This is a genomic window from Microbispora sp. H10670, from assembly GCF_014161385.1.
Classification (GTDB): Bacteria; Actinomycetota; Actinomycetes; order Streptosporangiales; family Streptosporangiaceae; genus Microbispora; species Microbispora triticiradicis.
Window position 1 is genome coordinate 114,343 of the sequence record NZ_JABBWW010000013.1, and the last position, 56,951, is coordinate 171,293.

Here is a 56,951-nt window from a genome sequence, read left to right on the forward strand (position 1 = left end):
ACGGCCACGAGGTCCGCCTCCGGCGCGGGCCCGGCGGTGCGGGGGCCGGAGAGGACCGGCGTGGTCTCGATGGGCACGTCCACCTCCAACAGGGCGGCCCCGGCGCGGAGGGACCCGCCGCCAGGGCCGTGGATCAACAAGCCGGCCGGATGATCAGCCGACGACCTTCTTCAGCGCGTCGCCGAGGGCGCTGGCCTCGTCCGCCGAGAGCTCCACGACGAGTCGGCCGCCACCCTCCAGAGGGACCCGCATGACGATGCCCCGCCCTTCCTTGGTGACCTCCAGCGGACCGTCACCGGTCCGCGGCTTCATCGCCGCCATGCGTGTATCCCTTCCCGCCTTGTCGGCCGCCCCAGGGGGTAACCGGCGTATTCACGTTTCTGTGATGTTCTATTATCCCGCCTCGGAGCTCAAAAAGGTAACGGCCCGGCCCCGGTAGGTGGATCAATGCACGCACCGCGCGCGTTGTCGGAGGGCGGGACGTGACCCCACACTGGGTGGCGTGAACGCCCGAGCCGCGCTTTTCGATCTCTATGGGGACCACCTCCGCACCCGTGGCGGCCGCGCCTCCGTGGCCGCGCTCGTACGGCTGCTCGCGCCGCTCGGCATCGCGGCGCCGGCCGTGCGGACCGCGATCTCCCGCATGGTCCGGCAGGGTTGGCTCGATCCCGTACGGCTCCCGCAGGGACCGGGGTACGCCGTCACGCCGAAGTGCGAGCGCAGGCTCGACGACGCCGCGGCCCGGGTGTACCGCGGGGGCGACACCCCCTGGGACGGGCGGTGGCACGTCCTGGTGCTCGAACCGGTCAGGGACCGGGCGCGGCGCGAGCGTCTCCGCTCCGACCTCGCCTTCCTCGGGTACGCGCCGCTGTCCGAAACCACCTGGATCGGGCCGCGGCCGTCGCCGGAGCTCGACGCGCTGCGAATCCCCGGCCACCGGTTCGACGCGGCCTACGAGGGCGACGCGCGGAACCTGCTCGCCCGCGCCTGGGACCTGGACGCCGTCGGCAGGGCGTACGAGGACTGGCTTACCAGCGCGGCCGGCCTGATCGGCTCGCTGCCGGAGGGGGCCCCGGACGACCGGGTCTTCGCGGTCCGCAGCGAGCTGGTGCACGGCTGGCGCAACTTCCTGTTCCGCGACCCCGGCCTGCCCGCCGACCTGCTGCCGCCGGGCTGGCCGGGTGAGAAGGCCCGCGCCTTCTTCGACCAGGAGGCCGCCCGGCTGCTGCCGGCCGCCGCCGCGTTCGTGGACCGCAACCTGGCCGCGAGCTGAGACCCGCCGCGGTCAGGCGCCGCGGAGAGCGGTGACGGCCTCGCGGACGTGGCAGTCGGCGACGTGGTCGTTGACCAGGCCGATGGCCTGCATCAGGGCGTACGCCGTGGTGGGCCCGACGAAGCGGAAGCCGCTCTTCTTCAGCTCCTTGGCCAGGGCGGTGGAGCCGGGGGTGCGGGCGGGAACGTCGGCGAGGGTGGCCGGGGGTGTCCGTCCCGGCTCCTCGGCGTACCGCCACACGAGCGCCGACAGCCCGCCCGGCAACTCCGCGGCGGCGCGGGCGTTGGCGACGGCGGCCTCGATCTTGGCGCGGTTGCGCACGATGCCCGCGTCGGCGAGCAGGCGCTCCACGTCCGCCTCGTCGAAGGCCGCCACCGCGGGGATCGAGAACCCGGCGAACGCCTTGCGGAAGTTCTCCCGCTTACGCAGGATCGTCAGCCACGACAGGCCGGACTGGAACGCCTCCAGGGTGATCCGCTCGAAGACGAGGTCGTCGCCGCGGACCGGCCGGCCCCACTCCTCGTCGTGGTAGGCGACGTAGTCCGGCGTGGACCCCGCCCAGCCGCACCGGATGACCGTGGTCACCTCCGTGGTCAGCTCCGTGGTCACTCGGTCACCATGTCTCTTCGGCGTCGGAACGGTCGCCGTCCCTGCCCTCCCTGGCCGCCGGCACGGGCACCTCGGGCTGGTCGCCGGCCCTGTCGCCGGGGAGTTCTTCGGTCTTGTTCTCAGTCTTGTCGTCGGTCGCGTCACGCGCCCCCGGCCGTCCGTAGGCCAGTTCGGCCACCCGCTGCTCCAGCACGGCGATGCGGGTGTCCCGCTCCGCGAGCGCGATCGACACCCGGTTCAGGGTCTCGTCCACGGCATGGGTGCTGTAGCCCACGAGACCGATCGGAAGCCTGAGCGTCATCAGGTCGGTGGGGGTTAACTGTCCGGCGGCGGGCAGGCCGAGCGGCGGAGCGTCGGAGGAGAACTCCGCCATCTCACCCCCATGGCCCAGCGAGACCATCACCACACACGCGATCACGGCGAGCCCGGCGATGACGAGTACGACCAGCACATACGAATCGTGCCACAACTCGTGTGCGTGCGAGCATGGAAGGCATGACGCTGGTGATCGGGCCGGACGACCCGGCCGACCCGGAGTGGGCCGAGGCCGCCTCGCTGCCGGAGGTGTCCGCCCTGGTCCGGGCGGGGCGCACCGTCCTGGTGACGCTGCCGGAGGACGAGACCGAGGCGATCGCCGCCGCCGCGGCGTACGCCTGGGCGGGCGCCGGCGTCTTCCGGACGTCCCACCCCGCGACCTCCCACCCCGCGACCTCCCACCCCGCGACCTCCCACCGCGCGACCTCCCACTCCGTGCGGCAGGCGCTCGACATGACCGAGGCCCTGCTTGGCCGCCGGCCCCCGGCCCTGACCCGCCGCGGGCTGGCCTGAGCCGGGCCCGTCCTCCGGGCGGTCAGCTCTCGCCGAGCTCCTCTCCGGTGGGGCGCAGCTGCGGGACCGGCCGTTCGAGCAGGTCGAGGGCCTCGTCCACGGTGGTCGCCCACGCGATCGCGTCGAAGGCGTCGGGCCGCAGGAAGCCGTGTTCGTACATGCCGTCGACCAGGACGCGCAGGGGGCCGTAGAGCCCCCACGGGTCGAGCACGACCAGCGGCCGTTCGTGCATGCCGAGGACCCTGGAGGTCCAGATCTCGAACAGCTCCTCCAGCGTGCCGATGCCGCCGGGGAGCACGAGGAAGGCGTCGGACCTGGCGTCCATGACCCCCTTGCGCTCGCGCATGTCCGCGGTGACGATCAGCTCGTCGGAGTCGGTGTCGGCGATCTCGATGTCCACGAGCACCTGGGGGATCACGCCGACCGTCCGGCCGCCGCCCGCGCGGACGGCCCGCGCGACCTCGCCCATGCAGGAGACGACCGCGCCGCCGCTGACGAGCCCGTGGCCCCGGCGGGCCAGCTCCGTGCCCACCTCCCGGGCGAGGTCGGCGTACTTTCGGTCGATCCGCTGGCTGGACGAGCAGTAGACGCACACGAACACCCGGACACCCTACTTGTTGGGGTCGCGGCGGTCCGCCTCCACGATGGTCCGTACGGCCTCGTCGGGGTCGTCGGTGACCGAGACCAGCTCGACGTCCTGCGGGGAGATCTTGCCGGACGCCATCAGGGTGTCGCGGATCCAGTCGATCAGGGGGGTCCAGAAGGCCACGCCCATCATGATCACCGGGAAGGAGGTCACCTTGCGCGTCTGGACCAGCGTCAGCGCCTCGAACAGCTCGTCGAGCGTGCCGAACCCGCCGGGCAGGGCCACGAACCCGCTGGCGTACTTGACGAACATGGTCTTGCGGACGAAGAAGTACCGGAACTCGATGCCGAGGTCGACGTAGTCGTTGAGCCGCTGCTCGTGCGGCAGTTCGATGCCGAGGCCCACCGAGACGCCGCCCGCCTCCAGCGCGCCGCGGTTGGCCGCCTCCATCACCCCGGGGCCGCCACCCGTGATCACCGCGTAGCCCGCCTTGGCGAGCGCCGCGCCCACCTTCACCCCGAGTTCGTACTCTGCGGTTTCGGGACCGGTGCGGGCCGACCCGAAGACCGTCACGGCCGGGGGAAGGTCGGCGAGGGCGCCGAAGCCCTCCACGAACTCCGACTGGATGCGCAGGACCCGCCAGGGGTCCTCGTGCAGCCAGCCGGTGGGGCCCCGGCGGTCGAGCAGGCGCTGGTCGTGGGTGGATTCGGGGACGAGGCCGCCGCGAACCAGCGATGGGCCCTGCCGGCGTTCGGGTCGGGTGTAGTTCATGCCCGTCACGCTAACGGCCGCCGTCGGGACCGGCGAAAAAATCTTGGATGAAATCTTGGCGGGAGGGAACCGCTCCTCGCCGAGGCCCCGTCTAAGAAACGAGGGTGCTGCTCGGGACGAAAGTGGCTCTCCCCGCCAAATGGCCGGCGAGGAGAGCCACTTTCTTCTACCTACCGCCGGTCTCCTCGGTGAGCCACTCCGTCATACGGCGCTCGCTCTCGACGATCTTGGCCAGGCTCACGCTCTCTCCCGCCGTGTGCGCCACGTCGGGGTTGCCCGGACCGCAGTTGACGGCGGGCATGCCCAGGGCGGAGAAACGCGCGACGTCGGTCCAGCCGAGCTTGGCCCGGGGCGTGCCGCCGATCGCGGCGGCGAACGCCGCGGCGACCGGGTCGTTCAGTCCCGGCCGCGCCCCGGGAGAGCCGTCGGTGAGCCGTACGTCGAAGCCGTCGAACACCTCGCACACGTGCGCGAACGCCTCCTCGATCGTCCGGTCGGGGGCGAAGCGGTAGTTGACGGTCACCACGCACTCGTCGGGGATGACGTTGCCGGCCACCCCGCCGCGTACGCCGACCGCGTTGAGCCCCTCCCGGAACCGGAGTCCGTCCACCAGCGGGCTGCGCGGCTCGTACCTGACCAGCCGGTCCAGCACCGGCGCGATGCCGTGGACGGCGTTGACGCCCTCCCAGGAGCGGGCGCTGTGCGCCCGGACGCCCTTCACCGTGATCTCGGCGCGCAGCGTGCCCTGGCAGCCGCCCTCGATGAGCCCGTCGGTCGGCTCCATCACGACCGCGAAGTCGCCGGCGAGCCACTCGGGGTGGGTGCGGGTGAGCCGCAGCAGCCCGCTGCGCTCGGCCTCGATCTCCTCGCAGTCGTAGAAGACGAAGGTCAGGTCGCGGTTCGGCGCGGCCAGCAGGCAGAGCTTGAGCTGCACCGCCACCCCGCTCTTCATGTCGGAGGTGCCGCAGCCGTACAGCACGCCGTCCTCGGTCCTGCTCGGCAGGTTTCCGGCCACCGGGACCGTGTCGATGTGCCCGGCGATCACCACGCGCTCGGCCCGGCCGAGATCGGTCCGCGCCACCACCGCGTCGCCGTCCCGCAGCACGGTGAGGTGGGGCAGGGCGCGGAGGGCCTCCTCGACGGCGTCGGCCAGCGCCTTCTCCGCGCCGCTCACCGACTCGATGTCCACCAGCCGCGCGGTCAGCGCGCCCACGTCCTCGGCAAGGTCAAGTCGCATGCCTCCCGACCTTACGCCACCTGGACGGAGTCGGTGGGCTTGGCGTCCTTGCGCCAGCCGTCGTGCCCGGCGGCCGCCGTCCAGGCGACCCCCTCGAACCGCACCTCGCGCAGGCCGTACTTCTTGGCGTGGGCGACGTACCAGGCGGCGACCAGCCAGCCGCGCTTGCCGGCCGCCTCGGTGCCGAGCGCCCGCACGAGCTGTTTGCGGGCCGTCTCCGCCTGCGGCTTGACCGGCTTGGCGGCCGGCGGGTACCAGCAGTGGACGGCCCGCGGGACCCGCCCGGTGAACGCGGCGGACAGGATCCGGGCGGACTGCTCGTGCTCGGCGTAGGCCGAGCCGTCGGCGGAGCGCTGCACGGCCTGGGCGGCGTCGTGCAGCGGCAGGGTCCGGTAGTGCTTCACCTTCTCCAGGGCGGCGAAGAACTTGCGGGTCGCGTAGACCGGGTCCTGCAACTGCTCGACCGTCCCCCAGCCCTGTGAGGGCCGCTGCTGGAAGACTCCCACCGAGTCGCGGTCGCCGTACGGGAGGTTGGCCAGCTTGGACTCCTGGATCGCGGTGACATAGGCGATCTGGAGGGCCCGCTCGGGCAGTTTGCGCCGGGCCGCGACGGCGGCGACGGTGGCCGCCACCTGGGCCTGCTCTATGTCGATGTCGAGCGTTCCCTCGGGGGTCGTGACGAGGCAGTGCTCCCCGAGCGCGAAGGGCTCGGTCCGCTTCAGCAGGTGATAGGCGCCGTAGAAGATCGCCCCGCCCAGCAGGACGACGATGACCACGACGGTCACGACAGGTTTGGTAAGGCGCCGTTCCACGATCCAGAACCTACCCCGGTGATCAGGGCAGTCGTTCCGCGCGGACGGATCCGGGAGTGAGGGGGCGGGCGTACGCCGCCTCCCACTGGCCGCCCTGCACACGCTGGAACGACAGCAGGCGGCCGTCGCCCGCGCGGTAGTCGGCGAAGTCGAGCAACCCGCGCTCGGGCAGGCCCGTCCTCCCCTCGGACCGGAAGGCTGCGGTGCCCCGCTCGATCGGGGAGAACTCGACGCCGTCGACGATCAGCATGTGCTTGGCCGGCACCATCCCCTGGGTCGGCACGTCGGTCCACAGCAGGACCTCCAGGTGGGACGGCTCGCCACCCGGACCCGGCCGTTCCGCGACCGACAACCAGTTGTCGTACCGGCGGGCGCCCTCGTCGAGGAGGTAGTCGGTCCACTGCTCGCCCTGCACCGCGCAGTGCACCGCGCCGACGGCCCGGTAGCGGGCGGCCTCCACGTAGACCGTGTCCCCCACCTTGATCGTGCGGGGGTCGAAGTAGTCGGGATCGGACGCGAGGTCCCGCGCCGCCGATTCTCCCGGGGCGGCGGGCGGGGTGCGCACCGGCTGACGCGCACGGCTGCGCCGGCTCGCCATCACGGCGCCCAGCAGGACGACGACCGTGGCGAGGCCCAGCACGATCACGATCGTTGTCGTCATGGCGCGCGATCCTACTGGAGGCGGCTCACCGCCGCATCGACGCGCTCGTCGGTGGCGGTGATCGCGACACGGACGTGACCACGCCCGGCGTCGCCGTAGAACTCGCCCGGCGCGACGAGGATGCCCCGGTCCGCCAGCGCGCGCACCTGGTCCCAGCAGTCCTCGCCGTTGGCGGCCCACAGGTAGAGCCCGGCCTCGGAGTGCTCCACCCGCCAGCCCGCCCGTTCCAGCGCGGGGCGCAGCGCCGCCCTGCGGCGGGCGTACCGCTCCCGCTGCTCGTCGGCGTGCGCGTCGTCGTCCAGCACGGCCGCCATCGCGGCCTGCACCGGAGCGGGCATGATCATGCCCGCGTGCTTGCGCACCTCCAGCAGCCGCCGTACGAGCCGGGGGTCGCCGGCGACGAACCCCGCGCGGTATCCGGCGAGGTTCGACCGCTTCGACAGCGAGTGGACCGCGAGCAGCCCCTCGTGCGAGCCCTCGCACACGTCCGGATGGAGGACCGACAGCGGCTCGTCCTCCCAGCCGAGCTCGATGTAGCACTCGTCGGAGGCGACGATCGCGCCGTGCTCCCGCGCCCACGCGACCACCTTGCGCAGGTGCTCGGCGGGCAGGACCCGTCCCGTGGGGTTGGACGGCGAGTTCACCCAGACGAGCGGCACCCGCTCGGGCCCCAGCGAGAGCAGCCCGTCGGTCGCGTAGGGCTCGGCTCCGGCGAGCCTGGCCCCTACGTCGTAGGTGGGATAGGCGAGCGCGGGAAAGACCACCCGCTCCCCCGGCCGCACGCCGAGCAGCGTCGGCAGCCAGGCCACCAGTTCCTTCGTGCCGATCGTCGGCAGCACGTCCGCGGGGTCGACGACGACCCCGTGCCGCCGCCGTAGCCAGCCCGCGGCCGCCTCACGCAACCGCGGCGTGCCGTACGTCAGGGGATAACCGGGGCTGTCGGCGGCGGCGGAGAGTGCCTGGCGGGCGACGGGGGGAACCGGATCGACCGGCGTGCCGACCGACAGGTCGACGATCCCGCCGGGATGCGCCCGCGCCACCTCCTGGTACGGCACCAGCCGGTCCCATGGAAAGTCGGGCAACGCGATCAAAGGAAATCCCCCAGTCGTGACGGAGCGGGCCCGCGAGGGTCGGTGACTCTTTAGTGTTCCTCGCTCTGCGGCGGAAGCGCCGCGACCACCGGGTGGTCCTTGTTGATCTTTCCGACCTTCGAGGCGCCGCCGGGCGAGCCCAGCTCCTCGAAGAAGTCGACGTTGGCCTTGTAGAAGTCCTTCCACTGCTCGGGAAGGTCGTCTTCGTAGAAGATCGCCTCCACGGGGCAGACCGGCTCACACGCCCCGCAGTCCACGCACTCGTCGGGGTGGATGTAGAGCATGCGTTCGCCCTCGTAGATGCAATCGACGGGGCACTCCTCGATGCACGCCTTGTCCAGGACGTCCACGCAAGGCTGCGCGATGACGTACGTCACCTCGGGCTCCTTCTGGGTTGCACGGCTCGACCGCGGGTTGCTAGCCCTAGTATTGCGGTGCCTGCTTACCAGCCGGAACAGGAGGGGGGCAATCGTCGTGGCCCCTCGGGCCGGAGCCCGTCTCGTCGTCGCGATCACGCCCGCCGACGTGGGCCAACGCGTGACCACCCGGCGCAGGGCGCCAGGTGGGTACCGGGACGCCGTCGGCGTGTTGGAATCCTGGCGCGACGGGGTGCTCACCGTGCGGAAACGGGACGGAAGCCTCGTCGAGATCGACGAGGAGACCCTCGCCGCCGCCAAGGTCGTGCCGCCCGGACAGCCGAGGTAATCAGGCGGCAATCCCGCAGCGCGCCGCCTCGACCGGCCGCGCCGGCGGGGCGGAGCATACGCGACGTGACCCTACGCGCCTGTGTCGTGACGATCTCCTCGGCGGCGGTCCTCCTGGCCGCGGCCTCCGCGTGCTCCCGGCAGCGGACGCCGGACAGGCCGCCGCCTCCGCTGAATCCCCGCGCGGCCAGTCTGGCCGACGGGTTCGGCACGATGGACAGGCTCGTCGACGCCGCCCGCAAGGAGGGCGCGCTCACCGTCGTGGGCCTGCCGGGCGGCTGGGTCGGCTACAAGGAGATCATCGCCCGCTTCTCCGACAAGTACGGGATCAAGGTGACGTCGGTCATGCCGGAGGCGAGCAGCCGGCAGGAGATCGACGCCGCGGCCCGCCTGCGCGGGACGGCCCAGGCGCCGGACGTCTTCGACGTCACGCTGGAGGTCGCGGTGGCCAACTCCCGGCTCTTCGCGCCGTACCGGGTGACGGGCTGGGCGGACATCCCCGACGAGGCCAAGGACCAGGACGGCCGCTGGTACGCCGCCTACGGCGGATACATGTCGATCGGCTACGACCCGAGGAAGGTGCCCGCCCCGGCGTCGTACGCCGCGCTGGCCCGGCCGGGGACGACGGTCGCGCTGCCCGGCGACCCCCGGCAGGTGGCGTCGGCGTTCAGCGGCGTCATGGCCGCCTCGCTCGGCCAGGGGCTGCCCGACGCCGCGCGCGGGGTGAACCTGTTCGCGCGGCTGCGGAAGGGCGGCATGCTCGGCCGTCCCGACCAGGCCACGACGGTGGTGGACTGGGACTTCATGAACGCGGCGCGGGCCGCGGGCGGGCGCGGGGCGGCGGCCTGGCGGGTCACGATCCCGAAGAACGCGGTGCTCGCCTCCTACTACATGCAGGCGATCGACGCCGCGGCGCCGCATCCGGCCGCCGCCCGGCTGTGGGAGGAGTTCCTGCTGTCCGACGAGGGACAGAACCTCTTCCTCAAGGCCTACGCCCGGCCGTCGCGGATGGAGGCGATGCAGACGCGCGGGGCCCTCGACGGGGACGCCGCCGCCCGGCTGCCCGAGGCGTCCGGCGACCCGGTGATCCTCACCATCCCCGAGCAGGACAAGGCCAAGGCGTACCTGGCCACACACTGGGCGAAGGATGTCGGCTGACACTCGCAGAGGCGGCGGAAGCCGTAAAGTGTGTCGCATCCCACCGGAATCCCACCAGATCCCAGGAGTCTCAGTCGGCACGAGACCGTGGTGATCAAGGCGTGGTGGCCAAGCCGCGGATCGAAGCGTGGTGATCCCGGCACCGGCCAGTAAGAATGCGAGCCGATCTTGAGGTACGAAACTCCCAGTCCCACTCGATGGAACGCTCGCGCCTACGACAGCTCCTTCGGCTACGTCTCGCCCGTGGGCGCGCCGCTGGTGGACCTGCTCGACCCCCGCCCCGGTGAGCGGGTGCTCGACCTCGGCTGCGGCACCGGGGTGATGACCGCCGAGATCGCGGCGCGCGGCGCCCACGTGCTGGGCATCGACGGCTCCCACGCGATGATCGAGCAGGCCATCGCCCATCACCCCGGCCTCGACTTCACCGTCGGCGACGGCCACGACTTCACCGTGGCCCAGTCGTACGACGCGGTCTTCTCGAACGCCGCCCTGCACTGGATGAGCCGCGACCCGGACGCCGTGATCGATTGCGTACGCGAGGCGCTGCGGCCGGGCGGCCGGTTCGTCGCCGAGATGGGCGGCGCGGGCAACTGCGCGGCCCTGACCTCGGCCATGCTCACCGCCTGGCGCGAGCACGGCCTGCGCGAGCCCGAGCTGCCGTGGTACTTCCCCGGCCCGGCCGAGTACGCCCTGCGGCTGGAGAAGGGCGGGTTCACGGTGCGGCTGCTCGAACACTTCGACCGTCCCACGCCGCTCGACGAGTGCCCCAACGGCGCGGCCGACTGGGTGCGGCTGTTCGCCGGCCCGCTGCTCGACCGGGTCCCTCCGGCGACCGTCGAGCCGCTGCTCCGGCGGGTCAACGAGCTGGCCGCCCCGGCGCTGCGGCGCGAGTCGGGCTGGATGGCCGACTACGTACGCCTCCGTTTCGCCGCCGAACGCCACTGAGCCGGCAACTGAGTCGGGAATCTCCAGCACGGCGAGGCGATTTGCCAGACTATGGTCTGGTCTTTGTGAGCGATGGGGACAGCATGAACTTCTGCCTGAGTGACCTCGTGCCACCACTGCGCTGGAGTGATGCCGCCCGCATCGGGACGCTCGACCGGCCGGGCCTGCCCGACGCCTGGTGGCGCACGCTCCCCCTGCACCGGGTGCTGGCCGTCGCGGACGCCGAGGCGCTCGCCGAGCTGCTCACCGTCCTCGCGCTGGAGCACTGGCCCGCCGCCGCCGTGGGCGACGTGCTGCCCGCGCTGCACGTGCTGGATCCCGACGAGGCCGACGACCCCCAGGTCGCGATCGCGCTCGACCGGGCGGGATCATGGCACGGCCTGCTCGCGCTGTCCGGCCGGGAGCTGGCCGACCAGCCCTTCGTCAAGGCGCGGCCGGTGCTCGCCGCCCTGTTCTCCGCCGTCTTCGCCCGGCTGGCGGAGTCTTCCCCCGAGTCTTCTCCGGACAGGAAGCCCGAGAGCCCGCCGGACGAGCCCGAGTCCGAATCCGAGCCGGAAACGGAGCCGGCCGGCCTGCCCGAGCTGATCGACGCGGCCTTCGCCGACCTCGACGACCAGACCTGGATGGTGGCGCAGAACCGGGTCTTCACCGACGACCCGTCGGCGCCCGAGCAGCTGGCCAAACTGCTCGCCGTACCCCCCGAGGTCCTCGCCGGCGCCGAGGCGGCCCTGCGCGGCCGGATCGCCCACTGGCTCGCGTCACCGGAGGCGGCGCCGTACAACGAGCACCTGGCCCGGCTCACCGCCGCGCTCGGGGTCGCGGTCCCGAAGGCGCGGCTGGTCGCGGCGGCCGACTGGCACGGGCGCGAACTGCGCTCGCTCGAGGTGCCCGCCTGGCGGTTCGTGCTCGCCACGCTGCCCGACCACCGTCTCTCCGGCGACTGGCTGGTGGCCGGGGACATCGAGGACCTGCGGGAGCGGACCCGCGGCCTGATCACCGCCGCCGAGCGGCCGCCGACCGTCTCGCAGGCGCTCGAACTGGTCCGCTCACTCGGCGTCCGTCCCGACGCGGCCAGGGAGTGGCTGGACAGCGTCCCCCAGTTACGCGCGCAGCGGGTGCCCCGCGGGAGCGGGCTCAAGGACGTGTCGCTGACCCGGCGGTGCTTCCGGCAGCCGGACGGCAGGTGGTGGCTGCGGGTCGACGTCTCCGGCGAACATCTCGGCGGCGCCGAAGTGATGCTGCCGACCGGGTTCGCGGCCTACGTCGGGCTCGCCCCAGGCGACACCCGGACCGTGCAGAGCGCCGCAGGGGACATCGGCCTCTCCTGGCACACCCGGCCGTCGCTGGGCTCGCTGCGGCGGATCCTCACCGAGGTCGCGGCCGAGGAGGGCAGCCACATCTTCCTGACCCTGTCCGAGGAGGGCCTGCTACGCGTACGGCACCTGCCGGCGGCCGGAGGCGACGAGACGAGACGGGCGCTGCGCCTCGTCGGTTACACCGCTCCGGGCGGCACGCCCGAGCAGGCGGCACGGGTGATCGCGACGCGGGTCGGGCTCACCGGGCCCGCCGGGCGGCCGGAGATCCTCGCGCGGCTGCGCGAACGCGGGGACCGCGACCTGCTGTCCCTGCTGGGATAGCGGGATGCCCCGGCTCGCGCTCTCCCCGGAGTTCCTGCACGGGCTCGACGCGCTCCCCCGGCCCGTCCGCCGGGAGGCGATCCTCGCCGTGCGCCGCTTCCTGCTGAACGCCTCCACCGCGCCGCACCCCGAGAGGGTGCGCAACTGCCGCGATCCCCGGGTCGCCACGCTGCGGCTCGCCGACCGCCACCGGGGGGTGGTCGTACGGCAGGACGACGTCTACTGGCTGCTGACCGTGCTGCCGGACGCCGAGGCGTGGTCGTACGCCCAGCGGCACCGGTTCGGGGTGAACACGGCCGTCGGGATCGTGGAGGTCTGGGACGCCGAGGCGCTGGAGCGGATCGAACCGGCCCTGCGCCGGGCGTCGCGGAGCGGCGGCCGTCCGGTGTTCGAGGACTTCTGCGACACCGACCTGCTGAACATCGGCGTGGACGCCCGCCTGCTGCCGCTGCTGCGGATGATGACGTCGGAGGCCCACCTCGCCGCGGTGGAGCCGCTGCTCCCGCGCAGCCAGTTCGCGCCGCTGTCGGCGCTGGCCCGGGGCGGCTCGCTCGCGGCGGCCTGGCGCGAACTGGACGCCTGCCGTTGCCGGGCGGCCGACGAGGTCGACCCCGAGGACCTGCTCACCGCGCTGCGGCGCAGCCCCGACCGGGCGGCGTTCGCGGCCGACGCCGCCGAGCTGGAGCGGCTCGTCGCCCAGCCCCACTGGTGCACGTTCCTCTACCCGCCGCAGCACACGTACGCCAACTGGCCGGCGTACGACGAGCCGGTGCTGATCACCGGGGGCGCCGGCACCGGCAAGACGGTCATCGCGCTGCACCGCGCGGCCCTGCTGGCCCGCGCGGCCACCGGCCCTGTCCTGCTGGTCACGTTCTCGCAGGGCCTCGCGACCGAGCTGTCCGCGCGGCTCGACACGATGGTCGGCGACGAGCTGGTGCGCAAGCGCGTCGAGGTGGGGAACGTGGACCGGATCGCCCACCGCATCGTCGCCGAGGCGGAGGGCCGCGCCCCGGCGCTGGTCTCCTCCGACGACCTGGCCGGGCTGTGGCAGGAGGCGGCGGCCGGGCGCTTCGGGAAGCACTCGGGCAGGCGCTTCGGCAGCGCGTTCCTGCTGCGGGAGTGGGAACAGGTGATCCTCGCGCAGGACCTGCGGACGCTGGAGGAGTACCAGGCGGCGGCCCGGCCGGGCCGCAGCGTGCCGCTGGACGCCGGGGCGAGGACCCTGGTGTGGGACGCCGTCCAGCACGTCATCGGGCGGCTGCGCGAGACGGGCCGGCGGACCCTTCTCCAGCTCGCCTCCGAGGCGGCGGGGCTGCTGGGGCGGGCCGTGGGCGACCTGCTGGGCGACCGGGAGCCGGGGCGGGAGCCGTACCGGCACATCGTGGTGGACGAGGCGCAGGACCTGCACCCCGCGCAGTGGCGGCTGCTGCGGGCGGCGGTCCCCGCCGCGCCGAACGACCTGTTCATCCTGGGCGACCCGCACCAGCGCATGTTCGACACGCGGGTCGCGCTCGCCGACGTCGGCATCCCCGTCCGCCGGTTCCATCTGAAGCTCTCCTACCGGCTGCCCCCGGAGATCCTTTCGTGGGGGGTGCGGCTGCGCGGCGGCGGGCCCGCCGACGGCCTGGTGGCGGGCAACGCCGGGCTGTACGGCTACCGCGGGCTGGGCCACGGGCCGCGCCCGATGGTGCGCGAGTACGTGACGCCGGCGGCGGAGATCGCCGGCCTCGTCTCGACGGTGGCCGAATGGCTGCGGGAGGGCGTGCCCACGGCCGAGATCGCGGTGGCCGCGCGTACCGCTGACCTCGTGCGCACCGCCCGTACCGCACTTCGCGAAGCGGGCATCACGGTCAAAGTCGCCTTGCTTCACGGGATGAAAGGGCTGGAATTCCGCCGGGTCGCCGTGATAGGCGTGGCTGACGGAATCGTGCCGGCGCCCGACGCGCTGACCCCGGCCGCCGAGGATCCGACGGCACGGGCGCACGATCTGCAACGCGAACGGGGGCTGCTCTACGTGGCGTGCACACGAGCGGGAGAGTTGCTCTACGTGTCCTATTCGGGACGCGCCAGTCCCTTCCTGCCTGTGTAACCACCTTGGCCTGATCCCCTAGTGTGAACTGCGGATATATTCCCCTCGCCGGTTGGACCTGCATGAACCTGAGCCTTAGCGACATCGTGCCTCCGCTGCGCTGGACCGCGCCCAGCCAGGTAGAGCCGATCGCGAGCGACCCCGGTCTTCCCGACGCGTGGTGGCAGGCACTCCCCCTCGACCGGGCCTGCGCGGCGGTGGGGACCGTCCAGATCGCCTCCCGGCTCGCCGACCTCACCAGCGCCTGCTGGGCGCATCTGGTCCTCGGCGACATCCTGCCGCTGCTGAGGTTCACCCACCCCGAGGAGAGCCTGCAGACGCCCGGGCCCCGCGATGTCGTCCACAAGCTGTTCATCGACGTCATCGACAGGCTGCTGGCCACCGAGCCGGCCGGGGAGCCCGCCGGGGTCCCGGTCCCGCCGGCCCTCCCCGAACGGCCGATGGCCGAGATCATCGACGAGATCTTCGCCCGGCTGGACGACCGCCAGCGGGCCATCGCCAGGGACCGGCTCTACTACGACACCTCGCAGCAGTCCGGCCAGCACCCCGGCCAGGCCCAGCGCGCCACGCTCGACGAGCTCGCCCAGCGCTTCTCCGTCACCCGCGAGCGGATCCGGCAGATCGAACGCGACCTGCGCGACCACGTGCTGGAGTGGCTGCAGAGCCCGGCCGCCGCGCCGCTCAACGCCCACCTGGCCTGGCTGCGTACCCGGCTCGGCTCCGCGGTGCCCGCCGACGACCTCGCGGCGGCCGTGCCGTGGCACCGCACCGAGCTGATCACCCTCGCGATCCCCGCGTGGCGGTTCGTCCGCACGCTGCTGACGGGGTACGACCAGGTGGACGGCTGGCTGGTCGCGGGCGGCGCGGACGAACTCAGGGAGAAGACGCGCCAGCTGTTCGCCGACGGCCCCCGCCCGATGGACGAGGCGGTCGCGCAGGTGGCCCAGCTCGGCGTACGCGAGGACGTGGCCGAGCGCTGGCTGGCGTCGGTGCCGCACCTGCGCGTGCTCGAAGGGCACGTCGTGCCCTGGCCGCGCAGCATGGGCGACAAGGCCGAGGCCGTGCTGGCGGTCTCCGGCGGACCGTTGACGCCGGAGGAGATCCAGGCCCGCATCGGCGAGGACTACAGCCTCGTCGGGCTGCGCAACCAGCTCGCCGCCGACGAGCGCTTCATCCGGCTCGACCGCAGCAAGTACGGCCTGCGCCGCTGGGGCGGCGAGGAGTACCTGGGCATCCGCGAGATGATCACCCGGGAGATCGAGCGCGCGGGCGGCGAGGCGTCCGTGAGCACGATCGTGGACAACCTCACCTCGCGCTACGACGTGAGCGAGAGCTCGATCAGGGCGTACGCCGGAGGGCCCGGGTTCGAACGCACCCAGCGCGGCTACATCAGGGTCGCGGGGCAGGCGCAGGGCGAGCCGTACCAGCCGCGCCGGGACGTCTCGATGACCCGGCGCTGCTTCCGCAGCCGCGACGGCCGGTGGTGGCACCGGGTCGACGTCAACGCCGAACACCTCCGGGGCTCCGGCTCGCCGCTGCCGACGGGTTTCGCGGCCCATCTCGGCATGGCGCCCGGGGGCCAGCTCACCGTGTCGACCTCGTCGGGCGAGGTGGTGATCAGCTGGCACAACCAGCCGACCATCGGATCGATCAGGAACGTGCTGGCCGACTACAACGCCTCCGAGGGCGACCACGTCTTCCTCACCGTCTCCGACGGCGGCGAACTGCTGACGCGGTTCCTGCCCGCCGCCGCGGCCGGGCTGCCCGCGATCAACCAGGCCCTGCACCTGATCGGGTACACCGCGCCGGTGGCGTCCGAGGCCGAAGGGCTGCGCCTCATCGGCGCGCGCATCGGCCTGGCCGAGGGAACCGGCCGGGAAGAGGTGCTCGACCGCCTGCGCGACCGCGGCGACCGCGAGATCCTCCGCTTCCTGTCCTGACCTTCCTCTCCGACCGAGGGCTTCCTGACTCAGGTTCCTTGCTCGGGTGAAGGGGACGCTTGGCGCAGCACGTAGGCTCAAGGCATGTTGCGGCTCCACGACACCCTGACCCGGCAGATCGTGCCCCTCGTACCGGCGGGTTCGCGGATCCTGCGGATGCACACCTGCGCCGCACACGGGCCCGCCGGTCTCGGCGACCCGCGCCCGCATCTGCTCGCCGACCTGATCCGCCGCCTCAGCGAGCGGGCCGGGTTGCGCGTGCTCGCCTGCCGGAACGTCTACGACCTCGGGTACGGGAGCGACGACGGAGCCTCGCTCGAAGCCGAGTCCCTCGCGCTCAACCTGCGCGTGCCCGAGCACTCCCCCCGCACCAGCGAGACCATGGGCCTGATCATCGAGCTCATCGGACGGCTCGTCGAGCGCGGCCACGCGTACGCCACCCCGGAGGGGGCGGTGATGTTCGACGCGGCGTCCTTCCCCGCCTACGGGGAGATCCGCGGTGAAGCGGCTTCCGGTGACTGGACACTGTGGGAGCCCGGTGACGAGGACGGCGCGGGCGCGGCCTGGGACGCGCCCTGGGGACGCGGGCTGCCGAGCCGCGACATCGAGTGCACGGCGACGCCGCTGCGGTTCCTCGGGCCGCGCTTCGACCTCTACGTCGGCGGCGACGACCTGCGCTCCCCGCACCACGAAAGGGTGCGGGCCCAGTCGAACGCCGCCACCGGCGAAGAGGCGGCCGCCCACTGGGCACACGCCGGACGCCTGCTGTTCGAGGGCCGGCCGGTGGGCTCCAACGGCGGCTCGTCTGGTGACTCAGACGGTGACTCTCCCGGTGGTTCTTCTGGCGGTTCTTCTGGCGGTTCTTCTACCGGCGCCCTGACGCCGTCCCGCGTGGCCGCGGCGGGGCTCGACCCCCTGGCCGTACGGCTGGCCCTGCTGCGGCACCCTTACCGGCAGCAGGTGGACCTCACCTGGGACACCCTGAAGACGGCCGACGCGGAACTGCGCCGCCTGCGGCGGAGTGTGGCCGAGTGGGCGGAGTCGCCCAGCCGCCCGATCGACGCCGCGCACGCCGAACGCGTCCAGAGCGCGCTGGACAATGATCTCGACACCCCGGAGGCCCTGCGCCTCCTCGGCGACCTGGAGACCGACGAGTCGGTCGCGCCGGGAGCCAAGTTCGAGACCTTCCTCCACTTCGACCACGTGCTCGCCCTCGACCTGCCCGCCGAAATAGGCAGGATCTGACCTCCACGGCAGCGCTCCGGGCAGGCCGAGTTCCGAACGCCTGTCAGCTCGATTCCAAGCGTCCTGCCGACTCTGTTGGTTGTTACCGAGTCCAACGCGGGTCCGCTGCGGTCCGCTGCGGGCGAGCCGGAACTGCGGTCGGCGAGCCGCTGCATCATCCGGCATCCCCTGGCGACAAATCGCCCGACAAATGGCTGAAACACGTTAATAAACCGCCGATTTGTGGCTCCAACAAATCGCCATGCGGAGGTGTTCACGGCGCGCTGGTATGGAAGAATTCATACAGGCTTTCGAATCAGCAAGCGGTGAGGGGGTGTGATGAATCTGTTCGACACTGATCCTGAGCACCTCCGTCATTCGAACGATAATGGTGATGGCGACTGGTGGGATCAGCTCATCGCCGGCTCGCCCCTTTGGTCTTCCGAGGGCGCGCTTGCCCGTGAATATGTGCCGATCGTCGATCCCGATGTGCGTAAGCATGCGAGCCGGTTCGACGATTCGGCGAAACCGCCCAAGTTTGACCGCGCATTCGAGACTCGTGGCGGCAACGCGCCCGATACTGATTTCACCGGTGATGAGACCGCGAGTGGTGTCTCTCCCGACGGCATCGGACGTGCCTGGAGCGACGATCCCGCTGGCGTTCCCTACGGCGCTTTGGCGGGCGATCCGGGCGGTTTTCCCTGCGGCGCTTCTGGTGCTGTTCCCGGTGGCGCGTCTGACGGCGCCACGGGCGCCGGCCAAAATGATGCGGGCCGGGGTCGGGATGCGGGCCCTGATCGGGATGCCGAGGGCACGCCTGGTGGCGCGTTTGACGGTGCCACGGGCGCTGGCCGGAGCGATGCGGGCCCGGGCCGGGATGCTTCTGGTGCTGGTGGCAGCGGTACATCGTCGTGGGTGGCGGTGGCGGCGGTTGGTGAGGCGGCGCGGGTGGTGGCGCTGGTGCCGGTGCCTGAGTCGGCGGAGGTGTGTCTGGCCGAGGCCGAGGAGTTGCTGGCGGCCCGGGACCGGATCACTTCGGCGTTGGCCGCCCGGGTGGGGCGGGTGCATCGGGCGGGGGAGGCGAGGAACCATGGGCATGCCTCGACCCGGTTGTGGTTGCGCTCTGTTGGGGGGATGACGATCCCGGGTGCGGGCCGGTTGGTGACGATGGGCGTGGAGTTGGGTCGTCTGTCGCGGGTGCGTGAGCGGTTCGCGGAGGGCAGCCTGGCGGAGGGGGTCGTGGAGGCGATCTGCACGGCCACTGCGGGGTTGACCGATGAGCAGGCGACGACGGCTGAGGGGATTTTGCTGGAGTTGGCGGGTTCGGCGGGTGCGGCGGAGGTGGCCAAGGCGGGGCGGTATCTGCGGGCGGTGCTGGACCCCGACGGCCACGAAGGCGATGAGCAGGCCGATTTCGACCGCCGGTTCTTCCGGGTGCGGCGGCGCAGGAACGGCGGGCTGGAGGGAGAGTTCTACCTCCCGGTCGAAGCCGCCGCGCGGTTGCAGCACCTGCTGGACGTCTACGCCAGGCCCAAGGCCGAGGGCGACGACCGCACGCTGAGCGTGCGGAACGCGGATGCGTTCATCGCGTTGCTGGAGAACAAGATCGCGACTGAGCTTCTGGTGCTGGTCACCGCCGAATCCCTCCCCGACGACCCCCCAGCCGGCCACCCCACCAGCGACCCCTCAGGCACCGCCCCCTCAGGCGACCACCCCACCAGCGACCCCTCGCGCACCGCCCCCTCAGGCGACCCCACAGCCGACCACCCCACCAGCGACCCCTCAGACACCGACCCGAGCGACGGCCCCGGCCCCGACCTCGGCTCCTGCGGCCCTGGCTCCGTCCCCGGCGCTGACGCCTGCGTCAGCGAGGACTTTGGCACGCCTTACGCCGGCACAACCGACGCCGGCAGCGAGCCCTCTGCTCCCGAGCACCCGGCCACAGGCGGCCCGGCCGTCGTCTGGCCGCACTTCGACGCGGCCCACGGCGACGAGCGTGCCGCCCTCGGCGAGGTTGGTGAGGTCGGCGAGGTCGACGACACCCGGCAGGGGCATGCTGACGAGGCAGAGACGCACAGACACCGAGCGTGGAATCCGCAGCGCACTCGTGCGCAGCAGACGCATGCCCCCGATCCCTCGACTGATCCCCCGACCAAGAGTGACGACGCCACTGGCGCTCACACGGAGGACGGTCCAAGCGGGGATCGCCCTGGGGATCGCCGTGCTCACGGCTGCCCCGGCGAGGACCGCCCTGCCGACGACTGCCCTGCCGACGACTGCCCGACGGAGGGCTACCGGCATGCCTTCACGCCAGGTGGGGAGCCGCACGGGATGCCCCGGACAGGAGCCGACGCTCCGCCGGGGGTGGAACGCGACGATGACGCGTGGCCTGGGGTGGGGGTGAACAGTCCGCCGCCGGGGGTGTGGCTGCGGGGGTTGCCGGGGCTGATCCTGGCGACCGGGCAGCTGCTGCCCGTCTCCCGCGTGCATCGGCTGGCTCGCACCAGCACCCTGGTGCGGATCGTGATGGACGCCGGTGGGCAGGTGCTGGACATGGGCCGCAAGGTCCGGTTGGCGACTCCGGCTCAGCGGCGGGCGGTCTTCGCCCGGTATGCGACCTGCTGGGTGGACGGCTGCCCGCTGCCGGCCACGATGTGCCAGATCGACCACGCCGAGGACTGGTGCAGCGGCGGGCTGACCGACCTCAAGCTGCTGGGGCCGGCGTGCCAGTTCCACAACCGCGACCGCTACCGCCACCCCGCCCGCTACACCCGCCGCAAGATCGGCGACGACCGCTGGGCCTTCACCTACCGCAACCCCCGCACCACCTGGCTGCGGGTATAGAGGCGGGCGCGTGGGAGCCGGGCGGGCCGTCAGAGGCCGAGGCCGGTCAGAGGCCGAGGCGGTCGGGGGCGACGAGGATGCCGTCCTCGTCGCTGTAGAGCCATTCGCCGGGGGCGAAGGTGACCTCTCCGAAGGTCACCGGGACGTCGACCTCCCCCAGGCCGGTCTTGGCGCTCTTGCGGGGATTGGAACCAAGTGCCTTGATGCCGAAGTCCAGGCCGGCGAGCGCCGCCGTGTCGCGTACGGCGCCGTTGACGACCACGCCTGCCCAGCCGTGCTTCAGGGCGGCGGTCGCGATCACGTCGCCGAGCAGCGCCGTACGCAACGACCCGCCGCCGTCGACCACCAGCACCCGGCCCTCGCCCGGCGACCCGATGGCCTGCCTGACCAGCGCGTTGTCCTCCAGGCAACGGATGGTGGAGATCCGGCCGGAGAACCGCGGACGCGAGCCGTACGAACGGAACTGGGTGAGGCAACTGCGCAGCGCGTCGCCGTGGGCGTCGTAGAGATCAGCGGTGGCGAAGCTCATGCGGGAATTGTGCCAAAGCGCCTCGTCAGGGCAGCCTACGGCTCTCGCCGACCGCCAGGTCCCACAGGTCGCCGGGGTCGAGGCCGCGCGACTCCCAGGCGGCGCGAGCCTCGCGCACCGGTTCCAGGAGCGGCTCGCCGGACAGCACGAAGGTGCCCCAGTGCATCGTCGCCATCCGCCGGGCGCCCACGTCGATGCATCCCTGTACGGCCTGCCCGGGATCGACGTGGGAGACCTTCATGAACCAACGGGGATCGTAGGCCCCGACGGGCATGAGGGCGAGGTCGATGCCCGGATAACGCTCACCGATCTGGGCGAACCGTTCCCCGTAGGCCGTGTCGCCCGCGAAGTAGACCCGGTGCTCGGAGGAGGTGAGCACCCAGCCGCCCCACAGTGTCCGGCAGGTGTCCCACAACGTACGGCGGCTCCAGTGGTGGGCCGGGACGAAGTCGAACGACACCTCGCCGAGGCGGGCCGACTCCCACCAGTCCAGTTCGGTCACGTTGTGGAAGCCCCGGCGCCGGAACCAGCCCGCGAGCCTGGCGGGCACGAAGACGGCCGTGTCTCGCGGCAGGCGGCGGATGGTCGGCGCGTCGAGGTGGTCGTAGTGGTTGTGGCTGATCACGACCGCGTCGACCTTGGGCAGGTCCGACCAGGCGACGCCGGGAGGGGTCAGCCTCTGGCGCACTCCGGGGATCTTCCGGGACCACACCGGGTCGGTCAGGACGGTCAGCCCGCCGATCTGCAGCACGAACGTCGCGTGGCCGACCCAGGTCACCATGGTCTCGGTCGCGGCGGCGCGGGGCAGGCCCACGCGTTGGACAGGAATCTGGTCGCCGTCGCCGATGTCGGGCCTGAGCTGCCCGTGCCACATGACGCTCGTCACCTCTCGGAAGTCCGGGAGGGGAGCGGTCAGCCGGTCGGCGAAGCTCGACGGCCACCGGCGGGGAGTGGTGGCGGGCCGTACGACGACATCGGAAGAAACGCGTATTTCTGGGGCCTCAGGGCTCTCCGGCTGGATCGTCTGCGACATGGGGAACTCCCTTCCGCTCTCATGATCCCCACGAGACCGGAAATATTCCTCCTACGACCGGCGGATTCGATTCCCCCTCCATCGCGCCCTCGCCCACAGGGGACGCAGCCGGGGATAGCCGCCGTCGTCGAGGCCGGCCATCCGTTCGAAGAGGTTCCACGAACCCGGATGGCCGCAGAGGGCGAAGGAGACCGCCGAGGCGACGAGGTACAGCACGACCATCGGCAGGCCGACGCAGAAGGCGTACTGCGTGGCGTGGCGCGCCTCGTGGTCGAGCAGCCGGCCGCTGAGATAGCCCTCGCCGTACTTGGTGAGGATCACGTTGCCGACCGTGAAGGCCCCGGCGACCGGGAACGGGATCCGGTAGCCGTGCGCGTAGACGAGCCCCCGCTCCCCCCTGCACGTGCGTGCCCGGCCGAGCCTCGCGATCAGCAGGCCGAGAGGCGTGGAGAGATTGGCGTAGTTGATGACCTGCCGGACCCGGTGCGACCGCCGCATGTCCCCAGGATCGGCGACTCTCCAGAGCCGGGCAAGGCTTACGCCCCGCCGTACGACCGCAGCAGCCAGGAGCCGGTGGAGCGGGTCACGGCCACGGCGGCCGCGACGGCGAGGACGCCGCCGTAGAGGTACCAGTAGCCGGCGGGGTTCCCGGCGATGGCGAGGTCGCCGGCCCGCTGCGGCGTGGACAGCACGAACGACACGAGGAGCCAGCCGGCGGCCGGGACGAGGGCCCCCAGCTTGCCGCCCATCATCCTGCCCATCGCGTACGGCAGGGCGAACAGCACGACCAGCCACGCGATCGCGGCGATCGGCAGCCCGCCCAGGTACCACGCGTGCTGGAAGCCGCCGACGACCCCCAGCACGAGCCCCAGCAGGAAGAGCATGCCGTAGGCCGCGCCTGCCACGGCCCCGGCCACAGGACCGGCGTCAGGGCCGGGACCGTTCTCGGCCCCGACCTGCGTCTCCTCGGTCTCGGGGGTCATAGCGCCAACCTAGCCGATGCCGGAGAACAGGTCGCTCTCGCGGTCGTACGGCTCGCCGATGCCTCCCGCCTCCGGGGGCACGCCGATGCCGGGCGGCCCGGGCACCCCCGCGCGCAGGATGTAGTGCTCGACCCCGAGGATCTGCTGGCCGACGTTGTTCGACAACGCGAACCAGGGCGCGTCGACCGCGATCTGGGTCGCGTGCGCCCGCATCGCGTCGATCTTGGCCTCGACGTACGGCCGGGCGTCGATCTCGGTCGTCACGTCCTCGTCGGGGCACGACGGCAGGTCCTCGACCGAGTCGGGCACCCAGAAGCCGACGCGGGTCTCGCGCATCGTCTCCGTCGTACGCCGCAGCACGGACCTGGGCATCGCGGTGCAGTAGAACTTGGCGACGCGCCACGGCTCCCCGCCGGGGTGCTCCGGGTCGGCGGCCAGTTCGAAGGCCCGCCAGGAGACGCGGTACGCCTGGATGTGGTCGGGGTGGCCGTAGAAGCCGTTCTCGTCGTAGGTGACGAGCACCTGCGGCCTGACCTCCCGGATCACCTTGACCAGCTCGCCCGCGGCCTCGTCGAGGCCGGCCCGCCAGAAGCAGCCGGGGCGGTCGTTGGCCGCCCCGCCCATCATCCCCGAGTCGCGCCAGCGGCCGGCGCCGCCGAGGAACCGGTGATCGGTGACGCCGAGCGCCTTGCACGCCGCGGTGAGCTCGCCGACGCGATACGTGCCGAGGGTGTCGTCCCGGTCGGCCGCGTGGTGGGCGAGCTCCGGGGGGATGACCTCGCCCTCCTCGCCGAGGGTGCAGGTCACGAGCGTCACATGGGCGCCCTCGGCGGCGTACTTGGCCATGGTCGCGCCGGTGCCGATGGTCTCGTCGTCGGGGTGGGCGTGCACGAGCAGCAGACGGCGGTCAGTCATGGCTCCGAGGGTAGTGCCCTCCTGCTGGCAGTATGAGGAGCTATGACGGAGAGCTTCCCACGGTTGCATGCCAGGACCCGGCGGTTCACCCTCGGGGTGCCGCGCGGCTTCACGATCTCCCCCGACGGGGGTCGTGTGGTCTTCCTCAGGACGAGGTCGGGCACCGATCCGGTGACGTGCCTGTGGGAGCTGGACGTGCAGTCCGACGGCGCGACCGGCGCCGAGCGGCTGGTCGTCGACCCGCTCGCGCTCGGCGCGGCCGACGAGGACCTGCCGCCGGAGGAGCGCGCCCGCCGTGAGCGGTCGCGGGAGTCGGCCGGCGGCGTGGTGGCGTACGCCACCGACCGGGAGACGCGGCTCGCCGTCTTCGCGCTGTCGGGTGAGCTGTACCTCGCCGAACTCGCCACGGGCGAGGTGCGGCGGCTCCCGGCGGCGGGGCCGGTCATCGACCCCCGCCTCGACCCCACCGGCACGCGGGTGGCGTACGTGACGGGCGGCGCCCTGCACGTGCTGGAGATCGGCAGCGGTACAAACACCACGCTCGCCGAGCCGGAGAGCGACACGGTCACCTACGGCCTCGCGGAGTTCATCGCGGCCGAGGAGATGGACCGGATGCGCGGCTACTGGTGGGCGCCCTCGGGGGACCGCCTGCTCGTGGCCCGGGTGGACGAGGCGCCGGTCGCGCTCTGGCACATCGCCGACCCGGCCAACCCCTCCCGCGAGCCCGTCCCCCAGCGCTACCCCGCCGCCGGCACGGCCAACGCCGAGGTCACACTGTGGGTCATCGGCCTGGACGGCACGCGTACGGAGGTGCCGTTCGAGCAGGAGTACCTGGCGACGGCCGTGTGGGACGCCCACGGCCTCGCGCTCGTGACGCTCTCGCGGGACCAGAGGAGCATGCGCCTGCTGTCGGCGGACCCGGACACGGGCGGGACGACGATCCTGCGTGAGGACACCGATCCGGCCTGGGTGGAGATCGTCCCCGGCGTGCCGGCGCGTCTGTCGGGCGGGACGCTCGTCTGGGTGGCCGACGCCGAGGGCGGGCGCCGCCTCGTGGTCGGCTCCGAGCCGGTCACGCCGCCGTCGCTGCAGGTCCGCGCGGTGCTCGACGTGGACGGTGACACGGTGCTCTTCCAGGCGAGCGGCGACTCCACCGAGATCCACCTGTGGACGTACCACGACGGCACCCTCAGCCCGGTGACCACCGAGCCGGGCGTCCACTCCGGCCGCCGTGCGGGCGGGACGACGCTCGTCATCCGGCAGAGCCTCGACACCGAGGGCGTGACGGTGTCGGTCAGACCAGCGTCGGCAGGGGGATCCTCGATCCGGTCGGTGGCGGAGCGGCCCGGCCTGGAGCCGCGTGTCTCGCTGGTCCGCGCGGGCGAGCGCGAACTGGCCGCGGCGGTCCTGCTGCCGTCCTGGCACGTGCCCGGCTCGGGCCCGCTGCCCGTCCTGATGGACCCGTACGGCGGGCCGCACGCGCAGCGGGTGCTGTCCGCCCGGCGGATGTTCCTGGAGTCCCAGTGGTGGGCCGAGCAGGGCTTCGCGGTGATCGTGGCCGACGGGCGGGGCACGCCGGGGCGCGGCCCGGCCTTCGAGCGGGAGATGCTGCACGACTTCACGATCTCCCTGCAGGACCAGGTGGACGCCCTCCAGGGCGTGGCGGCCCTGCACCCGGGCGATCTCGACCTGTCGCGGGTGGCGATCCGGGGCTGGTCGTTCGGCGGCTACCTCGCCGCGCTCGCGGTGCTGCGCCGCCCGGACGTGTTCCACGCCGCCGTCGCGGGGGCGCCGGTCACCGACTGGCGGCTGTACGACACCTGCTACACCGAGCGCTACCTCGGCCACCCGGACGAGGGCCACTACGAGAGGTCGTCCCTCCTGGGCGACGCCGAGAAGGGCGCCGGGAGTGAGACCGGGAAGCAGGAGCGCCCGCTGCTGCTGATCCACGGCCTGGCCGACGACAACGTGGTCGCCGCGCACACGCTGCGGCTGTCGTCGGCCCTGCTCGCGGCGGGGCGCCCGCACACCGTGCTCCCGCTGTCGGGCGTCACGCACATGACCCCGCAGGAGGTCGTCGCCGAGAACCTGCTGCTCCTGCAGCTCGACTTCCTCAAGAAGTCCCTGAACATGACCGGCTGAACATGACCGGGTGAGTCACCGGGCGGTGCCGTGCCAGCTGTCCCACAGCGCGGCGTAGGCGCCGCCCGCCGCCACCAGTTCGTCGTGGGAGCCCAGCTCGCTGATCCGGCCGTCCTCCACGACGGCCACCCGGTCGGCGTCGTGCGCCGTGTACAGCCGGTGCGCGATGGCGATCACCGTACGGCCCTCCAGCACGGCCGCGAGCGAGCGCTCCAGGTGGCGGGCGGCGCGCGGGTCGATCAGCGAGGTGGCCTCGTCCAGCACGAGCGTGTGCGGGTCGGCCAGGACCAGCCGCGCGAGCGCGAGCTGCTGCGCCTGGGCGGGCGAGATCGCCGCGCCGCCCGAGCCCACGGTCGTGTCCAGGCTCCGCGGCAGCGCGGCCACCCACTCCCAGGCGTCCACGGCCTCCAGGGCGCGGCGTACGTCCGGGTCGGCGGCGTCCGGACGGGCGATCAGCAGGTTGTCGCGCAGCGTGCCCCGGAACACGTGGTGCTCCTGGGTGACCAGCGCGACGTGCCCGCGCAGCTCGTCGAGCGGCAGCTCGACCAGCGGGACCCCGCCGACCGTGACCGACCCGGTCCGCGGCCCGTGCACCCCGGCCAGCAGCCGGCCGAGCGTGGACTTGCCCGCACCGGACGGCCCGACCATGGCCAGCCGCTCCCCCTGGCGTACGTCGAGGTCGACGCCGTGCAGCACGTCGTGGCCGGGGCGGTAGGCGTACCGCACCCCGCCTGCCTTAAGCTCCTCCCCCACCGGCCGGGCGGTTCCGGCCGCGCGGTCGTCGGGGACGCCGCCGACGCCCAGGAGCCGGGCCATCGAGGCCCCGCCGACCTGCAGCTCGTCCGTCCACGACAGCAGCCGGTCGAGCGGGTCGATGAGCTGCTGGACGTACAGCGTGGCGGTGGTCACCTGGGCCACCGACACCCAGCCCTCGATGTGGAAAAGCCCGCCGACGAGCAGGGTCGCCACGACCGGGACGACATAGCTGAACTCGACGGCCGGGAACCACACCATGCGCAGGCCGAGGGTGTAGCGCTCGGCCGCGAACGACCGGGCGATGTCCCGGTCGGTCCGCTCGTGGCGGCGGTCCCGCAGGCCCAGCGCCTCGATGGTGCGCGCCCCCTCGACCGTCTCGGCCAAGCCCTCGGTCATGTCGGCGTACGCCGCGTTCTCGCGCAGGTAGCCGTCCCTGGCGCGGGTGAGGTACCACCTGGTGGAGATCCACAGCAGCGGTACGGCGATCAGCGACGGCACGGCCATGAGCGGCCCGACGAGGATCACGGCGCCGACGACGAAGGCGCCGGTCACGACGGCGATCAGTGTCTCCGGCACGGCGTGCCGCACGGTGCGCGACAGCGCGTCCACGTCCCGGGAGGTGCGGGTGAGCAGGTCACCGGCGCCGGCCCGCTCGACCGTCGACAGCGGCAGTGCGAGCACCTGGCCGACGAAGTCCTCCCGCAGTTCGGCCAGGACCTTCTCGCCCAGCCGGGAGGAGGCGTACACCGCGAACCTGATCAGCACCGCCTGCGCGGCCACGAAGGCGGCGATGGCCAGGGCGACCGCGTCGACGCGCAGACCGGCCCTGCCCTCGGCGAGGCCCTCCACCAGGCCGCCGAGCATCCGGGGGGCGACCAGGCCCGCGACGGCCGCGAGGGCGTGCAGGGCCAGCGCCAGGCCCAGCTCACGCGGATACTTCAGCGTCAACCGGCGCGCGTAGGCGCGCACCTGCGCCCGGTCGGCGACCGGCAGGATCTCGCGGGCCATTCCTGAACCTCTCAGTCCTCTCCGCGGGTGACGGCCGAGCGGTAACCGGGCGACGTGCCGAGCAGCGTGCGGTGGCCGCCCTCGGCCCGCACCACGCCGCCCTCGACGTACAGCACGTGGTCGGCCCGGTCCAGCACGAGCGGGCTGGTCGTGCAGACGAGGGTCGTCCGGCCGGCCCGCGCCTTGCCCAGCCGCTCGGCGACGCGGGCCTCGGTGTGGGCGTCGACCGCGCTGGTGGGCTCGACCAGGATCAGGATCTCGGGGTTGGCGAGCAGCGCCCGGGCGAGCCGCAGCCGCTGCTGCTGGCCGCCGGAGAACTCCCGGCCCGACTCGGCCACGTACGCGTCGAGCCCGTCGGGCAGGGCCGCCACGATGTCCTCGGCGCAGGCCGCGTACAGCGCCTGGCCGATCTCCTCGTCGCCGGCCGTGCCACGCACGTCCAGCTCGTCGCGCAGCCGTCCGGAGAACAGCCGCGCGCCGTTGTCGGCGACCACGATGTGCTCCCTGACCTCGGCGAGCGGCAGGTCCGCCAGCGGCGCGCCGCCGAGCGTGACGTCGCCGGGGGCGAAGGCGCCCAGGCGGTCGGCGACCGCGATCGCGTCCTCGGGCGCGGCGGCGGCGAGCGCGGTCAGCCGGCCGGGCCGGACCTCGACGCCCGACTCGCCGTCGCGGAGCGTGCCCTCGCCGGCGGTGAAGCGGGCGTCGCCACCCGTGATCTCGGGCTCCAGCGACAGGATGCGGCAGACGCGGCGGGCCGCCACGTGCCCCTTGGTGAGCTTGTCGGCGGCCTCGGTCAGCGTGCGCAGCGGCGCGATCAGGAAGACCGCGTAGCCGTAGAACGCCACGAGCTGGCCGGGGGTGATGCGGCCGTCGAGCGCGAAGTGCGCGCCGAGCCAGGTCACGCACGCGATCAGCACGCCGGGCAGCAGGATCTGGGCGCCTTCGAGCAGGGACTCCACGGAGGCCACCCGGACGCCGGCGTGCCGTACGCGCTGCGACTCCTCGCGGTAGCGCGCGGCGAAGACCTGCTCGCCGCCGACTCCCCGCAGCACCCGCAGGCCCGCCACGATGTCGGCGGCGCGGGTGGCGAGGTCGCCCTGCAGGTCGCGCTGCTCGTGCTGACGCCGGTGCAACGGCTTCAGCAGGGGACCCACGGCGGCCGCCATCAGCGGCACGCCGATCAGCACGACCAGGCCGAGCGGGACCGACGTGGCGATGAGGATCACCGTCACCGCGACGATCGCGACGACCGCCCCGGCGCCGCGCAGCAGGATGTCCATCGCGTTGCCGATCTGCGCGATGTCCGAGTTGCCCACGCTGACGACCTCGCCGGTCGACAGCCGCTTGGGCAGCGTCGCCCCCAGCCGGGCGGCCTGCCGCACGGTGACCTGCACGGTGCGGTACGCCGCCGACAGCCAGGTGAAGACGGCGAAGCGGTGGCGCATGACCCCGGTGACCGCCTGGACCACGCCGAGCCCGAGCAGCACCGCCGACCAGGTGAGGAGCGTTTTCGAGTCCGCCGCGGTGACGGCGTCGACGGCCCGGCCGATCGCGGACGGCACCAGCGCCTGGCCCAGCCACCACAGCACCGAGAGGCCCACTCCGGCCAGCAGCGGGGCGCTCTGGGCGCGTGCCACCCACCACAGGTACCGGAGGGGCCCGCGGGCGTCTGGAGTGCCGGGATCGGCCACAGGAAGAGAGCGCATGGTTGTTCCAGCCTCGCAAGATCGCAGGTCGGAGGGCAAATCGTTTTCTTTGCCGTCAACCAGGGTTGACATGATCGCGCCGTCAACCTATGTTGACGACATGAGCGACACGGCACAGCTGGCGAGCGACGCCGGCAGCCGCGATCCGGCCATCGGCCTGCGGGCCGTACGGGCCCTGCGGTTGCTGGTGGAACGGCTCGAGGCGCTACAGGTGGAGAACGCGCGCGCGGCGGGATGGTCCTGGCAGGACATCGCGCTCCTGCTCGGGGTGTCCCGGCAGGCGGTGCACAAGAAGTACGCGGGCGGCCGAGGACTGCTGAGACGGGAGAAGTAGATGTTCGAACGGTTCACCGAAGACGCCCGGCAGGCCGTGCGGCAGGCCGTCGAGGAGGCCCGGCGACTGCGGCACGGGCAGGCGGGCACCGAGCACCTCCTGCTCGGCCTGCTGAGCGTCACGGACTCGGCCTCCGCCCGGCTCCTCGCGGCCCGTGGCGTCGACCGCGAGCGGGTGCGCACGGAGATCCTGCGGATCCGCGGCAACGCGGCCGGCGGGGAGATCGACGCCGAGGCCCTGGAGACGATCGGCATCGACCTGTCGGCCGTGCGGCGGAAGGTCGAGGAGGCCTTCGGCCCCGGCGCGCTCGACCACGAGGCGCCCCGGGGCCGCCGGGGGATCCCCGCCGGCGGCCGCTGGTCGACCGTCACCCCGCGGAGCAAGAAGGTGCTCGAACTCGCGTTGCGCGAGGCCGTCGCGCTCAAGAGCAAGGAGATCCGCGACGGGCACATCCTCCTCGGCATCATCCGGGAGGGCGAGGGCCTGGGCGTACGGGTCCTCGCCGACGCGGGGGTGAACCTGGTCGCCCTCCGGGAGGACGTCAAGAGTCACCTGGCCGGCGCGGGGCGGCAGCGGTGACAGTGGTGACAGTGGTGACCGGGCCCGACCGGCCGGTCAGTCGGTCGCGGCCGCGACCGCGTCCGTGACGCTTCCGTAGATGGGGAACGCGGCGTACAGCCCGGTCACCGTGAGGATCCTCCGGAAGACGCCCTCGACACCGGCGATCCTCATGAAGCCACCCGCCGCGACGGCGCGGTCGTGCGTCTCCAGCAGCAGCCGCAGCCCCATGGAGTCGCAGAACCCGAGCCGGGCGGTGTCCAGGACGAGCCGGGTGTAGCCCTCGTCGAGCAGCTTGTCCAGCGCGGGGCGGAGCCGCTCGCCCGAGATCACGTCGAGCTCACCGGTCAGGGTGACGAGAGTGTGCGTCGCCTCATGGCTCACCGTGACGGCAAGTCTCGTCATCGCCTGTCCTCAGCCGGAAAGATCTACAGAGAAGCTACACCTCTGAGCATCCCACGGCGACAGGGACAGGCAAGGCGTTGACGGCGACCACGCCTCACCCTCGATCACTCAACCCGGACACCGCCGCCGTCACCGCCGCCGTCACCGCTTCCGCCTCCGCGGGCGGCACCGGCTCGGGCGTCTGGGCGAGACGGATGACGTTGGCGTCGGGATCGGCGAGAGCCCACAGCGACGCCAGTCCGTGCTCCGACGCGCTGCCCGGCTCGACCTGCATGAGGACGAGTTGCTGGCCGGGGGCGCTCCTGGCCGTGTAGAAGTCGTACTCGAACGCCAGCTCGCCGGCCAGCCGATGACGGAACCGTTTGGTGTCGGTCGTCCTCGGACGCAGGTCGCGCTGGCTCCGCAGGCGGCGGAACTCCTCGCTGTGCTCCTCGAGCTCCTGAACGAGCTGGGGCAGGAGCGGATCATGCGGATCCATCGCCGCGACGGTCTGGATATGCGCCATCTTGAGGTTGGCGGTCTTCTCCCAGTCCGCGTAGAAATGGACGGCCTCGGGGTTGAGGAAGACCAGCCGGATGAGGTTGTCGTTGCACTCCATTCCCGCGTAGAGCGCGTCGGCCAGGCGGTTGGTCGCGAGCATGTTCATCCAGCGGTCGATGATGAACCCGGGTGTCCGCGTCCATCCGCGCAGCACCCGGAGGAGGGTGGGCGCGGCCTCCTCGCGGTGTTCGACGACCCGGCACCGCTTCGGCAACGGGTGGGCGAGCGCGTACAGATACTCGACGGCCTCGGGGTCGGGGCACATGACCCTGGCGAGGGCGACGAGGACCTGGTCGGAGGGATTGCGTTCGCGCCCCTGTTCCAACCGCGAGTAGTAATCGGTGCTGATGCCCGCCAGGACGGCCACCTCCTCCCGGCGGAGCCCCGGGGTACGGCGGTGGCCGACCCGCGCCAGGCCGACCTGCTCGACCGGCGTGGCCTCCCTGCGCGCCCGCAGGAACTCTCCGAGGAACCGGTTCCGTTCCATACCTCCACAGTAGGCGCCGTTTTCCCGTCTGAGGGGGAGTTCCACACCAAGGTTGGGTGCGTCCTGGCAGGTGAGCGGTGGAACGCGGATTCTGGAGACGTGGCGCCACCTGGCCTTCGAGGAGTGACCGACCATGTCTCCGGAACGACCACACCGCACGCTGCGACGGGTGAACGAGATCGCCAGGAGGCTGGACGCCGTCAACCGTGGCGAAACCCGTGGCGAGAACCATGGCGAAACCGTGGGCCGAGTCCCCGAGCCGTACGGGTACGGGCCGGTCTCCCGGCTCGGCCGCAGCGTCAACGGCACCCTCGCGCGCCTCGACGACGTGAATCGGCGCCTCAGGGAGCTGCGCGACCGGCAGCGTCGGTGCGCCGCCGACGTCTCGCACGAGCTGCGTACCCCGCTCACCGCGCTGCGCACGCGGTTGGAGGACGCGCGGTCGCATCCGGATGAGGCCAGCCTGCCGGCCCTGCTGGAGCAGACGCTCGGCGACGTCGACCGGCTGGAGTCGATCGTCACCGACCTGCTACTGCTCACCAGGCTGCGCGCCGCCGAACCCAGGTCGACGATGCGGCTGGACCTGGGCCGCCTCGTACGGGACGAGACCTCCCTCCAGTCCTGGGGGTGCAGCGTCCACCTGAGTCTCCGGCCGGGGGTCGTGGTCGAGGTGGCGGAGGACCTCGTCCGACGCGCCCTGGCCAACCTGCTCGACAACGCGGTGCGGCACGCCAGGACGCGTGTCCGGGTGGAGGTCCGGCATGGGAAGGACACCGGTGAGCTGCTGATCACCGACGACGGGGACGGGATCCCCCATGGCCAGTGGGAGCGGGTCTTCGATCCGTTCTACCGGCTGGACGCCGCCCGCAGCCGCGCGCAGGGCGGCCCGGGCCTCGGCCTGACCATCGCCAGGGAGATCGCGGAAGCACACGGCGGCGGCCTGCAGGTCAGGGATTCGTCCGCCCCCGGGGCGTTCTTCCTGCTGTGGCTCCCGCTCGCGAGGGGTGCCTGATCACGCCGGCCGGAGAGCCGTCAGCGGTCGCCCGCGACCTCGTACAGTCCGCCCATCTCCGGGCCTGGGGGGTGCCGCGGGCCCGCGTCGGACGCGCTGCCGAGCGCCTCCTCGACCGTCGGGTGCTGCTCGAAGACGTTGCGCAGACCCGTGATCGTCAGCACCCGGCGCAGCACGCCCTGCACGCCGCTCAGGATCAGCCTGACGTTCGCGGCCTGACCCCGCTGAAGTGCGGAGATCAGCTCGCTCAGCCCCCGGGAGTCGCAGAACATGATCTTGGCGACGTCGATGACGACGACAGAGATCCTGGACGACTCCCAGACCTGCCGCAGCTCCTCGCGCAGCAGGTGGGCGGTGGTCGCGTCCAGGTCGCCCTCCGCGTACACGACGAGAGCGTCGCCTCGCGCGACGGACGCGATCTTCAGGGTCGAACGGGGACCGGACACGGACATGCACACTCCTCGCCTGCGGGTTCACGGCAGACGTGTTACGCCAACACAAATCACACGTTACCCGGGAGCAGGGGAGGTTATGTGCCCGGACACCGGAACTCGGGGCCCCAGAGCGATGTCGCGCTACTTGGAAGCCGACCTGAGGTAGTCGGCGTTCATCCGGGCGATCGTGTCGAACGGGATGCCCTTGGGGCACACGGCCGTGCACTCGCCGGTGTTGGTGCAGCCGCCGAAGCCCTCCGCGTCCATCTGCTCGACCATCGCCCTGGCCCGGGACTCGCGCTCCGGCTGGCCCTGCGGCAGCAGGCCGAGGTGGGTGATCTTCGCGGCGGTGAACAGCGAGGCCGAGCCGTTGGGGCAGGCCGCGACGCAGGCGCCGCAGCCGATGCAGGTCGCGGCGTCGAAGGCGGCGTCCGCGTCCTCCTTGGGCACCGGGACGGCGTGGGCGTCGGGCGCGGACCCGGCGGGAACGGAGACGAACCCGCCCGCCTGGATGATCCGGTCGAACGACGAACGGTCCACCACCAGATCCTTGATCACCGGGAAGGGTGCGGCCCGCCACGGCTCGATGGTGATGACCGCGCCGTCCTCGAAGTGCCGCATGTGCAGCTGGCAGGTGGTGGTGGCGCGCTGCTCGCCGTGCGCCACCCCGTTGATGACCATGCCGCACATGCCGCAGATGCCCTCGCGGCAGTCGTGGTCGAAGGCGACCGGGTCGTCGCCCTCCAGGATCAGCCGCTCGTTCAGCACGTCGAGCATCTCCAGGAACGACATGTCCGGGGAGACGTCCTCGACCCGGTAGGTCACCATCCGCCCCTTGTCGGAGGAGCCGGACTGGCGCCAGATCTTCAGGGTCAGGTTCACTTGTAGCTCCGCTGGGTCATCTTCACGTACTCGTAGTCCAGCTCTTCCTTGTGCAGGACCGGGCCGTCGGGGGTCCACTCCCACGCGGCGACGTACGCGAAGTTCTCGTCGTCGCGCAGCGCCTCGCCGTCGGCGTCCTGCGACTCGGCCCGGAAGTGGCCGCCGCACGACTCGGTGCGGTGCAGGGCGTCCACGCACATCAGCTCGGCCAGCTCGAAGAAGTCGGCCACCCGGCCGGCCCGCTCCAGCGCCTGGTTGAGCCCCTCGGCGTCGCCCGGCACCTTGACGTTGTTCCAGAACTCCTCGCGCAGCTCGGGAATCCGCTCCAGCGCCTTGCGCAGCGACTCCTCGGTGCGCTCCATGCCGCAGTAGTCCCACATGATCCGGCCGAGCTCGCGGTGGTAGGAGTCGGCCGTACGGGTGCCGTTCACGGCGAGGAGCCTGTCGATCCTGTCCTGGACGGCCTTCCTGGCCTCGGCGACGTCGTCCTCCTCGACCGGCCCGAACGCGCCGGCCCCGGCGAGGTAGTCGCCGATCGTCGTCGGCAGCACGAAGTAGCCGTCCGCCAGGCCCTGCATGAGGGCCGAGGCGCCCAGGCGGTTCGCGCCGTGGTCGGAGAAGTTGGCCTCGCCGATCACGAACAGGCCGGGGATGGTCGACTGGAGGTCGTAGTCCACCCACAGCCCGCCCATCGTGTAGTGGACGGCCGGGTAGATGCGCATCGGGACCTCGTACGGGTTCTCGCCGGTGATGCGCTCGTACATCTCGAAGAGGTTGCCGTACTTCTTCTCGACGGCGTCGCGGCCGAGCCGGGCGATGGCGTCGGCGAAGTCGAGGTAGACGCCGAGCCCGCCCGGGCCGACGCCGCGTCCCTCGTCGCAGACGTTCTTGGCGGCCCGGCTGGCGATGTCACGCGGCACCAGGTTGCCGAACGCCGGGTAGATGCGCTCCAGGTAGTAGTCGCGCTCGTCCTCGGGGATGTCGGCGGGGGCCCGGCCGTCGCCCTTGCGCAGCGGCACCCAGACGCGGCCGTCGTTGCGCAGCGACTCCGACATCAGGGTCAGCTTCGACTGGTAGTCGCCGCTGACGGGGATGCAGGTCGGGTGGATCTGGGTGAAGCAGGGGTTGCCGAAGTAGGCGCCCTTCTTGTGCGCCCGCCAGATCGCCGTGGTGTTGCAGCCCTTGGCGTTGGTGGACAGGAAGAACACGTTGCCGTAGCCGCCGGTGGCCAGCACGACCGCGTCGGCGAGGTGGGTCTCGATCTCGCCGGTGACCATGTCGCGGACCACGACGCCCCTGGCCCGCCCGCCGCTGACGACGACCTCCAGCATCTCGTGGCGGGTGTGCATCTCGACCGTGCCGGCCGCGATCTGGCGCTCCAGCGCCTGGTACGCGCCGAGCAGCAGCTGCTGGCCCGTCTGGCCGCGGGCGTAGAAGGTGCGCGACACCTGGGCGCCGCCGAAGGAGCGGGTGTCGAGCAGGCCGCCGTACTCGCGGGCGAAAGGCACGCCCTGCGCCACGGCCTGGTCGATGATGTTCACGCTGACCTGGGCGAGGCGGTAGACGTTCGACTCGCGGGCGCGGAAGTCGCCGCCCTTGACGGTGTCGTAGAAGAGCCGGTAGACGCTATCGCCGTCGCCGCGGTAGTTCTTGGCGGCGTTGATGCCGCCCTGCGCGGCGATCGAGTGGGCCCGCCGGGGCGAGTCCTGGTAGCAGAACGACTTGACCTTGTAGCCCAGCTCGCCGAGCGTCGCGGCGGCCGAGCCGCCGGCCAGGCCGGTGCCGACCACGATGACGGTCAGCTTGCGCTTGTTGGCCGGGTTGACCAGCTTGGCCTGGAAGCGCCGGGTGTCCCAGCGGTCCTCGACGGGACCCGACGGCGCCTTGGTGTCCCGGATGGGCTCCCCGGTCCGGTACGTGCCGGGCCGGGGCGGGGACACGGGCAGGGACACGGACGGAGACGGAGACGGGGACGGCGACGGGGCCACCGGCTCCTGCTGCTGGCGGCGGCGGAACTTCACTTGACCACTCCGATCATGATGCAGACGGGCGCCGCGACGAATCCGACCACGAGCACCGCGGAGACCACGGCGGCGCCCGCCCTGAGCGCGTTCCGGACGCGGGGGCGGCGGGTGAGGCCGAGCGACTGGAACGCGCTCCACAGGCCGTGCCGCAGGTGAAGGCCGATCATGACCATGGCGACCAGGTAGAACAGCCCCACCCACCAGCGGCCGGGCTGGAAGCCGGCGATCATCCGGTCGTACGGGGTGGCGTCGCCACCCCCGGGGTTCACCGTGCCGAAGGTCATGTCGAGCAGGTGCCAGATCACGAACAGCACGATGATCACGCCGCCGTACCGCATGGTGCGCGTGGCGTACCCGCCGGCCTGCGACCTGCGCTTGGCCGCGTACTTGACGGGCCGCGCCTTGGCCGCGCGGCGGGCGAGCGACACGGCCGCCCACATGTGCAGCGCGACGGCGAGCACGAGCACGATCTCGGTGATCGTCAGCAGGGTCCGGTCGGGGAGCGCGGGCGAGCCCACGGTACGCAGCCAGTCGGCGTAGTGGTTGAAGGAGCCGGCACCCAGGAAGATCTTGAGGTTGCCGAGCATGTGGCCGAGCAGGAAGAGCACGAGCACGGCGCCCGTGACGGCCATGACGGCCTTCCTGCCGGCGGAGGTGCCGAACAGGCCGCGCCGGGCGGGCGTACGCGGGCCGGGACGGGCCGGCGCGCGGGACACGTCCCGCCGGGGAACCGGCGCGGTCGCCGAGCCACGCCCCACCGAGCCGTGATCAACAGAGCCGTGATCAGCAGGGCCGTGCCCCGGAACATGGTCGACAGAGTGGTCAATGGTGGCAGTCACGTATGGAAACGCTAGGTTCGGTCTTTCCAGGCGTCCAAGTCATCGCGGTTCTGGTTTCGATAGCCGGGGGCTATGCCCTCTGCGCCGTACGCATGCGGGGCCGGGACGCGCCGGGCGGGTGCGACCAAACTCACAGTCCGGGGGCCGCATCGGGCCGCCGGCGACCATAGCCGTAGGCTATCGAGCTGTGCAGCTCCAGCAACTGGCCTACTTCACGGCCGTGGCAGAGACGCGGCACTTCACCCAGGCCGCCGAGCGGATGCGGGTCGCCCAGCCGTCGCTGAGCAAGCAGATCAAGAGCCTTGAGACGGAGCTGGGGGCCCCGCTGTTCAGCCGGGCGCGGGGAAACGTCACGCTCACTCCGGCGGGTGAGGCGCTGCTGCCGCTCGCCCGCCGCATCCTGGCCGACGCCGACACGGCCCGGCGGGAGGTCGCCGAGCTCGCGGGGCTGCGGCGGGGGCGGGTCCGCCTCGGGGCGACCCCCTCCCTGTGCGCCGGGTTGCTGGCCGACGCGCTGGCCCGCTTCCACCGCGACTACCCTGGTGTGGAGTTGCGGGTCGAGGAGGGCGGGTCGCGCGACCTGGTGCGAGACCTCGCCCGTGGCCAGCTCGACCTGGCGCTGATCATCCTGCCGCTGCAGAGCAGCGATCCGGCCCTGGTCACCCAGGAGATCCTGAGCGAGAACCTCGTCGTGGTCTCCGGGGGCGACCGGGGGCGCAAGCCGTTCATGCGGATCGAGGACCTGCGCGGACGGCCCCTGGTGATGTTCCGCCGGGGCTACGACGTGCGGGAGGCGACGCTCGCCGCCTGCCGTCAGGCGGGTTTCGAACCCCGCTTCGCGGTGGAGGGCGGGGAGATGGACGCGGTGCTGCGCTTCGTCGAGGCGGGGCTCGGCATCGCCGTGGTGCCCTCGATGGTGCTGGAGAACCGGCCGGGGCTGGTCGGCACACCGCTGGTGCCGGGGCTCCGCCGTACGGTCGCTCTCGCCCACCGCAAGGACGTGGAGCCGACGCGGGCGGCGCAGGCCTTCCGCTCGACGCTGCTGTCGTTCCTGAGCGAGGCCGCGCACGCCGGGACCCTCGCCCCCGGAATCGAGGCACTCGTCGCGATGTGAGTAGCCATGCGAGTAGCCATGGGAGCCGCACCCCGCCCTCCCCTGACGCTAAGTTTGTCCCCACGATGCTGCCGACGCTGACCGAGAGGCGTTCGTGACCCCCGTCCCACCTGACCTGCCCGATCCGCTGACGCTCCTGCTGATCGAGGACGATGCCGGCGACGCGTTCCTCGTCGAGGAGCTGCTGGCGGACGCCGACAGGCCACCGAAGATCACCTGGGCGCGGACGCTGTCCGAGGGCCGCGAGCGGCTGACCGACGACGTGCAGTGCGTGGTCGTCGACCTGTCCCTGCCGGACGCCACCGGGCTGGAGGCGCTGGAGCAGGTCATCGCCATGGCCCCCGACACGGCCGTCCTGGTGCTCACCGGCCTCGGCGACACGCACGCCGGCATCGAGGCGGTCGCCGCCGGAGCCCAGGACTTCCTGGTCAAGCAGGACGTCGACGCCCGCCTGCTGATCCGCGCGATCCGGTACGCGATCGAGCGCAAGCGCGCCGATCTCGCCATGCGCGAACTGCTCCAGGAACGCATCGTCAGCAAGGAGAACTCCCGGCTCGAACGCGGCCTGCTGCCCGTCCCGCTGCTCGACCCCACGCTGCTGCAGCACCAGGCCCGCTATCTTCCGGGCCGTACGGGCGGGCTGCTGGCGGGCGACTTCTGGGACACGGTGCAGACGCCCGACGGCGCGGTGCACGTGCTGATCGGCGACGTGTGCGGGCACGGGCCCGACGAGGCCGCGCTCGGCACGGCGCTGCGCATCGCCTGGCGCACGCTGGTCCTCGCCGGGCAGACCGGCAACGACGTGCTGCGGACGCTGGACACGCTGCTGCGGCACGAGCGGAAGTCTCCGGAGATCTTCACCACGATGTGCAGCGCCGCCATCAGCCCGGACCTGACCACCGCCCGTTTGCACGTCATCGGCCATCCGCCGCCACTGCTGCTGCGTGACGGCGTGCTCGGGGTGGTCACCGAGACGCCGTCCGGCCCGCCGCTCGGGATCTTCCCGGACATCGAGTGGACGCCCATCGACGTCACGCTGGGCGAGCGGTGGTCGCTGCTGCTCTACACCGACGGGCTGATCGAGGCCACGGTCGGCGAGAACCGGGACCTGCTCGGCACCGAAGGGCTGGCGAACCTGATCCGCGCCCAGGAGGGGATCGACCTCGACCGCATCATCGCCAGCCTCGACGGCGCCATGCACGACGACGTCGCGGCCGTCCTCGTCTCCCGCGGCAGAACGGCCTTGACCGGCATCACCGGCATCACGGGCGCCGGGGAGGGCAGGGCATGACGACCATGCCTGAGACGCCAGTGCCTGAGACGACCACCCCTGAGACCACCGCGCCTGAGACGGGCGCGCCGCCGGCCCTCGCCGGCCCGCCCCCGCTCGCTCCTCCGCCGCTCAGCCCGCCCGCGCTGGACTCCCGCCTGACGGTCAGCCGCTGGTTCCTGCTCACGGGCGCGGGCGTGCTGGTCGTCTTCCTGATCGCCCTCGGCGCGACCCTGCTCACGCTCGCGCAGGCGAAGGACGCCCGGCAGACCCTCGTCGACGCGGTCGACCCGGCCGCCCTCCACACGCTGCGGGTCGCCACCGCCGTACAGGCGCAGGAGGGGGCGATCCGCGGGTTCGGGCTCACCGGGGAACAGCAGTACCTCGACGCCTACCGCAAGGGCGTCTCCGACGAGCGGGCGGCGAAGGACGAGATCGCCGGGCTCGTCCCCCGGCTGCCCCAGGGCTACGGCGTCCGCGGCCAGATCACCGCCCTCACCGAGGCCACGGACGCCTGGCGGCGCGACTACGCCGAGCCGGTCGTCACCAGGACGCTCGACCGGGGTCCCGGCCCCCTCACCGACCTGGCCAGGAGCAACCTCCAGCGATTCGCGGCCGTCAAGACCGCGCTCGACCGGCAGCAGGCGGCCCTGGGCCGGCTCCACGACACCGCGCGGGACCGGCTCTACTCCGCCTGGACGACCATCTACGCGGCGATCGCGGTGCTGGGCGGCGCGATGGTGCTGGCGCTCGTCGTCTGCGCGCTGATCGTGCGCCGCGCCGTCGTCGGCCCGATCGCGCGGCTGACCCGGCAGGTCCGGGAGGTCGCGGCGGGCGACTTCGACCACGAGCTCGGCGTCGACCGGCCGGCCGAGCTGTGGGAGCTGTCCGGCCACATCGACGGCATGCGCCGCCGGATCATGGCCGAGTGGCAGTCGTCCGTCGAGGCGCGCCAGCAGCTCGCGGACCAGGCCGAGGAGCTCCGGCGCTCCAACCGGGAGCTGGAGCAGTTCGCGTACGTGGCGAGCCACGACCTGCAGGAGCCGCTGCGCAAGGTGGCGAGCTTCACCCAGATGCTGGAGCAGCGCTACGCCGACCGGCTCGACGACCGGGCCCGGCAGTACATCGGCTTCGCGGTGGACGGCGCCCGGCGCATGCAGCTGCTCATCAACGACCTGCTCGACTTCTCCCGGGTCGGCCGGGTGGGCGGCGAGCGGGAGGAGATGGACAGCGGCGACGCGCTGGCCGCCGCGCTGCGCAACCTCGACGCCCGGCTCACCGACACCGGGGCGACGGTCACGCACGACGACCTGCCGAGGGTCCTCGGCAACCGGACCCTGCTCACGCAGCTCTTCCAGAACCTTGTCGGCAACGCGCTCAAGTTCCGCTCCGAGGAGCCGCCCCGCGTCCACATCGGCGTACGGCGGGACGGCGACATGTGGGAGTTCAGCTGCGCGGACAACGGGATCGGCGTCGAGCCGAAGTACGCCGACCGGATCTTCCTGATCTTCCAGCGGCTGCATTCGAGGGACGTCTATCCCGGTACGGGAATCGGGCTGGCGCTCTGCCGCAAGATTGTCGAATATCATGGCGGCCGGATCTGGCTCGACACCGGCGGGGACGCCGGGGCCACGTTCCGCTGGACGCTGCCGGCCCTGGGAGACCCCGATGAGTGAGTTCCGCCCGATCGAGGTCCTCCTGGTAGAGGACGACCCCGGCGACGTGCTGCTCTGCCAGGAGGCGTTCTCGCACAACAAGGTCGGCAACAACCTCCACGTGGTCCAGGACGGGGAGCAGGCGCTGGCCTTCCTGCGCGGCGAGGGTCCGCACGGCTCGGCGCCGCGGCCCGACCTCGTGCTGCTCGACCTGAACCTTCCCCGGTTGAACGGCTTCGAGGTGCTGCAGGAGGTCAAGGCCGACCCCTCGCTGCGGAGCATCCCGGTGGTGATCCTGACCACTTCGGAGGCTGAGCAGGATATCCTTCGGGGATACAACCTGCACGCCAACGCGTACATCACGAAGCCCGTCGACTTCGACCAGTTCACCCGAGTGGTGCGGCAGATCGACGAATTCTTCGTCACCGTGGTCAAACTCCCGGGGAAGTGACCGAGATCACAGCGGGTAGGAGTGACCCTCCTCACAGTTCGTGATGTGCTCGTCGTAATGTGTGCCCCACCAATAACGCGCACGGCCTGAGCAGCAGGGTCAGCACGGCCCGAGCAGCACGGCCTGAGCACGCGCGACCGCTCCGGCGTGCGCGGAGTCAGTGAGGGTGGAAGGTCTCCGATGACCCAGACAACGGCCGAGAGCGCGGTACGGAAACAACGCGCGCAGATCAGGGTGCGCACTCTGCGCACCGACCGATGGTGGCTTGCTCCGGTGCTCACGTTCGCCGGGCTCTTCTTGTTCCTGATTTACGGCTTCTGGGCGATGTTCGACTTGAGCATGCTCGCCGGGTCGTACATCGCCCCCTTCTCGTCGCCCTGCCTCGCCGCGGCGACCTGCCCGGAAGGGGCCCGGCTGTTCGGATTCGCCCCGTTCGGCGACTGGTACACCCTGCCGCCGGGACTGCTGATCCTCGCGTTCCCGGGCGGGTTCCGGTTCACCTGCTACTACTACCGCAAGTCGTACTACCGCTCGTGGTGGATGTCGCCGCCGGCCTGCTCGGTGGCCGAGCCGCACAGCAAGTACACCGGCGAGTCGCGCCTGCCGCTGATCCTGCAGAACGTCCACCGCTACTTCTTCTACGTCGCCGCGATCATCGGTCTGATCCTGACGTACGACGCGGTGCTGTCCTTCCGCGACGCGGACGGCAACTGGGGACACGTCGGTCTCGGCACGGTCATCCTCGTGGTGAACGCGGTCCTGGTCCTCTGCTACACGTTCGGCTGCCACTCCTGCCGCCACATCACCGCCGGGCGCCTGAACCACTTCTCCAGGCACCCGCTGCGCTACAAGGCGTGGACGCTGGTCTCGAAGCTCAACGCGCGGCACCAGCAGTTCGCCTGGGCGTCCATGGTCTCGATCGTGGTCGCGGACCTGTACGTCCGCCTCGTCGCCAAGGGCGTCATCAACTTCCCGTTCGCTTAAGCAGCACGTCGTTGTAAGGATCTCAAGGTGGAGCGTCACGAATACGACGTCGTCGTCATCGGAGCCGGCGGAGCGGGACTCCGCGCGGCGATCGAGGCGCGGCAGCAGGGCAAGCGGACGGCCATCGTCTGCAAGTCGCTCTTCGGCAAGGCCCACACGGTCATGGCCGAGGGCGGCGCAGCCGCCGCGATGGGCAACGTCAACCCGAACGACAACTGGATGGTGCACTTCCGCGACACCATGCGCGGAGGCAAGTTCCTCAACAACTGGCGCATGGCGGAACTGCACGCCAAGGAGGCTCCGGACCGGGTCTGGGAGCTGGAGGCCTGGGGCGCGCTGTTCGACCGCACCAAGGACGGCAAGATCAGCCAGCGCAACTTCGGCGGTCACGAGTACCCGCGCCTCGCCCACGTCGGCGACCGTACGGGCCTGGAGATGATCCGCACCCTGCAGCAGCGCGTCGTCGCCCTGCAGCAGGAGGACGAGAAGCTGCACGGCGACCCCGAGGCGTACATCAAGGTCTTCGCCGAGTGCACGATCACCCGGCTACTGAAGGACGGCGACGCCATCGCGGGGGCCTTCGGCTACTGGCGGGAGACCGGCGACTTCATCGTCTTCGACGCTCCCGCCGTGGTGCTGGCCACCGGCGGCATCGGCAAGTCGTTCGTCGTCACGTCGAACTCCTGGGAGTACACGGGCGACGGGCACGCGCTGGCCATGCTCGCCGGCGCGAACCTCATCAACATGGAGTTCATCCAGTTCCACCCGACGGGCATGGTCTGGCCTCCGTCGGTGCGCGGCATCCTGGTGACGGAGTCGGTTCGCGGCGACGGGGGCGTCCTGCGCAACTCCGAGGGCCGCCGGTTCATGTTCGACTACATCCCGGACGTGTTCAAGGACAAGTACGCCACGACCGAGGAGGAGGCGGACCGCTGGTACGACGACCAGGCGGGCAACCGCCGCCCGCCCGAGCTGCTGCCCCGTGACGAAGTGGCCCGGGCGATCAACTCGGAGGTCAAGGCGGGACGCGGCTCACCGCAGGGCGGCGTGTTCCTGGACGTGTCCACCCGGCTGCCCGCCGCCGAGATCATCCGGCGGCTGCCGTCGATGCACCACCAGTTCAAGGAGCTGGCGGACGTCGACATCACCAAGGAGCCCATGCAGGTCGGCCCGACCTGCCACTACGTCATGGGCGGCGTGGAGGTGGACGCCGACACCGGCGCGGCCTCGGTGCCCGGCCTGTTCGCGGCCGGCGAGGTCTCCGGCGGCATGCACGGCTCCAACCGCCTCGGCGGCAACTCCCTCTCGGACCTGCTGGTGTTCGGCCGCCGGGCCGGTGCGGGCGCCGCGGCGTACGTCGACGGCCTGGCGAGGCGGCCGGCGGCGGCCGCCGGGCTGGTCGAGGAGGCCAGGGCGGAGGCGCTGGCGCCGCTGGAGCGCACCGGCGGGGAGAACCCGTACGAGGTCCACCACGAGCTCCAGCGCACGATGAACGACCTGGTCGGCATCATCCGCAAGGCGGAGGAGATCAGCGAGGCCCTCCAGGTCGTCGAGAAGCTCAAGGAGCGGGCCAGGCACACCGCCTCCTCGGGCAGCCGGATCTACAACCCCGGCTGGCACCTCGCGATCGACCTGCGCAACATGCTGCTGGTGAGCGAGGCCGTGGCGAAGGCCGCGCTGCTTCGTGAGGAGAGCCGTGGCGGGCACACCCGGGACGACTACCCCGGCATGTCGCCGGAGTGGCGCAGGAAGCTGCTGCGCGTGGCGGTGACGCCGGACGAGTCGGGCGTGAGCGTCGAGGAGAGGGTCCAGCCGTCGATGCGCTCCGACCTGATCAGCCTGTTCGAGCGTGGCGAGCTGGAGAAGTACCTCACCGAAGAAGAGCTGGCGGAGTACGACGCCGCCGTCAAGGAGTCGTGATGGGATACAAGGCGAAGTTCCGCGTCTGGCGCGGTGAGGGCGGCGAAGGCAGGCTTGAGGACTTCACCGTCGAGGTGAACGAGGGCGAGGTCGTCCTCGACGTCATCCACCGGCTCCAGGCCACCCAGACGCCCGACCTCGCGGTCCGCTGGAACTGCAAGGCCGGCAAGTGCGGCTCGTGCTCCATGGAGATCAACGGCAAGCCGCGCCTGGGCTGCATGACCCGGATGTCCACCTTCGAGGAGGACGAGACCATCACGGTCACGCCGCTGCGGACGTTCCCGGTCATCAAGGACCTGGTGACGGACGTGTCGTTCAACTACCAGAAGGCCCGTGAGGTCCCGTCGTTCACGCCGCCGGCGGACGTGAAGCCGGGCGAGTACCGCATGCAGCAGGTCGACGTCGAGCGGTCGCAGGAGTTCCGCAAGTGCATCGAGTGCTACATGTGCCAGAACGTCTGTCACGTGATCCGGGACCACGAGGAGAACAAGCCGAACTTCTCCGGCCCGCGCTACCTCATGCGGATCGCCGAACTCGACATGCATCCGTACGACGTGCTGGACCGCAAGGAGTCGGCGCAGGAGGACCACGGCCTCTCCTACTGCAACATCACCAAGTGCTGCACCGAGGTCTGCCCCGAGCACATCAAGATCACTGACAACGCGCTCATCCCGATGAAGGAGCGCGTGGTCGACCGGAAGTACGACCCGCTGGTCTGGCTGGGCTCGAAGATCTTCAAGCGCCAGCGCTGACCCGCGCGTGACACGAGAGGCGCCGCCCGGGCTCGTCCGGGCGGCGCCTCTCGTGTGCTGCTCTGAGTGTCTACCGCGTGTCTACTGCTCTCGCTGCTGGGGCTCTCCGGCCGCCGGCGCCTGCCCCTGTGCCGGAGCCTGTGCCGGTGCCTGTGCGGGGTCCCCGGCCGGGTACCCGTACGGCTGGGCGTACCCGTACGGCACGGGGTAGCCGTAGGGCTGCTGCGGGTAGGGCACGGCGTACTGCTGGGGGTACGGCTGCTGCGGGTACGGCTGGATCGGCACGAAACCGACCATCGGGGCGTAGCCGGAGCCCGCCGGATAGGCCGGCGCCTCCGGTGCGGCGGCCGTGGCGGCGACCGGGCCGCCCCGCCGTACGGCGGCGGCGTGGGCCATCCGCCGGAGCCGGCCCTCGAAGATCAGCCAGGCGATCAGCGCGATGCCGAGGAGCACACCGGCGGGGATCGCGAGCCGGTGGGCCAGCGACGCCTTGTCGTACTCGGGCGAGGCGTTGCGGATCTCGTACGGCACGGTGTCGGGCGCGGGCTCCTCGAACGAGGCGGCCGCGGTGGGAGTCTGGCCGACATCCGGCGTCGTGGCCGGCGGCAGGCTCACCTGCCCCTCGCTCTCCGGGGTGGGGGTGGGGGACGTGCCGCCCGCCCCGGCGGGCACCTCGGTCGTCGAGGGGAAGTGCTCGGTGGTCGCCGGGGGCTGCTGCCCCTGCTGGCCCTGTTGCCCCTGCTGGCCGCCGGTCGACGCGGGCGGGGTGGTGGAGTGGGTCGCCGTCGGCTTGCGGGTGGTGCGCTTGGGCGTCGGCGTGACGGTGACGGTCTTCGTCACCACCGGCTCGGCGGTCGGGCTGGGCGAGGGCGAGGGCGTCTGTGTGACGGTGACCGTGACGACGTCGCAGTTGTCGCCCTGGGTGGTGTCGCACGGGTTCACCGGGTCGGCGGTCGCGCCGAGCATGGGACTCACGACCACGACCGCCAGCGTGGCGAGTGCCAGCGACGCGGCAGCCGAGGACGCGGCCCTGATGTATGCGCGTCCGATCACCGATCGCCTCCTGTCAGCGCGTGCGAGGTCAACACCGATTGTAGTTCGGTCCACGGCACGGCAAAGCCGGTCTCAGGGCACGATTCTGCGTCCTATCCGGGCAACAGCGTCTCTATCTCGGCGACGACCGGCAGATCCGCGGGCAGCCAGGCGACGTCGTACAGTTCGTGCGGCTCCAGCCAGCGCAACGCGAGGTGCTCGATCGGCCGGGGGACGCCCGCGGCGAGCCCGGCGAGCCAGACGCGCATCACGCCGCCGTTCGGCAGCGGCCAGTCGCCGCCGACGCGGTGTGACACCACGATGTCGACGCCGAGTTCCTCGGCGCACTCGCGCACCAGCGCGGCGCGCTCGTCCTCCCCCGGGTCGACCTTCCCGCCGGGGAACTCCCAGCCGCCGCGCAGTTCCGGCGGCGCGGACCGCTGGGCGGCCAGGAGCCGGCCGTCCTCCACGATCGCGGCGCCCACGACCAGCCTGCCGGTCATGTCTGGGCCCGCTTGAGCTGCGCCAGCACGGTCTCGTTGCGGAGCGGCCGGGTGAAGCCCACGATGTTCGGCCGGTCGCGGTAGGTCGTCACCTTGATCGGCCCGCAGAGGGTGCACCTCGCCTCGATCATCGTGCCGGGCGAGACGACCATCCCGACGTGCCCGGGGTTGTCCTTCGACGTGCCGGGGCCGGCGTTGAAGAAGACGAGGTCGCCGGGCTGCTCCTCGCCCTGCTCGATCGGTACGCCGAAGGGCCACTGGCCGAAGGTCGTCCGCGGGATGCTCAGACCGGCGTTCCGGTAGGCCATGTAGATGATCCCCGAGCAGTCGAAGGCGTCCGGGCCGGTGCCGCCCCACCGGTACGGCTTGCCCCGCTGCGCCAGAGCGTATTCGAGGATCTGGCGGACGACGTCGTCGGGGGCGTTCTCGACGAACCCGGAGTCGCAGGCCGGGTCGGCCTCGGCGGGCAGGCCGATGTCCCCCGTCGCGGCGTAGCGCTTGGCGATCTCCAGGACCTGGTCGACGTACCAGGTGGCGCGGTTGTAGACGAAGATCGCCCTTCTGAGGTCGTCGGGGGCGCCGTTGCGCTTGAGCATCTTGGCCGCGCCGAGGATGGCGTCCGCCGGGTCGTAGACGTCGCCGAAACCGTCCCCGTCGCCGTCGGAGGCGTAGCCGTTGATGCCCGGCTCGATCTTCATCTTGGCCTGGCCGCCCCAGGTGCTGATGAGGAACTGCATCGGCCCCGCCGCGCCCGCGTAGTTGGTGCCGCTGCGCACGCCCGGCAGCGAGGACCGGCCGTGGTTCGTCTCCCGCTTGCCGATGGCGGCGAGCACGTTCCACTGCACGCCGATCTGCTTGCCGAACTTCTTGTAGAGCTCCAGGTAGTCCTCGGGGATGTCGCTTCGCGCCGTCGCGGACAGGTCCGCCCCGGCACCGGGTCCCGTGGCGGCCTCGGCGCAGTTCCCGGACGAGCCGCCGCCGAGCAGCATCGACGGGCTGGGGGTCATGAGGATGATCGAGGCGAACAGCGTGACCGGCACGATCACGACGAGGGCCACGGCGATCAACCGCCAGGACCGCCCTCCCGAGGCGAGCCGGCGGACGACGCTCCCCGAGGTGCGTACCGAGGCGCCGCGCGGCGGGACGGTCACGGCGAGGTGTCCCCGTCCTGGCCGGAGTCGGCCAGTTGCAGGTCGTACACCCGCCAGTCGGTGCCCGACTTGACGACGGTCACGGCGAACCGCTCGGGCACGTCCTTCTGGCCGCTCCGGTCCGTCACGTGCCGGGTGGAGTCGACGACGAACACCACCTGACTGCCCGTCATGTCGCGGATCGACGCCACCTTCGCCGACCCCTTCGAGATCACCTGGTCGGCCTCGTTCTGGTCCGCCACGGCGGGATCGGTGACGGTCCTGGTGAGCTGGCCCGCGAACTCGGTGGTCGCGAACGCCGTGAGCCGCTCGGCGCGGGCGGCAGGCTCCTCGTCGTGGGAGAAGGTGCCGTACGCCTCGGCGAAGCGGCGGGCCAGGTCGGCCGCCGCGCCGATCTCCTCCCTCGACAGCGGCAGGTACGCGTACACGTCGAAGGCGCCGGGCGTGGTGGCGACCGGGCCGGGCTCCCGCGCCCCGCTGGTCGCCCGGCCGGTGGCGGCCACCGACCGCCCCACCGACTGCTGTCTCGCCTGCTCGTCGCCGTCCGTCGGCGGGCTCATGCTGAGGTAGACGCCGACGGCGGCGAGCACCACCACGGCCGCCCCGAAGGCGAGTCCCTTGCCCCGGTCGCTGTTCCGGCTTCTCATGGCCTCGTCGGTGGTCCCGTCACTCGCCGGAGTCGCGGTCGGCCGGCTTGGCCCAGAACGGGGCCGGCGCGTCGCCCTCGCGCCGCGTGCTCTCCCCCCGGCTCGGCAGCCAGAGCGGGGGCGGCTCGGCCGGACGCGAACGCCCGGCGGACGGCCCCGAGTCACGCGGTGGCGGCGGCGCCGGACGGGAGCGGCCCGCGTCGCCCCGGCGGGACGAACCGCCGAACAGGCCGCCGGAGCCGCCACTCGAACCGCCGGAGCCGCCGGAGCCGCCGGAGCCGCTTGAGCCGCCCGAGGAGCCCCGGGACGAGCGACCCGAGCCGCCGCCGAACAGGCTGCCCGGCCCGCCGCCGGAGCCACGCGTGGTCGACGGCCGGGAGGCCCAGCCGCCGGACCGGCCGCTGAACCAGCCGCCACCGGACCCACCGGACCCACTGCCGGACCCACCGGATCCGCTAGCAGGAGCGGCAGGAGCGGCAGGAGCGGCGGAGGCGGCGGAGACACCGGTGACCGCCGCTCCCGTCACCCGCCGGGGCACGGACGGAGCGGACGGCGCCGACGGCCCGGACGGCGCTGCCCCGCCTCCCGGGGCACGTCCGGGCGCCTGGCCGTTCGCCTGACCGTTCGCCGGGCCCCGCGCACCGGCCGGCCGTACGCCGGACAGGTTCAGCGGCGGGGCGGTGCCGGGACGGGCGGCGGCGACCCCGGCCTTGCGGCGGCCCGCCTGCCCGTCGGCGTCGAGCGGCGCGGGTTGCGCCCCCGCGCGCGCACCGGCCTGGGCGGGAACGTTGCCCGCGCCCTCCTCGCCGCGTACCCGGCCCTGGGCCACGGAGGAGGCGGCAGCGGCGGCGGCGCCCGCACCGCTCGCCATCGCGGCGGCGCCGATGATCGGCTCGGCCTTGCGCAGGCCCCACCGGCCCGCCCGGGCCGCCGCGACCGGCGGCAGTACGGCGGCCGCACGGGAGAGGGTCGGCGCGGTCGCGGCCTCGCCGAGCATCCGCGTGGCCAGCGTGTGCCCGTCCATCGAGGCGAACAGATGCTGGAAGGGCCGCCGGTAGAAGAAGACCGCGATCGTCAGCAGCGCCATGAAGAGGATCTGCATGCCCCACGGCAGGTTGGTCGAGATGATCAACGCGTAGCCGTACACGAGGATGCCCAGCACCAGCGCGAGCACGGCCTGGCGGAGCAGCGTGCCGACCAGCATCTCCAGCCAGCGCATCGCGATGATCCGTCCCGAGCCGGGATGCACGCCGATCAGCAGGAAGACCGGCGCGAGCATCAGCAGCAGCAGGAAGCCGACCTTCAGCACGAGCAGCGACACCGCGACGAGGAAGATGAGCAGACCGGCGACCATCGCCGCGATGAACGCCCCGATGGCGATGCCGAGGCGGCTGGTCCAGTCCTTGCCCTGGAAGAGGAAGAACACCGGAGTGCTCTGCAGCGGCTTGGCGACCTCCTCCTCGAACCGCTGCTGATGCGAGTCGGAGGCCGGAGTCTGCTTGGCGGCCAGTTCCTGGGCGTCGATCGCCTGGAGGTCGAGGGTCTTCTGGCCGAGGCCCTTCACGAGACCGGCGTTGGGGTCGGCCGTGGCGAACTCACCCATCAGCCACGGCTTGCAGACGAGGATCGACCACAGCGCGTCGGCGTTCTGGGCCACGCCGGGGGTGCCCTGCCGGCCATAGCCACCGGCCGTGGGCTCGCTCGGCACCTCGCCGGGCTCGGTCGCCTTCATGGGCAGGCAGGACGCGCCGCCCGCTCCCGGCAGGCCGGAGAACGCCGAGTTGACGATCTCGCCGGTCTTGTCGGTCACCGTCTTGCCGAGGCCCGTGAAGTCTCCCGGGCGGCTGAAGAACCAGATCGCGACCGTGACCGCGAGGACCATCCAGACGACGCCCTCGGTGGTCGTCGTCGCGCGTTTGCGGATGAGGCCGTACCAGGCCAGCCAGATCGCGCCGAGGATGACGACCGGCCGCAGGTACGGCCAGTACATCGCGTCGGCGAGGTTCTTGACGATGTCGTCGGCGACTTCCTTGATGGGCTGCAGCGGGCCCTCGGTGGCCGCCGCCTGGTACGTGCTGATCGTCAGCCGGTCGACGGCCTTGGCCCAGGAGAAGACGGTGTTGGCCCACGCGTTGCCGAGGACGGCGGTGACGTCGGAGCACCCGAGGTCGTAGGTGTGCCAGAACTGCCCGGCCATGCCGTACCGCTCGTAGTTGGTGAGCGGCTCCTTCGGCGCCGAGCCGTCCGCCGAGCCCTGTGCCGAGCCGGCGGGCGGCTTACCGGTGCCGGTGGCCGTCGCGTCGTCCGGCGCCGGGGGCTGCACCAGGCCGTCGACGCCGCCGCCCACGATCTCGGGGGCGAGTTTGGGCGACAGCTCGCAGATCCCGTCGGCGCTCGCCGTACCGGACGGGAAGACCAGCGGCAGCGTCACGAACGCCGCGAAGGCGACGAACAGCAGGGCGAGGCTCCGCCGGAGCCTCCTGCCGCGTCTGCCGCCCTCTCTGGTGCGACCTCTGGGACCGTTCCTGCGCACGCTCACGATCGCACCTCCTGCGCGACCCCCGACCGACCGGAGCCCCCGTCAAAGAGATCATGCATGTTCTCGCCGGGTTTGTCGTGTGTCGGATTGGTGTCAAGCCAGCGCAGCAGCTCCTCCGAGATAAGGTCCACCCCGATACGGCCGGCCCGGCCGTCCAGATCCCGGAAGACGCACTCCCCGTTGCCCAGGGAGCGCAGCACCCCCTTGTGGTCCTCCGAGGGATCCACACCGAGAAGCTCCATCACGTGCTCGACCTCCACCCGCTCGGTGGACCGGAACGCGAACACCGACGACAGGCAGTTCGTGACCTGTTCGCTGAGCAGGTCACCGGCGTTCTGCGAGACCAGGACGAGCGCCGTGTTGCGCGAACGGCCCATCCTGGAGACCTCGGGCACGAGCTTGGCGCCCTCGGGGGTGGACGTGATCGCCCACGCCTCGTCGAGGAAGATGGCCTTCGGCGTGCGCCGGTCGAGCCCGTTCATCAGGCGGCGGGCGAACTGCGACACCAGGTAGAGCAGCGCCACCGACAGCCGCTGCTCGTAGGAGTAGTCGTCCCTGACCGTCGCCACGTCGGGCAGCGTGAGGCCGCCGAGCGTGAACACCGTCGTCCAGCCCTCGGTGTCGATCTGCTCGCCGCCGTAGGCGTCGAAGCACAGCCGGGCCAGGTGCATCTCCGACATGGAGCGCAGCACGGCCCCGAGGTTCTTCGACGCGGGGTCGGACGACTGCTCCAGGTGGTCGACCACCTTCCCCAGCGAGGGGTCGGGCTCGTTCGACACGGCCGCGACCGCCTGGATCATGGCGGACTCGCGCTCCTCCGACATCCTCGGCAGCAGCAGCCGCAGGGTCTCGCTCGCCATCGTCTTCTTCGCCGCGATGTCGTCGCCGAACGCGAACGGGTCGAGCAGGCCCGGCGCGGCCGACCCCAGCGGGATGACCCTCGCCTTCCGGCCCCGCGCCCGCAGCAGCCGTACGAGCGACTCGGCGTCGCCCTTGGGGTCGATCACCGCGATCGTGACGCCGCGCAGCGCCATCTGGTAGATCAGCAGCAGCGCCAGCGTGGTCTTCCCACCGCCCGGCTCACCCGTGATCGCGATGGCCGTCGGGCGGTTGCGCGCCGCCGCGACGAGCGGGTCGAAGTGGACGATGCTGCGCGCCCGGCCCAGGGTCTCCCCGACGTAGGGCCCGATCCACCCGGCGTTCGACTCGTCCACCCGGTCGCCGATCTCGACGGTCGCGGTGGCCATGCCGCCCGCGATCGTCCGCAGCGGCTGCCGCTGGGCGTACGCGTTGACCCGCAGCCGCTCCCCCGGCAACGCCTCGCAGAACAGCGAGAACTGGTCGCCGGTGGAGTTGACGACGTCGATGCCGATGTCGCGGAAGTGCTCGACGATGGCCTCGACCCGCTGGACGCACATCTCCTCGGTCGGCGCGCTGACGCTCAGCCGGTGCCAGCCGTACACGAAGGGCAGCCGCTCCTTGGTGATGCCGTGCTCCAGCATGCGGGCGGCGTCGATCTGCTCGGCCAGCGCGAGCGGGGCCTCGGCCCCCGCCTCGCGGATGTGGATGTCCATGTCGCGGGCGTGGGCGAGCTTGCGCGCCACGTCCTTGCTGGCCCGTACGGGGGGAATCAGCCGCATCCGGCTGGAGATCTCGACGGGGAAGGGAAGCTGGTCGGCGAAGTGCAGCCACGGCTCGCCGTCGGGGAACGGCATGAGATCGGGGAACCGGGCGAACGACAGGTGCGCGACGTAGGCCTCGCCGGCGGGCTGCTGGATGCGCAGCAGCGACCTGCCGTTGTGGATCTGGCCCTCGACCAGCGCCTCGATCTCGCCCTTGCCCCACCTGCGGCGGGGGGAGGCCGAGGGCCACGGCTCGCCGAGACCGGCCGCCGCGGCGTGCTGGAACAACCAGGCGATCTCGGTCGAGGTGGCGTGGCGGGCGTAGAGCGCGCTGGAGGCCAGCGCCCGGCCGAGCCGCTCGGCGGCCTCGGTCCACCGGGCGATCTCCCGGTCCGGCACGTGGTCGTCCTCGATGCCCAGCTTCTTCTCGCTGCGCTGGTAGAAGCCGAACAGCTGGGCCAGCACGCCGGTGCCGAGCTGGGCGCCGCGCGGGCCGAGCCTGACGCCGAGGTAGACCTCCTTGCTCCAGAAGTCCTTGGCCCAGACGTGGCGGTACATCTCCTCCAGGTACTCACGCCAGCCCGGGCCCTCGTCGGAGGTCGCGTTGAGGGCCATCGCCCACTCCGCCGCCGGGTACGCCCGGTGCGCGACCCGCAGGTGCACCTCGGCGTCGGGCATCCTGATCGCGGCCAGCGCGATCGTGACGTTCGTGGCCAGCGCCTCGCGCTCCTCGGGGGTGAGGAACTCGTAGCTCACCGTCGGCAGGCGGAAGTAGGCCCAGGCCGCCGAGTCGGTGAGCAGAACCCGATCATCGAAGTACCGCACCGCCAGGCGACTGCGCGCCCTGCTCATCGACCTTTCACCAGCTCTCCTGATCGCACGTCCCGGGACCCGTCGGACCCGCGCGACCGCCCTCGCCGCGGCCCGCGTCCGGCGTTCATCTCGCCACCTCCTGCTTGGCCTGGGCAGCCGCCAGGCCGTTCACGATCACTCCCGCGAGCGCGACGTACGCCCTGCGGCCGCCTGTCCGGAGATGGGTGATGTCGACCGGTCCCGGCCGTCCGGGCGCCAGCTCGTCCTCCCAGGGGATGCGGACGATCGCGCGGCACCTGCCGCTCGCGACCGCCTCCGCCTGCTCCACGTCGGGGAGGCTGCGGCGGCTCACTCCGTTGATCACCATGACCGCCCGCCGCCGCAGGTCGGAGCAGCCGTGGCCGTCGAGCCACTCGTACGTCATCGCGACCGCCTCGGAGGCGTCCTCGCTCGCGGGGGCGACCAGCACGAGCTGGTCGGCGTACGGCAGGAGGCGGGCGGCCAGCGCGGCCGCGGGGTCGATGACGGTCAGCCGGTAGTGCCGGTCGAGCGCGGCGAGCGTCCGGCGCCAGTCGGCCAGGAACGCGCGTTCCGCCAGGCGCTGCGTGACCCGGTCGTCGGTGTCCGCTCCGACGACCTCCAGCCCCGACTCGCAGCGCGTCGTGTAGGACCGCATGCCGAGGTAGCCGGTCACCTCCTCGGAGCCCTCCAGCAGCGAGCTCAGCGTCTCCGGCGACTCTGCGGCGATCCTCGTGGTCAGCGTGCCCTCGCCGGTGTTCGCGTCGAGCGCGAGCACCCGGTCGTCTCGGTATCGGGCCAGCGTGTGGCCCAGCATTAAGGCCGTGGTCGTCTGCCCGGCGCCGCCCGTGCAGCCGAGCACCATGATCCGCCTGCTGGTGGTCAGCGGGACGCGGGCGCGCGCCTCGTCGACCTCCATGCCGTCCGTACGGCTGCCGCCCACGACCACCTGCGCCAGGCGCCGCCAGCCGCCGGAGGGGTCGCGGCCCACCACCGCCTCGACCCGGCGCAGCCGCGGCGGCTCCTCGTGCCCCGGACGGCCGGTCGGAGAGCCGGCGGCGGGCAGCGCGGGCCGCGCACCGGACGGGGCCGCGTGGCGAGGCCCGGCCGGGACCGTCCGGATCGGCACCCCGGCCGGACCCGCCGGAGGCGTCACGCTCCCCTTACCCGTCGGTCCTACCGGTCCCGGACCGAGGCCGTACGATCCCTCCCGATGACCGGCACCAGGCTGGGCGTCACCGGGCCGCGCATCACCGGGCCGGCCGCCGGGCGGCTGCGGCTCGGAACGGTGCGCGGCGGGGGGCTGCGAGTAGGGCGGCCGGATCCTGATCGGCTGCGCGACCGGGGCGGAGACCTCACCGGCCGGGTCCGCGTCCGCGTCGGTGCCGGCGCTGGTGTTGGTGCTGGTGTTCACAGGCCCGGCAGCGGCCGTCGCGCCCGTCCGGACCGGCCCGGTGGTCGTCCCGTCGGCCGGCTCGGCGCTCTCCGGGACGTCCGCGATGTCCGCCGCGATGTCCGCGGGCCGATCGGGCGGGGTCTGGGCCTGTGCCGCCGCGGGGAACGCCTCTCCGGACGCTCCGCTCTGCTCACGGGGCCGCACCAGCCGAGGCGGACGCCCCCTGCGGTGCTGCGCGAGAACGTCGGCGTCCTCCCGCCGCGCGGGCGCCTCACTCCTCCCCGTGCCCGGGTCGGAGGCGGCGGATTCGGAGGCAGCAGGAGCAGCGGGAGCGGCGGGAGCGGCGGAGGCGACAGGAGCGGCGGGGGGCCGGGCCTCCGCGCTCTCGTCCGGCGCTGTCCCATGCTGCCGCGTGGCCTCGTCGCGCTCGGAAGCCGCCCTCGGAGCGTCCTCCGGGGCGGTCTCTGCGGCCGATCCCGTGGTGGTCTCTGCGGCGGTTCCTGCGGCGATTTCTCGAACGGCCGATGCGGCCGGCGGGTCACCGGCCCGCTCACCGTCCGAGTCGTGCCGGTCCGAGTCGTGCCGGTCCGAGTCGTGCCGGTCCGGGGTGAAGAACGCCGGGTCGGCGGGCCGTACAGAGCGGGGTTCGGCCGAGGCGGCGAGCCTGCGCAGGCGGCGCAGCGTCTCGGTGCCGAGGGGCGGCACCGGATGGGTCCCCGAGTGGGACTCCGAGTGGGGCTCCGCGTGAGGTTCCGGGTGGGACTCCGAGGCGGCGGGGCTCGCGCCGGGCGCCCGCCGATCCCAGCCCCAGCCCTGGCTCTCGCTCTGACCCTCGCCCTGGTCCTGGCCCTGCGACTCTGTGTCGTGGATCGCGCGGTCGGGGGCGGTGCTGTCGTGGACCGCGCTGTCCTCCCGTCCGGCGGGAGGTCCGTCCGGGTGACGGTCCCGCTCGGGATCGGCCGTACGGGCGGGGTCCGCCGGCGGCGCGGACGGCTGCGGCAGGGAGAAGACCCGTTCACCCGTGACGTCGCCCTTGGCCGCGGCCACGGCGCCGCTCCAGGGGAGCGGGGCGGGGCTGCCGGTGGTGACCGGCACGGCCGCGGCGGCAGCGGCGGCCACTGCGGGCCGCACGACGCGGGACGGGTCGAGCGGCGGCCCGCCCGCGTGCGCCGCGGCGGCCCGTGCGGAGGCGCCTGAGGCGTGCGCGGTCTCCGGGGCGGCGGCGGCCTTGACCGAGATCGGGCGGCGCGCCCTGGCTCCGGCCCCCCGGAGGGCGGCTCTGCCGTTGCCGGTGACGACCGGCGGAGTGGTCCGCCAGACGCGACCGGTGAGGGCGATCTCGTCCGGCTCGTCGAACGGAGCCATCCGGCACCAGGTCTTGGGCTCGGCCATGTAGCGAACCTGCGACTGCAGAAGCTCGGTGAGACGCTTGTTCTCGATGACCGGACGGGTGGACAGCCAGGTGAGCACGCCGGGAGGAACCAGGTAGACGACGTGCCACGGCGCCTCCAGCGGCAGTCTCACCAGAAGGAGGAAGAGCCACCAGGGTACGGAGACACCCACGAACACACCGATCCAGACGACCGGAAGCGGCATCGGCAGCCGTAGGTCGTACAGCTTGTACAGCCGCTTCTCAATACGCCAGATATTGGTATATGTGGGCAGATCCACCCCGAACCTCCTCTCCGCCCGTCACTTGATCCCGAGCGCGCCCGCGATGGCCTTCGCTGTCACCTCGATGATGTTGGGAACGTAGAAGATCACACCGATCGCGATCGCCAGGATGATGAACTGCACGAACCTGGTGATCTCACGGGTGAAGAGGAAGAAGATCGCCACGACGGAGACGACCGCGAGGAACAGCGGGGCGAAGAACTTCCTGAGGAATTCGGCGAGACCTTCGGTGTTGATGCCCGTCACCGGCGCCGGCGACGGTGCGGCGAGATCAAGGAAATGATCCGCGATGGTCTTCACAATCAACTCTCGCCCTCCCGGGGGTATGGATCAGCGATGTCTGTGCCGGGCATGCGCTACCCCACGGACCGGTTCGCACCCTGGATGTCCTTGACGAACCACTTGCCGCCCTGC

General features: G+C 72.1%; 54 protein-coding genes (2 of these 54 only partly in view). 21 read left to right on the plus strand and 33 right to left on the minus strand.

Features of this window, described 5'->3' with window-relative positions; translation table 11 throughout:
• Together HHX33_RS19695 and HHX33_RS19700 are read right to left on the minus strand one after the other, a co-directional pair.
• A protein-coding gene (locus tag HHX33_RS19695; protein ID WP_310740622.1) for a leucyl aminopeptidase crosses the window boundary here: on the minus strand, positions 1-77 show its 5' end (the start). Its footprint begins 1,360 nt before the window's first position; the window shows 77 of its 1,437 coding nt (coding positions 1-77); the start codon lies at positions 75-77; its stop codon lies beyond the left edge, outside the window.
• Between the two features lie 76 nt (positions 78-153).
• On the minus strand, positions 154-321 hold the full coding sequence (locus HHX33_RS19700) for a DUF3117 domain-containing protein (protein ID WP_076433904.1): 168 nt from the start codon (positions 319-321) through the stop codon (positions 154-156).
• Between the two features lie 181 nt (positions 322-502).
• Between HHX33_RS19700 and HHX33_RS19705 the strand changes: the two genes are divergently transcribed.
• Entirely contained in the window at positions 503-1,273 is a 771-nt protein-coding gene (locus tag HHX33_RS19705; protein ID WP_182875884.1) for a PaaX family transcriptional regulator C-terminal domain-containing protein, read from the plus strand.
• A 12-nt stretch (positions 1,274-1,285) separates the two neighbouring features.
• Here the strand turns inward: HHX33_RS19705 and HHX33_RS19710 are convergent, their stop codons facing one another.
• Positions 1,286-1,882, minus strand: a complete 597-nt coding sequence (locus tag HHX33_RS19710) for a DNA-3-methyladenine glycosylase I (RefSeq protein ID WP_396777314.1) — start codon at positions 1,880-1,882, stop codon at positions 1,286-1,288.
• Between the two features lie 4 nt (positions 1,883-1,886).
• Complete coding sequence (locus HHX33_RS19715) at positions 1,887-2,333, minus strand: hypothetical protein (RefSeq protein ID WP_182875885.1); 447 nt, start codon at positions 2,331-2,333, stop codon at positions 1,887-1,889.
• 44 nt (positions 2,334-2,377) lie between these two features.
• On the opposite strand from HHX33_RS19715, the gene HHX33_RS19720 reads away from it, so the two are divergent.
• Entirely contained in the window at positions 2,378-2,710 is a 333-nt protein-coding gene (locus tag HHX33_RS19720; protein WP_182875886.1) for a hypothetical protein, read from the plus strand.
• Between the two features lie 22 nt (positions 2,711-2,732).
• On the opposite strand, the gene HHX33_RS19725 is transcribed toward HHX33_RS19720, so the two are convergent.
• From HHX33_RS19725 to fdxA, 7 genes are all read right to left on the minus strand, one after another.
• Entirely contained in the window at positions 2,733-3,311 is a 579-nt protein-coding gene (locus tag HHX33_RS19725; protein ID WP_182875887.1) for a TIGR00730 family Rossman fold protein, read from the minus strand.
• A gap of 9 nt (positions 3,312-3,320) precedes the next feature.
• Positions 3,321-4,067, minus strand: coding sequence for a TIGR00730 family Rossman fold protein (locus tag HHX33_RS19730; RefSeq protein WP_182875888.1), 747 nt, complete (start codon positions 4,065-4,067; stop codon positions 3,321-3,323).
• Between the two features lie 166 nt (positions 4,068-4,233).
• Positions 4,234-5,304 carry a succinyl-diaminopimelate desuccinylase gene (gene dapE, locus HHX33_RS19735; RefSeq protein ID WP_182875889.1) on the minus strand — a complete coding sequence of 357 codons (1,071 nt, stop codon included), beginning with the start codon at positions 5,302-5,304 and terminating at the stop codon, positions 4,234-4,236.
• 11 nt (positions 5,305-5,315) lie between these two features.
• A complete protein-coding gene (locus HHX33_RS19740) occupies positions 5,316-6,089 on the minus strand; it encodes a hypothetical protein (RefSeq protein ID WP_111701360.1) in 774 nt (257 codons plus the stop codon).
• A 49-nt stretch (positions 6,090-6,138) separates the two neighbouring features.
• Positions 6,139-6,777, minus strand: a complete 639-nt coding sequence (locus HHX33_RS19745) for a DUF4178 domain-containing protein (protein WP_182875890.1) — start codon at positions 6,775-6,777, stop codon at positions 6,139-6,141.
• 11 nt (positions 6,778-6,788) lie between these two features.
• Positions 6,789-7,868, minus strand: coding sequence for a succinyldiaminopimelate transaminase (gene dapC / locus HHX33_RS19750; RefSeq protein ID WP_111701358.1), 1,080 nt, complete (start codon positions 7,866-7,868; stop codon positions 6,789-6,791).
• A gap of 50 nt (positions 7,869-7,918) precedes the next feature.
• On the minus strand, positions 7,919-8,245 hold the full coding sequence (gene fdxA, locus HHX33_RS19755) for a ferredoxin (protein ID WP_111701357.1): 327 nt from the start codon (positions 8,243-8,245) through the stop codon (positions 7,919-7,921).
• A gap of 97 nt (positions 8,246-8,342) precedes the next feature.
• Between fdxA and HHX33_RS19760 the strand changes: the two genes are divergently transcribed.
• The 8 genes from HHX33_RS19760 to HHX33_RS19795 all read left to right on the plus strand — a co-directional run bounded on the left by HHX33_RS19760 (position 8,343) and on the right by HHX33_RS19795 (position 20,409).
• The gene (locus HHX33_RS19760; RefSeq protein WP_182875891.1) at positions 8,343-8,573 is read left to right on the plus strand and encodes a hypothetical protein; all 231 of its coding nucleotides are present in this window, start codon (positions 8,343-8,345) and stop codon (positions 8,571-8,573) included.
• A gap of 65 nt (positions 8,574-8,638) precedes the next feature.
• Positions 8,639-9,730, plus strand: a complete 1,092-nt coding sequence (locus HHX33_RS19765; RefSeq protein ID WP_138462758.1) for an ABC transporter substrate-binding protein — start codon at positions 8,639-8,641, stop codon at positions 9,728-9,730.
• A gap of 168 nt (positions 9,731-9,898) precedes the next feature.
• Positions 9,899-10,675 carry a class I SAM-dependent methyltransferase gene (locus HHX33_RS19770; RefSeq protein WP_182875892.1) on the plus strand — a complete coding sequence of 259 codons (777 nt, stop codon included), beginning with the start codon at positions 9,899-9,901 and terminating at the stop codon, positions 10,673-10,675.
• 65 nt (positions 10,676-10,740) lie between these two features.
• Positions 10,741-12,312 carry a hypothetical protein gene (locus HHX33_RS19775; RefSeq protein ID WP_182875893.1) on the plus strand — a complete coding sequence of 524 codons (1,572 nt, stop codon included), beginning with the start codon at positions 10,741-10,743 and terminating at the stop codon, positions 12,310-12,312.
• 4 nt (positions 12,313-12,316) lie between these two features.
• Entirely contained in the window at positions 12,317-14,401 is a 2,085-nt protein-coding gene (locus HHX33_RS19780; RefSeq protein ID WP_182875894.1) for a UvrD-helicase domain-containing protein, read from the plus strand.
• Between the two features lie 62 nt (positions 14,402-14,463).
• On the plus strand, positions 14,464-16,341 hold the full coding sequence (locus HHX33_RS19785; protein WP_182875895.1) for a sigma factor-like helix-turn-helix DNA-binding protein: 1,878 nt from the start codon (positions 14,464-14,466) through the stop codon (positions 16,339-16,341).
• 84 nt (positions 16,342-16,425) lie between these two features.
• Positions 16,426-17,586, plus strand: coding sequence for a cysteine--tRNA ligase (locus HHX33_RS19790; protein WP_182875896.1), 1,161 nt, complete (start codon positions 16,426-16,428; stop codon positions 17,584-17,586).
• A gap of 900 nt (positions 17,587-18,486) precedes the next feature.
• Entirely contained in the window at positions 18,487-20,409 is a 1,923-nt protein-coding gene (locus tag HHX33_RS19795; protein ID WP_182875897.1) for an HNH endonuclease, read from the plus strand.
• Positions 20,410-20,455: 46 nt separating this feature from the next.
• On the opposite strand, the gene rraA is transcribed toward HHX33_RS19795, so the two are convergent.
• Genes rraA through mshB form a run of 5 tightly spaced genes read right to left on the minus strand, consistent with a single transcriptional unit; the run spans position 20,456 to position 23,869 of the window.
• A complete protein-coding gene (gene rraA, locus HHX33_RS19800; protein ID WP_182875898.1) occupies positions 20,456-20,938 on the minus strand; it encodes a ribonuclease E activity regulator RraA in 483 nt (160 codons plus the stop codon).
• 25 nt (positions 20,939-20,963) lie between these two features.
• The gene (locus HHX33_RS19805) at positions 20,964-21,971 is read right to left on the minus strand and encodes an MBL fold metallo-hydrolase (protein ID WP_182875899.1); all 1,008 of its coding nucleotides are present in this window, start codon (positions 21,969-21,971) and stop codon (positions 20,964-20,966) included.
• Between the two features lie 51 nt (positions 21,972-22,022).
• On the minus strand, positions 22,023-22,469 hold the full coding sequence (locus HHX33_RS19810; protein WP_111701345.1) for a hypothetical protein: 447 nt from the start codon (positions 22,467-22,469) through the stop codon (positions 22,023-22,025).
• Positions 22,470-22,507: 38 nt separating this feature from the next.
• Positions 22,508-22,954, minus strand: coding sequence for a DUF6113 family protein (locus HHX33_RS19815; RefSeq protein WP_182875900.1), 447 nt, complete (start codon positions 22,952-22,954; stop codon positions 22,508-22,510).
• A gap of 9 nt (positions 22,955-22,963) precedes the next feature.
• On the minus strand, positions 22,964-23,869 hold the full coding sequence (mshB, locus tag HHX33_RS19820; protein WP_182875901.1) for an N-acetyl-1-D-myo-inositol-2-amino-2-deoxy-alpha-D-glucopyranoside deacetylase: 906 nt from the start codon (positions 23,867-23,869) through the stop codon (positions 22,964-22,966).
• Positions 23,870-23,911: 42 nt separating this feature from the next.
• Between mshB and HHX33_RS19825 the strand changes: the two genes are divergently transcribed.
• Positions 23,912-26,011: a DPP IV N-terminal domain-containing protein gene (locus HHX33_RS19825; protein ID WP_182875902.1), complete on the plus strand. Its 2,100-nt coding sequence runs from the start codon at positions 23,912-23,914 to the stop codon at positions 26,009-26,011.
• Between the two features lie 15 nt (positions 26,012-26,026).
• Here HHX33_RS19825 and HHX33_RS19830 read toward each other — a convergent pair whose 3' ends face one another.
• Together HHX33_RS19830 and HHX33_RS19835 are read right to left on the minus strand one after the other, a co-directional pair.
• Positions 26,027-27,775: an ABC transporter ATP-binding protein gene (locus tag HHX33_RS19830; protein ID WP_182875903.1), complete on the minus strand. Its 1,749-nt coding sequence runs from the start codon at positions 27,773-27,775 to the stop codon at positions 26,027-26,029.
• An 11-nt stretch (positions 27,776-27,786) separates the two neighbouring features.
• On the minus strand, positions 27,787-29,481 hold the full coding sequence (locus HHX33_RS19835; RefSeq protein ID WP_182875904.1) for an ABC transporter transmembrane domain-containing protein: 1,695 nt from the start codon (positions 29,479-29,481) through the stop codon (positions 27,787-27,789).
• Positions 29,482-29,581: 100 nt separating this feature from the next.
• Between HHX33_RS19835 and HHX33_RS19840 the strand changes: the two genes are divergently transcribed.
• Both HHX33_RS19840 and HHX33_RS19845 read left to right on the plus strand, forming a co-directional pair.
• Positions 29,582-29,815: an RNA polymerase subunit sigma-70 gene (locus HHX33_RS19840; protein ID WP_111701339.1), complete on the plus strand. Its 234-nt coding sequence runs from the start codon at positions 29,582-29,584 to the stop codon at positions 29,813-29,815.
• Complete coding sequence (locus HHX33_RS19845) at positions 29,816-30,394, plus strand: Clp protease N-terminal domain-containing protein (protein ID WP_182875905.1); 579 nt, start codon at positions 29,816-29,818, stop codon at positions 30,392-30,394.
• A 36-nt stretch (positions 30,395-30,430) separates the two neighbouring features.
• Here the strand turns inward: HHX33_RS19845 and HHX33_RS19850 are convergent, their stop codons facing one another.
• Together HHX33_RS19850 and HHX33_RS19855 are read right to left on the minus strand one after the other, a co-directional pair.
• Complete coding sequence (locus tag HHX33_RS19850) at positions 30,431-30,778, minus strand: STAS domain-containing protein (RefSeq protein ID WP_182875906.1); 348 nt, start codon at positions 30,776-30,778, stop codon at positions 30,431-30,433.
• Between the two features lie 94 nt (positions 30,779-30,872).
• Positions 30,873-31,805 carry a helix-turn-helix transcriptional regulator gene (locus tag HHX33_RS19855; RefSeq protein WP_182875907.1) on the minus strand — a complete coding sequence of 311 codons (933 nt, stop codon included), beginning with the start codon at positions 31,803-31,805 and terminating at the stop codon, positions 30,873-30,875.
• A 169-nt stretch (positions 31,806-31,974) separates the two neighbouring features.
• Here HHX33_RS19855 and HHX33_RS19860 point away from each other — a divergent pair, with 169 nt between their 5' ends.
• Positions 31,975-32,817 (plus strand): sensor histidine kinase, encoded by an 843-nt coding sequence (locus tag HHX33_RS19860; RefSeq protein WP_182875908.1) that lies wholly within the window; start codon positions 31,975-31,977, stop codon positions 32,815-32,817.
• A gap of 20 nt (positions 32,818-32,837) precedes the next feature.
• Here HHX33_RS19860 and HHX33_RS19865 read toward each other — a convergent pair whose 3' ends face one another.
• The 4 genes from HHX33_RS19865 to HHX33_RS19880 all read right to left on the minus strand — a co-directional run bounded on the left by HHX33_RS19865 (position 32,838) and on the right by HHX33_RS19880 (position 36,996).
• Positions 32,838-33,269: an STAS domain-containing protein gene (locus HHX33_RS19865; RefSeq protein ID WP_182875909.1), complete on the minus strand. Its 432-nt coding sequence runs from the start codon at positions 33,267-33,269 to the stop codon at positions 32,838-32,840.
• Positions 33,270-33,392: 123 nt separating this feature from the next.
• Positions 33,393-34,133, minus strand: coding sequence for a succinate dehydrogenase/fumarate reductase iron-sulfur subunit (locus HHX33_RS19870; protein ID WP_182875910.1), 741 nt, complete (start codon positions 34,131-34,133; stop codon positions 33,393-33,395).
• Positions 34,130-36,073, minus strand: coding sequence for a fumarate reductase/succinate dehydrogenase flavoprotein subunit (locus HHX33_RS19875; RefSeq protein ID WP_182875948.1), 1,944 nt, complete (start codon positions 36,071-36,073; stop codon positions 34,130-34,132). Before HHX33_RS19875 ends, HHX33_RS19870 begins: the two co-directional genes overlap by 4 nt.
• 77 nt (positions 36,074-36,150) lie before the next feature.
• The gene (locus HHX33_RS19880; protein ID WP_310740619.1) at positions 36,151-36,996 is read right to left on the minus strand and encodes a succinate dehydrogenase cytochrome b subunit; all 846 of its coding nucleotides are present in this window, start codon (positions 36,994-36,996) and stop codon (positions 36,151-36,153) included.
• Positions 36,997-37,183: 187 nt separating this feature from the next.
• Between HHX33_RS19880 and HHX33_RS19885 the strand changes: the two genes are divergently transcribed.
• From HHX33_RS19885 to HHX33_RS19915, 7 genes are all read left to right on the plus strand, one after another.
• A complete protein-coding gene (locus tag HHX33_RS19885) occupies positions 37,184-38,110 on the plus strand; it encodes a LysR family transcriptional regulator (RefSeq protein WP_111701332.1) in 927 nt (308 codons plus the stop codon).
• Between the two features lie 94 nt (positions 38,111-38,204).
• On the plus strand, positions 38,205-39,401 hold the full coding sequence (locus tag HHX33_RS19890) for a PP2C family protein-serine/threonine phosphatase (protein ID WP_111701331.1): 1,197 nt from the start codon (positions 38,205-38,207) through the stop codon (positions 39,399-39,401).
• Positions 39,398-41,056, plus strand: a complete 1,659-nt coding sequence (locus tag HHX33_RS19895; protein ID WP_182875911.1) for a sensor histidine kinase — start codon at positions 39,398-39,400, stop codon at positions 41,054-41,056. The genes HHX33_RS19890 and HHX33_RS19895 overlap by 4 nt, the downstream gene beginning before the upstream one ends.
• Complete coding sequence (locus tag HHX33_RS19900) at positions 41,049-41,486, plus strand: response regulator (RefSeq protein WP_111701329.1); 438 nt, start codon at positions 41,049-41,051, stop codon at positions 41,484-41,486. The genes HHX33_RS19895 and HHX33_RS19900 overlap by 8 nt, the downstream gene beginning before the upstream one ends.
• A 180-nt stretch (positions 41,487-41,666) precedes the next feature.
• Positions 41,667-42,470: a hypothetical protein gene (locus HHX33_RS19905; RefSeq protein WP_182875912.1), complete on the plus strand. Its 804-nt coding sequence runs from the start codon at positions 41,667-41,669 to the stop codon at positions 42,468-42,470.
• 27 nt (positions 42,471-42,497) lie between these two features.
• Entirely contained in the window at positions 42,498-44,390 is a 1,893-nt protein-coding gene (locus tag HHX33_RS19910; RefSeq protein ID WP_111701327.1) for a fumarate reductase/succinate dehydrogenase flavoprotein subunit, read from the plus strand.
• The gene (locus HHX33_RS19915; RefSeq protein WP_182875913.1) at positions 44,390-45,142 is read left to right on the plus strand and encodes a succinate dehydrogenase/fumarate reductase iron-sulfur subunit; all 753 of its coding nucleotides are present in this window, start codon (positions 44,390-44,392) and stop codon (positions 45,140-45,142) included. The genes HHX33_RS19910 and HHX33_RS19915 overlap by 1 nt, the downstream gene beginning before the upstream one ends.
• 81 nt (positions 45,143-45,223) lie before the next feature.
• Here the strand turns inward: HHX33_RS19915 and HHX33_RS19920 are convergent, their stop codons facing one another.
• From HHX33_RS19920 to HHX33_RS19960, 9 genes are all read right to left on the minus strand, one after another.
• A complete protein-coding gene (locus HHX33_RS19920) occupies positions 45,224-46,195 on the minus strand; it encodes a hypothetical protein (protein ID WP_182875914.1) in 972 nt (323 codons plus the stop codon).
• 92 nt (positions 46,196-46,287) lie between these two features.
• A complete protein-coding gene (locus tag HHX33_RS19925) occupies positions 46,288-46,677 on the minus strand; it encodes a (deoxy)nucleoside triphosphate pyrophosphohydrolase (RefSeq protein ID WP_182875915.1) in 390 nt (129 codons plus the stop codon).
• The gene (locus HHX33_RS19930) at positions 46,674-47,828 is read right to left on the minus strand and encodes a bifunctional lytic transglycosylase/C40 family peptidase (protein ID WP_310741446.1); all 1,155 of its coding nucleotides are present in this window, start codon (positions 47,826-47,828) and stop codon (positions 46,674-46,676) included. Before HHX33_RS19930 ends, HHX33_RS19925 begins: the two co-directional genes overlap by 4 nt.
• Positions 47,825-48,475 carry a hypothetical protein gene (locus HHX33_RS19935; protein ID WP_182875916.1) on the minus strand — a complete coding sequence of 217 codons (651 nt, stop codon included), beginning with the start codon at positions 48,473-48,475 and terminating at the stop codon, positions 47,825-47,827. The genes HHX33_RS19930 and HHX33_RS19935 overlap by 4 nt, the downstream gene beginning before the upstream one ends.
• Positions 48,476-48,494: 19 nt before the next feature.
• Positions 48,495-51,014: a type IV secretion system protein gene (locus tag HHX33_RS19940; protein WP_259402665.1), complete on the minus strand. Its 2,520-nt coding sequence runs from the start codon at positions 51,012-51,014 to the stop codon at positions 48,495-48,497.
• Positions 51,011-53,488 carry an ATP-binding protein gene (locus HHX33_RS19945; protein ID WP_117410229.1) on the minus strand — a complete coding sequence of 826 codons (2,478 nt, stop codon included), beginning with the start codon at positions 53,486-53,488 and terminating at the stop codon, positions 51,011-51,013. Before HHX33_RS19945 ends, HHX33_RS19940 begins: the two co-directional genes overlap by 4 nt.
• Positions 53,489-53,573: 85 nt before the next feature.
• Complete coding sequence (locus HHX33_RS19950; protein WP_182875917.1) at positions 53,574-56,534, minus strand: TcpE family conjugal transfer membrane protein; 2,961 nt, start codon at positions 56,532-56,534, stop codon at positions 53,574-53,576.
• A gap of 21 nt (positions 56,535-56,555) precedes the next feature.
• The gene (locus tag HHX33_RS19955; protein WP_396777362.1) at positions 56,556-56,828 is read right to left on the minus strand and encodes a hypothetical protein; all 273 of its coding nucleotides are present in this window, start codon (positions 56,826-56,828) and stop codon (positions 56,556-56,558) included.
• Positions 56,829-56,893: 65 nt separating this feature from the next.
• On the minus strand, positions 56,894-56,951 hold the 3' portion of the coding sequence (locus HHX33_RS19960) for a conjugal transfer protein (protein WP_182875918.1). The gene runs 950 nt beyond the window's last position; only the last 58 of its 1,008 coding nucleotides appear in the window; its start codon lies beyond the right edge, outside the window; the stop codon is at positions 56,894-56,896.

What these genes read in the sequence shown, in the direction of transcription:
- rraA (WP_182875898.1), bottom strand. Translation starts at nt 20,938, where the DNA reads ATGAGCTTCGCCACCGCTGATCTCTACGACGCCCACGGCGACGCGCTG.
- dapE (WP_182875889.1), bottom strand. Translation starts at nt 5,304, where the DNA reads ATGCGACTTGACCTTGCCGAGGACGTGGGCGCGCTGACCGCGCGGCTG.
- HHX33_RS19700 (WP_076433904.1), bottom strand. Translation starts at nt 321, where the DNA reads ATGGCGGCGATGAAGCCGCGGACCGGTGACGGTCCGCTGGAGGTCACC.
- HHX33_RS19865 (WP_182875909.1), bottom strand. Translation starts at nt 33,269, where the DNA reads ATGTCCGTGTCCGGTCCCCGTTCGACCCTGAAGATCGCGTCCGTCGCG.
- HHX33_RS19900 (WP_111701329.1), top strand. Translation starts at nt 41,049, where the DNA reads ATGAGTGAGTTCCGCCCGATCGAGGTCCTCCTGGTAGAGGACGACCCC.
- HHX33_RS19945 (WP_117410229.1), bottom strand. Translation starts at nt 53,488, where the DNA reads ATGAGCAGGGCGCGCAGTCGCCTGGCGGTGCGGTACTTCGATGATCGG.
- HHX33_RS19925 (WP_182875915.1), bottom strand. Translation starts at nt 46,677, where the DNA reads ATGACCGGCAGGCTGGTCGTGGGCGCCGCGATCGTGGAGGACGGCCGG.
- HHX33_RS19790 (WP_182875896.1), top strand. Translation starts at nt 16,426, where the DNA reads ATGTTGCGGCTCCACGACACCCTGACCCGGCAGATCGTGCCCCTCGTA.
- HHX33_RS19810 (WP_111701345.1), bottom strand. Translation starts at nt 22,469, where the DNA reads ATGCGGCGGTCGCACCGGGTCCGGCAGGTCATCAACTACGCCAATCTC.
- HHX33_RS19935 (WP_182875916.1), bottom strand. Translation starts at nt 48,475, where the DNA reads ATGAGAAGCCGGAACAGCGACCGGGGCAAGGGACTCGCCTTCGGGGCG.
- HHX33_RS19895 (WP_182875911.1), top strand. Translation starts at nt 39,398, where the DNA reads ATGACGACCATGCCTGAGACGCCAGTGCCTGAGACGACCACCCCTGAG.
- HHX33_RS19780 (WP_182875894.1), top strand. Translation starts at nt 12,317, where the DNA reads ATGCCCCGGCTCGCGCTCTCCCCGGAGTTCCTGCACGGGCTCGACGCG.
- HHX33_RS19830 (WP_182875903.1), bottom strand. Translation starts at nt 27,775, where the DNA reads ATGGCCCGCGAGATCCTGCCGGTCGCCGACCGGGCGCAGGTGCGCGCC.
- HHX33_RS19905 (WP_182875912.1), top strand. Translation starts at nt 41,667, where the DNA reads ATGACCCAGACAACGGCCGAGAGCGCGGTACGGAAACAACGCGCGCAG.
- HHX33_RS19850 (WP_182875906.1), bottom strand. Translation starts at nt 30,778, where the DNA reads ATGACGAGACTTGCCGTCACGGTGAGCCATGAGGCGACGCACACTCTC.
- HHX33_RS19845 (WP_182875905.1), top strand. Translation starts at nt 29,816, where the DNA reads ATGTTCGAACGGTTCACCGAAGACGCCCGGCAGGCCGTGCGGCAGGCC.
- HHX33_RS19825 (WP_182875902.1), top strand. Translation starts at nt 23,912, where the DNA reads ATGACGGAGAGCTTCCCACGGTTGCATGCCAGGACCCGGCGGTTCACC.
- HHX33_RS19835 (WP_182875904.1), bottom strand. Translation starts at nt 29,481, where the DNA reads ATGCGCTCTCTTCCTGTGGCCGATCCCGGCACTCCAGACGCCCGCGGG.
- HHX33_RS19855 (WP_182875907.1), bottom strand. Translation starts at nt 31,805, where the DNA reads ATGGAACGGAACCGGTTCCTCGGAGAGTTCCTGCGGGCGCGCAGGGAG.
- HHX33_RS19745 (WP_182875890.1), bottom strand. Translation starts at nt 6,777, where the DNA reads ATGACGACAACGATCGTGATCGTGCTGGGCCTCGCCACGGTCGTCGTC.
- HHX33_RS19805 (WP_182875899.1), bottom strand. Translation starts at nt 21,971, where the DNA reads ATGTCGCAGACGATCCAGCCGGAGAGCCCTGAGGCCCCAGAAATACGC.
- HHX33_RS19840 (WP_111701339.1), top strand. Translation starts at nt 29,582, where the DNA reads ATGAGCGACACGGCACAGCTGGCGAGCGACGCCGGCAGCCGCGATCCG.
- HHX33_RS19815 (WP_182875900.1), bottom strand. Translation starts at nt 22,954, where the DNA reads ATGACCCCCGAGACCGAGGAGACGCAGGTCGGGGCCGAGAACGGTCCC.
- HHX33_RS19730 (WP_182875888.1), bottom strand. Translation starts at nt 4,067, where the DNA reads ATGAACTACACCCGACCCGAACGCCGGCAGGGCCCATCGCTGGTTCGC.
- HHX33_RS19915 (WP_182875913.1), top strand. Translation starts at nt 44,390, where the DNA reads ATGGGATACAAGGCGAAGTTCCGCGTCTGGCGCGGTGAGGGCGGCGAA.
- mshB (WP_182875901.1), bottom strand. Translation starts at nt 23,869, where the DNA reads ATGACTGACCGCCGTCTGCTGCTCGTGCACGCCCACCCCGACGACGAG.
- HHX33_RS19720 (WP_182875886.1), top strand. Translation starts at nt 2,378, where the DNA reads ATGACGCTGGTGATCGGGCCGGACGACCCGGCCGACCCGGAGTGGGCC.
- HHX33_RS19785 (WP_182875895.1), top strand. Translation starts at nt 14,464, where the DNA reads ATGAACCTGAGCCTTAGCGACATCGTGCCTCCGCTGCGCTGGACCGCG.